The sequence below is a fragment of the Fenollaria massiliensis genome (genome assembly GCF_000312505.2).
Classification (GTDB): domain Bacteria; phylum Bacillota; class Clostridia; order Tissierellales; family Peptoniphilaceae; genus Fenollaria; species Fenollaria massiliensis.
This window is the reverse complement of the sequence record NZ_HG326226.1, coordinates 238,227-295,897: the sequence shown is the minus strand read 5'-3', so window position 1 is coordinate 295,897 and position 57,671 is coordinate 238,227. Positions and strand designations below refer to the sequence as shown.

Here is a 57,671-nt window from a genome sequence, read left to right as displayed (position 1 = left end):
GGTTCTCGGCCATTTATGGGCGAGGTTCTTCATCGCTCTGCGAAAATTTTTTGATTACACCTCATTCGGGCGTTCGCTGTACTTCGCCTTATTCATCGTAGCGTAAAGGTTCTAGTACATTTCAATGTACTAGGTTCTTCTTCTGCTGAAAGAATTTATTTATTTTGATGTGGATCGATTAAATTTTAGCTTTTTTGATTACACTCCGCTTGCTTCAAAGCTCCATTTCGCGCAATCATCTAGATGCGAAGCAGTAAGGTTCTCGTCCATTTATGGACGGGGTTCTTCTTTTCCTAAGAAATTATAATTATTATGGTGCTATCTTTTTAAAATTTTAGTTTTTTTCGCATTTAATTTTTGAAAAATATTTTTGATTAAACTTCACTTGAGCAAAAAAATCAAATACTAACACAAAAAAAGAGAGCATAGTGCCCTCTTTTATTGAGTATAATTGTTTAATTTATTTGCTTTTAGATTTTTTTGTTTACTCACATTTTCTCCAAACAATTTTGTAGGAAAATTTTAATAAACAGTTTTATCGGTCAATTTTGCAGAGCAAACGAGATAATTTTGCAGAGCGATTTGATGAGATTGGCGTTGTACAGAATTTTTTGGAGTGAGGTGTGCTAGAGCACTCCGCAGCGACAAAATAATTCGAAACTAGCCAAGATCGCAAATCGAATGCAAAAGTATTTATAAACCAAGATTTGGATCTACTTCAAATCCCAAATCTCTAAACTCCCCACCATTAACATATTCTAAATACCCTTGCGCAGCTATCATCGCGGCATTATCTGTGGTATAAACTGGCTTTGGGTAATATAATTTAAAGCCATGTGCCTTCTCTTCCTTAGCTAGTGCCTCGCGTAGGGCCTTGTTGTTCGATACGCCGCCTGCTAATACTATCTTGTCATAGCCGAGCTCATCTTTTAAATCGACTGCCTTTTTCGCGAGTACATCGACTGCGGCTTTTTGGAAGGAGGCTGCAACGTCGGCCTTATTCACTTCTTGACCTCTTTGCTCCTCATTGTGCAAATAGTTTAGCACGGCTGTTTTTAGTCCCGAAAAACTAAAATTATAGTCGCCGGACTTCATCATAACTCGTGGAAGCTCGATAGCATCTGAATTTCCTTCCTTTGCCAGTTTTTCTATCTCTGGTCCACCCGGATAAGGTAGTCCCAAGGCTCTGGCAACTTTGTCAAATGATTCGCCTGCTGCGTCATCAAGTGTCCTGCCGACTAAGTCATAATCGTAGTAATCCTTCATATTGACAAGGTAGGTGTGGCCGCCTGAAACGACTAGCGAAACGAATGGTGGCTTTAGGCCCTCTGTCGTTATGTAATTTGCTGCGATGTGTCCCTTCATGTGATTAACTGGAACTATCGGCACGTCCAAGGACATTGCTAAGGCTTTTGCAAATGATACGCCAACAAGCAGGGCTCCGATCAGTCCCGGTCCCCTCGTTACAGAGATAAATTCGATTTCGCTTAAATCCGTTTTTGCCTCGTTAAGTGCCTCTTCCAAAACAGCTGAAATCGCTTCGATGTGCATTCTTGACGCAATTTCAGGCACTACGCCCCCGAATTCTCTGTGCGTTGATATTTGCGTTGCTATGACATTTGACAAAACTTCTAAGTCGTCTAATATGGCGATCGATGTCTCATCGCATGAACTTTCTATCGCTAAATGTTTCACTTTCTCCTCCACATAAGCACTGCATCTTCACCATGATAATAGTTTTTGCGAGTGCCTTCTCTTAAAAAATCATATTTTTCGTATAAATTTATCGCTTTAAAATTGCTTTGACGAACTTCTAAGGCAATGGCTTTGCCTTCGGCTTCTTCAATCGCATGGGCCAATAGTTTTGCGCCTATGCCTTGACCCCTCAACTCTTGCGAAACAGCTATGTGCATCAGGTCTGCCTCGTCATACAAAATCTTGATGTCAACAAAGCCTTGCACCTGTCCCTCTTCGCCTAGGTATACAAAGGCCTTGGAGCTTTCACTTTTTAGCTCGCTTTCCACGACTCCGACTGTCCAAGGGTCATCGGTCTTTGATAAAATCTCATAAATTGCATTTAAGTCGCTAAGCTTGGCCCTTCTAATCACTTTTTATCTTCCTCGGCTTGCGACGACTTCATGTAAATTGGTATCGCGCCATATCTATCTTCGGCTCTCATCTCATCGATGTGGTCTATAACATAGTCAAGTACTTCTTTTGCGATGGGTTCGTTCTCTCTATAAACGCCTGCTACAACATTGTCCCCAAACTTTTCCTTATATTTTCCATAGAAATCGCCCGGCATAATGATAGTGCCACGAAGTCCATTCACAAGGCTAATAAGCTCATCCAAAGTGTATATGCGCTCCTCATTCACTAGCTCAAATTGATTTTCGTAGCTATAAATCGCCGCAAAGGCTCTATCGCGTCTCGCGTCAATCGCTGGGACGATGTATTTAAGACCCTTGTATCGATAGCTCATAGCCTTAAGCGAAGACACAGTATAAATCGGCTTATCGTCCTTAAAGCTAAACGCCTTAATCATGGCGGCGGCTATCCTAAGTCCTGTGAATGAGCCGGGTCCCTTCGAAACGGCAAAGGCATCGATCTCGTCCACTTTTAGACCAAAGATGTCTAAAATCTCCTTTGCCATCAGGGCAAGCTTTTCCGAGGCGCTTCTGTCGTATGAAACGTTGAACTCGCCTCTCACAACGCCGTCAACTGCAAGCGCCGCGCTTATATATCTACTTGAACTGTCTAAACTTAAAATCTTCATATAACCTCTAAAAATCAAAATTTGTTTCTAAAATTCGGCTCTCGCCGTCCTTAATTAGGCTTATCTTTTTTGCGTCTTTGAACTCGCTTTCAATCGCTTCAGGCCACTCAATCAGGCTCACTGCACCAGCATCGTATAGGTAGTCATCAAGTCCTAGCGTATCTAGATCCATGGACTTTGTTAGTCTATATAGATCAAAATGATAAATCGCCATCTCCGGCGCCTTATACACGTTCATTATGGCGAAGGTCGGGCTTGTTACGTAAGCATCTGAACCAAGCGCCTTGACTATGGTCTTGGTGATGGTCGTTTTGCCGGCACCCATTTCCCCTTTTAAAAGAATTATATCGCCAATATTTATTTTCTTAGCTATACGCTCAGCGGCGCACCTTGTATCATCCAGTGTTTTCAGTACTTCTCTCATACTATACATCACTCCTCACGTGGTCAAGGTAAGCGTAGATAAACTTGTCGATATCGCCGTCAATGACTTTTTGCACATCAAAGTTCTCTACATCTGTCCTATGGTCCTTGACAAGCATGTACGGATTGAAGATATAGGAGCGTATCTGCGAGCCCCACGCAATTTGTGAGTAGTCGCCAGTAAGCTCATCTATGGTCTTTTTGCGTTCCTCTTCCTTGAGCTGAACAAGTTTACCATACAAAATACGAAGTGCAACCTCTTTATTTTGCTTTTGGCTCCTTTCGTTTTGGCAAGTTGCGACCACGCCAGTCGGTATATGCGTGATACGAACCGCTGAATCAGTTGTGTTTACGGATTGACCTCCAGCGCCTTGTGAGCGGTAGTAGTCTATCTTTAAATCCTCTTCTTTTATATCTATCACAATATTTTCATCTATGTCAGGAAAGACGTCGACTGAGGCAAAACTTGTGTGCCTCTTCTTTTGCGAGTCAAATGGCGATATCCTAACAAGTCTGTGTACCCCGCGCTCTGCCTTTAAAAAGCCATAGGCGTAGGCACCTAAGACCTTGAAATAAACGCTTCTTATGCCGCCTTCGGTGTCAGCTAGGTAATCGATGACCTCTAGTTTATACTCATGATCGGCTGCCCATCTCGTATACATGCGGTAGAGCATCTCCGCCCAGTCTTGAGCGTCGGTGCCGCCAGTACCAGCGTGTATCGATACGACCGCGCCATTCTTATCATATTCGCCATCAAGTAGCGTCCTGACCTTAAGTTCTTCGAGCGCATTGTCAATGGTTTCAGCCAAATCATGTAGAGCCTTGTAATTATCGGGTCTTTCTTCTTCGTATAGCTCTATATAGACACTCATATCCTCAAGATTCGAGCCTATCTCCTCATAAGTTCCTAGAGGTGTATTAATGTCTTTAAGCTCGTCTATAACTCTATCTGCGGCATCTTTATCGTCCCAAAATTGTGGCTCAGCCATCTTCCTCTCAAGCTTATCCTTAGTCTCTTTTAGACTATGAACGTCAAAGATAGTCTCCTAACTTTATATATCTTTCATTAAAATCCGCGTAATCTTCTTTATACTCTTGTAAAGTCTTCATTACTCGTCCTTTCCGCAGCAGTTCTTGTATTTCTTGCCGCTTCCGCATGGGCAAGGATCGTTCCTGCCTATCTTTTTAGTTTTTCTAACGAATGGCTTCTTCTTTTCGCCAGCATTATCGCCTTCAAAACCTTCCTTTATATTCTTATTTTGTTCTTTTCTCTTAACCTTGCTTGGATCTTCAACGTGGAATAAAATTCTTAAAGTATCTTCCTTGATTGCTTCGTTCATCGCCTCGAACATGTCAAAGCCTTCAATTGCGTAGGCTCTAGCAGGGTCCTCTTGCGCCATAGACCTAAGTCCAATACCTTGTTTCAACTGATCCATCGCATCGATGTGATCCATCCACTTGTCGTCAACAACTTGTAGAAGCACGATTCTTTCTACTTCTCTGAACTTTTCAGGAGTAAATTCCCTTTCCTTCGCCTCATATTTTTTAAGTGCGTGCTCTGTAAGCATGTCTATAAGCTCGTCTTTGTGAACGTCATTTATGTTTAGGCCACTAATATCTTCCATGTCTATATCGAAAATAGCTTTAAGGTGCATAAATAAGCTCTTGAAGTCCCAGTCGCCACAGTCTTCTTTTTCGAAACACATTGTGTTAACAAAACTAGCTATGACATCCTTAATCATGGCAACGATATTGTCCCTAAAATCAGCGCCATCAAGAAGTTTCTTTCTTTCAGTATAGATAACTTCTCTTTGCTTGTTCATTACGTCGTCGTATTTTAGTACGTGCTTTCTGATTCCATAGTTATTTCCTTCGACCTTTCTTTGAGCTGACTCGATTAGCTTTGTCAATAGCGGTGATTTGATCGAATCGCCCTCAGGCATATTCATCATGTCGATGGCGTTTTTAAATCTGTCTCCGCCAAATAGACGCATCAAATCGTCCTCAGCCGATATATAGAATGTCGATGAACCGGGGTCACCTTGTCTACCAGCACGACCACGAAGTTGGTTATCGATACGTCTTGACTCGTGTCTTTCAGTACCGATGATGTGTAAGCCGCCTGCTGCAATAACCTTAGCCTTTTCCTCTTGAAGTTCATCCTTATATTGTTCAACAAATTCTTCGTATTCTTTTCTGTTCTTTAAAACTTCAGTATCTTTTGTATCCTCGTGAGAGTCAACTTGAGCCATCTCTTCTTCAGATAGACCCTTTCTTCTCATCGCTTGCTTCGCCATAAACTCAGGGTTACCACCTAAGATGATGTCGGTACCACGGCCTGCCATGTTAGTTGCGATAGTAACTTGGCCCAAACGGCCAGCTTGAGCAACTATCTCCGCTTCTTTGTCGTGGAACTTCGCGTTTAAGACCTCATGCTTGATGCCAGTCTTTTTTAATAGCTTAGATAATTCTTCAGACTTTTCTATGGATATGGTTCCGACTAGAACTGGTTGTCCAGTAGCGTGTCTAGCCTTGATATCATCAATAACTGCGCCAAATTTTTCGCCCTCAGTCTTATATATCTCGTCAGGATTGTCCACTCTGATAACTGGCTTGTTAGTCGGTATCTCAATAACGTCCATGTGGTAGATGTCTTGAAATTCCTCTTCTTCAGTCTTTGCAGTACCAGTCATACCTGAAAGTTTTTTGTACATTCTAAAATAGTTTTGGAAAGTTATAGTCGCCAAAGTCTTGGACTCACTTCTAACCTCAAGGCCTTCCTTAGCCTCAATAGCTTGATGAAGACCATCTGAGTAGCGTCTACCAAACATTAAACGGCCAGTAAACTCGTCAACGATGATGATCTCGCCATCTTTCACAACGTAGTCCTTGTCCTTCTTCATAAGACTTCTAGCCTTCATCGCCTGATTGATATGATGAATGATCTCCATATTATCAATATCAGAAAGATTTTCCACCTTAAAGAATTCTTCCGCCTTCTTAGTACCAAGCTCTGTTAATAGCACAGTTCTTTCCTTTTCGTTTACAATGTAGTCCTTAGTCTCTTCCTCTTCTTCCTCTTGCTTAACAAATCTATCAAGCGGGTCAATCTTTTCATCAGGGTCTTGCACCCTAACCGATAGCCTCGAGACAAAAGTTTTGGCAAGCTCGTAAAGGTCAGTCGACTTATCGCCTTGACCAGAAATTATAAGTGGTGTTCTCGCCTCATCTATTAAGATGGAGTCAACTTCGTCGACAATCGCGTAATTTAGCTCTCTTTGCACCATATTTTCCTTGTAGATAACCATGTTGTCCTTTAGGTAGTCAAAGCCAAATTCGTTGTTAGTACCATAAGTTATGTCAGATGCGTAAGCCACTTTTCTCTCATCCTTAGGCATATCGTGAATAATGCAGCCAACAGATAGACCAAGGTATTCAAAAACCTTGCCCATCCAGTCCCTGTCACGCTTTGCAAGGTAGTCGTTTACAGTAACTATGTGTACGCCCTTGCCCTCAAGCGCATTAAGGTAGGCCGGCATAGTCTCAACCAAAGTTTTACCTTCACCAGTTTTCATCTCAGCGATGCGGCCTTGATGCAAAATGATGCCGCCTTCGACTTGCACCCTGTATGGCGTCATGCCTAGAACCCTCTTAGAAGCTTCCCTAACAGTTGCAAATGCCTCCGGTAAAATGTCATCAAGCGTTTCGCCGCCCTTAAGTCTTTCCTTTAATTTATTAGTATTGTCCTTTAATTCTTCGTCAGATAGCTTAGAGTAAGAATCCTCCAAAGCCATAACTTCATCAACTTGTGATCTGTTCTTTTTAATAGCCCTATCAGATGTAGAGCCAAATATTTTTGAGAATAATCCCATATTTTCACCCTCTTTAAATTACTTCACCCTTTATTATACTCTATTTTAGAAGAAAATACAAGAAATTTAATAACGATAATGGCTATGGCAATTTTATTTTTTATGTGGACAAGTGATATATAGTTTTTAATACTTCTCTTTCCTTAGATTTAAAATACGTGAGTATTTTTGATCGCAAGAAGACTTTTGTAAAAATGTCTTCTTATTATATATAGGCCTTTGATTTTTGAAAATGGTTTTGATCTTAACATACATCGAAAATTGTTTTCCTTCGCTTGCTACGTCTACGAAAACTGATAATTTCTAAGCTTACTCACCTGTGGTCTCATATTCGTTTCACTAGATGAGCCCACGGGCGGTTCGTTGCGCTAAGAAATTAAGGCAGTTTTCTCCGAAGGCTGCGCTCGTGAAAATCAATTTTCTAATTAAATAGTTGCTGTACTTATTTTTTCTGAGCTGTCTATATAATTTTTATAAGAACTACAAATAATCTTAGCTCTAAATCAGAACGGAAAGTGTTTTGTGAAATGACGCATCTGAATCGTTACTACATAATTTTGCAGAGCGATGAAGAACCTCGCCCATAAATGGCCGAGAACCTTTGCGCTATGCTGAGATTGGCGTTGTACAGAATTTTTTGGAGTGGCCGTAAGTTTAATCAAATCGACGTTCGCTATGCTCCGTCTCTTTGTAAACTCTGGCATAAGGCATGCATAGCCAATCGAACATCGCTAACACTCGTTCTCTTGGTGCATGGACTTAACGTGTGCTAAACGCACTCCGCGCAGGCAAAATAATTCGAAACTAGCCAAGATCGCAAACCGAATGTAAAATTCGCAAAATTTTACATATTTTACACAATCTTTACACTTCATACATACTTCCTTTACATAATAACCCTATAATCAATTTGTAAAAATCATTTAAAGGAGTGTTATTTAAAATGACAAAAAAATTAATTTCATTAATGCTAGTACTTGTATTAGCTCTATCACTAGTAGCTTGCTCTAAGGGCGAGGACAAACCAGAGGAAACAGCTACTGAAACAAAAACAGAAGAAAAGACTGAAGAAAAAACTGAAGAAAAAGCACCTGAAGCTTCAAACGAACCTATCACTGTAATATCAAGAGAAGACGGTTCTGGTACTAGAGGTGCTTTCATTGAAATCACTGGCATAGAAGAAAAAGACGGCGACCAAAAGGTTGACAAAACAACTATTGACGCTGTTGTTCAAAAATCTACTAACGCTGTGCTAATGACTGTTAACGGCGACAAAAATGCCATCGGCTACATCTCTTTAGGCTCTTTAAACGATAGCGTTAAGGCTGTCAAGGTTGAAGGCGTTGAAGCAAGCGCTGAAAACGTTCTAAACGCTTCATACAAGATTGCAAGACCATTCAACATTGTTTATAAAGGAGAGCTAAACGGACTTAAGAAAGACTTCATCGACTTTATGATGTCTAAGGAAGGTCAAGAAATGGTTCTTGAAAACAAATACGTTCAAGTTGACACTGCAGCACCTGAATACAAACAAAACTCTGAGTCTGGTAAGCTTGTTCTTGGCGGCTCAACTTCTGTTACTCCACTTATGGAAAAGTTTGCTGAAAAATACATGGAAATGTATCCAGACGTTAAGATTGAAATACAAGCAACTGGCTCATCTGCTGGTATACAAGCAGCTATACAAGGCGCAGCTGACCTAGGTATGGCTTCAAGAGACCTATCTGACGAGGAAAAAGCAGAATTAACAAATGTAGTTATCGCTAAAGACGGTATCGCTGTTATAGTTCATAATGACAACGCAGTTGAAGACTTGACACTTGATCAAATCAAAGCCATCTTCGTAGGAGATATCAAAACTTGGGGCGACATTAAATAATTAAAATAAATTAGTACTACACGTGGAGGGCCGAATTTGAGCCCTCCATAATTATATAAGGAGTAATTATGAATAAAAACTTTAAAGAGACTTTCATGAAGTATTTCTTCTTTATCATCTCTCTTATCTCAGTCTTTGCTCTTTTTTTGATATGCTACTTCATTTTTTCAAGAGGCATACCTTTTGTAAAAGAGTACGGACTTAAAGCATTTTTATTTGGCAAAACTTGGGCGCCTAGAAATGTTCCTGCCTCTTATGGCATAGTGTCCATGGTCGTGGGATCTGTTTATACAACACTTGGCGCGATAATCATCGGTCTTCCTATAGGCCTATTAACAGCCATATATATGGCATTTTATGCCAATAAAAAAGTTTACAAAATACTTGAACCCGCTGTTCAGCTTATGGCAGGCATCCCTTCAATTGTATATGGTTTCTTTGCTCTAGTAGTTATGGTGCCACTTATAAGAAGCGCATTTGGCGGCGACGGCATGAATATAATAACGGCTTCCCTACTTTTAGGAATAATGATACTTCCAACGATAATATCGATTTGCGATTCATCATTAAGAGCCGTCCCCAAAGCCTTCTATCAAGGTTCGGTAGCATTAGGCGCAAGCAAGGAAATCAGTATATTTAGAGTTGTGGTGCCCGCTGCAAAGAGCGGCATCATCTCATCTTTCATCTTAGGTATAGGTAGAGCCATCGGCGAGACTATGGCAGTTTACTTAGTTGCAGGCAATCAGCCAAGAATACCAACTCAGCTTACACAAGGCGTTAGAACCTTAACAACAAACATCGTTATAGAGATGGCATACGCTACACCAAAGCATTTGCAAGCGCTTATCGCAACAGCCATGGTTCTATTTATATTTATTTTGATAATTAACACTATTTTCTACTTTATAAAAGGAAGTGAGAAGAATTATGAGTAAATTTTTAAAAATTCTGATTAAAACAGCTGCCTACTTTACTTTGGCAACGCTTATCTTCATAATCCTCTACATTTCTATTAATGGCATACCAAACTTAAGGCCATCACTTTTTGCATTTAAGTACACAACAGAAAATGTATCAATGCTGCCAAGCCTCATCACTACGCTAATTGTAGTCATCCTAACTCTTTTAGCAGCCGTGCCCATAGGCGTCGCTAGCGCTATCTACCTAAGTGAATACGCAAATAAAAGCTCTAGAGTCGTTAGACTAATTAGGCTTGGAACAGAGTCACTAGCTGGTATTCCATCTATAATCTACGGTCTATTTGGCCTGATCCTTTTCGTTTATCAAATGCAAATGCAGTACAGTGTGGCTGCTTGCGTTTTAACCGCCATCATTATGGTTTTGCCAATTATAATCAGAACATCTGAAGAGGCACTTCTTAGTGTGCCTGACTCATTTAGAAAGGCATCTTATGGTTTAGGCGCAGGAAAACTTTCTACTATATTTAAAGTAGTTTTGCCTCCAGCCATGAACGGAATTTTGGCTGGGATAATACTTGCTATAGGAAGGATAGTCGGCGAAACAGCCGCATTTATCTACACTCTAGGCAACACTACTGGCCTACCGACTGGCTTAAATCAATCAGGCAGGACACTTGCCTTGCACATGTATTCTTTGAGCGAAGAAGGTTTTCACGTTGAAGAAAGTTTTGCGACTGCCTTTATATTACTGATAGTGGTCGTAATTATCAATATGCTATCAACAAAATTATCAAGAAAGGTTATGAGTAAATAATGAATAAAATTGAAGTTAAAAACGTTGACCTCTTTTATGGTGATTTTCAGGCGCTAAAGAATGTGTCTATGGATATGCCTGAGAACAAAATCACGGCTTTCATTGGCCCATCTGGCTGTGGTAAGTCAACGCTATTAAAGAGCTTAAATAGAATGAATGATCTTGTCGATGGTGTAAAAATCACTGGCGAAATCACTTTGGATGGCGAAGACATCTACGCTCCAAAGGTTGATGTGAACGAGCTTCGCAAGAGGATCGGCATGGTTTTTCAGCAGCCAAACCCTTTCAGCATGTCTATCTATGATAACATTGCTTATGGTCCTCGCGTTCACGGTATAAAAAAGAAAAAAGACCTTGACATCATAGTAGAAAGGTCTTTGAGGGGCGCTGCTCTTTGGGACGAAGTAAAAGATAAATTAAAGAGAAATGCTTTGCAAATATCTGGTGGACAGCAACAAAGGCTATGCATTGCAAGGGCGCTAGCTGTTGAGCCAGAAGTTCTTTTGATGGACGAACCAACATCGGCCCTTGACCCAATATCTACATCTAAGATCGAAGAATTATGCGACTCACTTAAAAAGAGCTACACCATAGTCATAGTGACTCACAATATGCAGCAAGCTGCTCGTATATCGGACTTTTGCTCATTCTTCTTTGAAGGAGAAATAATTGAATCGGATCAAACGAGCACCATTTTCCAAAATCCAAAAAATAAAAAAACTGAAGACTACATTACTGGTCGTTTCGGTTAAAAAAGGGGTATAATTATGGTAAGAACAAGATACATTAACGAGTTAGAAAATTTAAAAAACGAAATCATTTTATATAGTGCTACAGTTGAAAAAATGCTGATGGATATGAAGGTAATTATTGAAGAGGCGCCAGATAGCTCTGATTTAGCGGATAAGCTAAGTGTGCTTGAAGCAAAAGATGAAGAAATATGCGGCTTTAGTAGAAGTATCGAAACGCTTTGCCTTAAGATTATGTCGACACAGCAACCAGTTGCGAAGGATTTGAGATTTGTCTCGTCAACTTTGAATATCATTAGAAATATTGAAAAGATTGGTGGACACGTGATTGAAATTGCTGGCCTTTTGAAATTCACAAATGCACTCGAAAACTTTACTGAAGAGATTTTGGATATGTGCCTATCGACTAAGAAGATGCTAAAGAGCGCGATTGATGCCTTTATCACTGGCGATTTGGAAGAGAGCTACAAAGTCATCGCATCTGACGACAAGATTGACGATTTATTCAGCCATATTATGAATGAAGTCGCCACTAAAATTGGCGAGAAAAAAGAGGACGCTCTAAGGCTCATAGACATAATTCAAATTGCGAAATACTTCGAAAGAATTGGCGACAACGCAGAGGCTATCGCGGACTGGAGCGTATTTTCAATCACAGCAAAGCACTATGAGTAGGAGGAACTATGATTTATATAGTTGAAGACGACAGAAGCATTAGAGAATTAGTTCTATATGCTCTGCACAATGAAAATTACAAGGCTGAAGGCTTCGAAAATGCCGATGAATTTTTCTCTAGAGTAAAAAAAGAGATGCCAACACTAGTTATGCTCGACATCATGCTGCCTGGTATGAGCGGCCTTGAAATACTTGATAGAATGAAAAAAGATGCTGCGCTAAAGAATATACCCGTGATAATGCTAACTGCAAAAACAACTGAGTTTGACAAGATTACTGGGCTTGATAGAGGCGCCGATGACTACATCACAAAGCCATTTAGCGTCTTGGAGCTCTTAGCAAGAGTAAGAGCCCTACTTAGACGTAGCAAAGTGAGTGAAGGCGAGATCCTTGAGTACGCAGGCATAACGCTTGACTACGAAAAAAGAGTCGCAAAAGTCGATGGCCGCGACATTTCTCTAACATATAAAGAATTCGAGCTACTCTACTTTTTATTATCAAACCCAAACATCGTTTTGACTAGAGATAGACTTATAGAAAAGATTTGGGGCTACGATTTTGAAGGAGAAACAAGAACCGTTGACGTTCACATCGCCTCAATCAGATCGAAGATTGAGCCATATCAAGGCATAATCAAGACTATCAGAAGCCTTGGCTACAAAGTTGGTGATGCTAAATGAAGAAAAAATTAAATATCACCTACGCCATCTGCTTTTTTCTAGCGATATTAATAAGCGTTTCGCTCACAGTTTTTTTAATCTACAAAAATACTAGCGCAAACGAGCTAAGAGATTTGCAAGATGAATTGAAATTTGCCTCGAGCATGGATTTGGACGCACTTGAAAATATTGGCACATTTAAAAACAATATCCGTGTGACAGTAGTGGACCCTGATGGAAGTGTCATCTATGACAATTTTACAGATCCTAAAAATATGGAGAACCATGCGAGTAGAAAAGAGATTAAAGAGGCACTAAATGGCAATCTTGGTAAAGATGTTAGACTATCAAATACGCTTGGTAAGGACACTTACTACTACGCACAGCTTATGCAAGATGGAAATGTAGTAAGAATTTCAAAGCAAACAGAGTCAATACTTGGTCAGTTTATGAAGACAGTGCCACTAATACTACTTATGTCAATACTATTGATACTAGTATTATTATTCCTAAATAGAAAACTTGTCGATAAACTCCTAAAACCCATCGATTACGCTTCAGAGCACCTTCATAGAGATGATTTTAGTACCCAAAAGCTCGATGTTTACGACGAACTAAGTCCATTCATAAGGACTATAGAGAGAAAAAATAAAGATATTAAAGAATATATCGAAAGGCTTGAAAATAAGGAAGCAACAGTAAGTGAGATACTTCGTAACATGAATGAAGGATTGGTTTTGATTGATCCAGAGCTAAAAGTTCTTCAGTTAAACGAAGCGGCAAAAAAACTCTTCAAAGCAAGCATGCAAGCCAATTACATGGATATGGACATAGTGAGATTAACAAGAAGCCAAGAAGTTTCGGATAAATTGAAAGAACTAGTCAAAACACATAAAGCCTCGAGCTTCGAGCTTATGGCAGACGAAGACAGCCTAAAAATTTATCTTTCGCCAATTGAGAGCGGCAGCACACTTACAGGCATCATCATGCTTGTCTTGGATGTGAACGACGAGAAAAAGGCCGAAAAGCTTAGACGCGAATTTTCTGCGAACGTTTCGCACGAGCTAAAGAGCCCACTAACATCGATATCTGGCTACGCCGAGCTAATTAAGAATGGCATGGTGAAGGACGAAGACATCAAAAAATTCTCCGGCATCATCTTTGACGAAGCAGGACAAATGCTCAGACTTATTGAAAATATCATATTGATATCAAAGCTTGACGAAAAACCAGAGCTAAAATGTGAAGAAGAAGTCTCAATTAAAGAGACCATAGATGAAATTTTAGAGCTATATAAAGGAAAAATAGATGCGAAAAATTTATCAGTCGAGTGCCATATTGAAGAAGGACTTAAGAAAAACGTGCCACTTGGCATGCTTTCAGAGCTTTACAGGAACTTGATTTCAAACGCAATTAAGTATAATAAAGATGGCGGCAAAATAATTATCACAGTAGAAAAACGCGCTGACAATATTATAAGCAAAATTACAGACACAGGCATAGGCCTTGCGAAAGACGAGATTCCTCGTATATTTGAACGCTTCTACATGGTCGACAAAGGAAGAAATAGAAATACAAACTCAACAGGACTTGGACTAGCCATAGTTAAGCATATAGTTGAGGATATGGGCGGAACGATAGATGTGGAATCTGAGATAAATAAAGGAACAACATTTAAAGTTATCTTTAAATGTTGTTAAAAGGTGTTCGCATTCAAACGAGCCCTTGAGCTTGTTAATTTCATACACCAAGAGAACGAGCGAAGCGAAGTTCGATTGGCTATGTATGATTTATTCCAGAGATCACAAAGGTGTCGAGTGAAACGAAGACAGCTTTGATTGATCTTACGGATCCCTCCTCAGCAATGCTCACGTACTTAGTGTACGCTGCGCTTGCTTCGTCAGTCCACTTCGTCCAATCATCTCAAGTGTCTTGCACCAAGGTTCTCGGGACCCATTCAAAGCGAAGCTTTGTAAATGGGTGAGGTTCTTCTTTGCTCTGCGAAGTCCCATGGTCAAAGATAGTTTCAGAGTATATGGATAAAAATTTAGTGAATAAAAATATTTTTATTAAAATAAGAAATTTTATATTCAAGTGAGCCCAATCATCAAATCGCTCTGCGAAATCCCATGGTCAAAGATAGTTCCAGAGTATATGGATAAAAACTTAGTGAATAAAAATATTTTTATTAAAATAAATATTTCACGTTCTATTTTAAGTAGTTAATAAAAAATATTTTGAGATCAAAGTAAATCTTTGGTCTCTTTTTGTACTTAACAGCATTATTAGTGAGAAAAGCGATTTCCACGAGCGTAGCATTCAGAGAAAACTGTTTTTAGTGAGAAAAGATATGTTCCAAAAGCAGCGCATTTCTTGATCAATATAAATACAAAGCGTTTTAGTGAGAAAATTGATTTTCACGAGCGCAGCCTTCGGAGAAAACTGTTTAAATTTCTTAGCGCAACGAACCGCCCGTGGGCTCATCTAGCTGAGTGAAGCGAACGAATATGAGACCACAGGTGAGTAAGCTTAGAAATTATCAGTTTTCGTAGACGTAGCAAGCGAAGGAAAGCAATTTTCGATGTGCAATTGTCAATTTGCGCCTAAAGCTCGTTTTGGCACCATGCTAGATTTGCGAAGAAAACGAGATGATTGTGCGCAGTGGAGCTTTGAGACAAGCGGAGTGTACACGAAGTACTCGAGCATTGTCGAAAAGCGAACAAGCGCAAGGGCTCGTTTTGGCGCAAATTGAATGCAAAATTAAAGAGAGCCATATAAATTGATATATAGACTCTCTCATTTAATTGCTATTAACTATTAATAAAAACTATAATTAGTTTCTTGGACCCATGTCAAGAAGCATTCTGATTGTATCGATAAGTTCTTGAACTTGTCTTGAAGATGCTCTTCTTTGAAGGATTAGCTTGTTAGCTAAATCGATAGCGTCTCCTAATTCTTTTCTCTTATCTCCGTTTCTTCTTGCGCGTCTAGCTAAGTCTCTGTGTTCTCTTAAATCGCTTCTTTCTGTTGAAGTAATTCTGTGGTCGTTTTGTAATTGAGCTATTGCTTTACCTACTGCTGCATCTAGCATATCTGATGCTTCATAGATTTCTCTAACTAGAGCTTGTGGTCTAAGTCTGATTGAAGTAACTTCTTTTATAACTTTGTTTAAATCATCTAAAACGTATTGAGGAGCTTCTTTAAGGTCTGTTCTGTAAAGTGCTCTTGCTTTTACTAGTTTGTGATCAAGGTCGCTTCTAACATAAAGGTTAGCTGTATCGTTTGGTGTTAAATCTGGGTAACCTATAAGTTTTGCTTTTAGTGCTTCAAATTCAGCCATGTAAGCTTTCATATCGTCAACTGTATGGAATGGGCTTACTGCGATTACTAGACCTTGGAAAACATATTCAGCGATTTCTACGTGTGCTTGGTCAACTTTATATCTTAAAGCTGTTGTTGCAAATCTCATTGCTACACATAGTCTACCAACTAGCATTAATCTTTGAGGGATTGAGGATAGGTCGTAGATTTGTGCAAATCCCATACCAAATCCGCCAACTGCTTCTGGTGCATATGAGTTTTCAATGTTAGCTTCTAATTCGTCAGTTTTTGCGTTGAAGTTTTCAAGCATTTCTCTGTTTGTTTTGTTGTGTGGTGTGATGTCTTTTGCTTCGTCTCTTATAGCTTGAACTTGTCTTTTGTAAACTTCTAGATCGTTTACTTCGATATCAATGTCGTCTTCGCCAATGGCTGCTTCGTCGTCGTTAACTATCTTAGCTGATGCAACTGTAGTTAATACAGTGTTAAACATTAATAATAACGCTAAGAAGATTGTCATAAGTTTTTTCATTTTTTATCTCCTTTCATTTATAGACTATCTGTATGAGAAGTCTAATTCTTTTACTTGGTCTTTAATTGTTACTTTTGCGTGGAAATCTTTTAACCAAACATAAAATTCAAATCCGTTGAATTTTACTCTGCCTTTTCCTTGGCTCATATAAACTTTCTTTGTTAATGTTTTGCTGCCAGAAGTAACCTCTACTGTCATATAACCGTTATATGCTCTGCCGTTATTTAAAGCTTCTACTTCGATAGAGAAGATACCAGCTATTCTTTGAGTGTTTTCTACTCTAACAATTTCGATGTTATCTTCTAATTTTCTTTCTTTTACTTCTACATAAACTGAGCCTCTAACTCCATTTTCAGATGTAGCAAATACCTTTATTAGTCCTGGGTGTAGCGCTCTTACAAGTCCTGTAGTTTTGTCAACGTCTGCTATAGTATCGTTTTCTGAAGTGTATGATAATGATTTATTAACTGCTTCTACTGGATAAACTAGTGCTTGAGCTGATAAATCATAAGTGTCTCCTACTGTCATAGTGATTTTATCTGTAGCAAAATCAACGCTCTTTACTTCTGTCTTGTCATGTTGTATTGGTGGTTGATCGTCATGTCCTGGATTTGGTGTTGGATTTAAATCGTAGCCGTAATTTTGTCCTGTTGCTTGTAGTGGTGGGATTTGATCCATGTAACCGCCTTGTTCAACAACGTATAATGTAAATTTGCCTTGAACGTTGTTATCTTTAGCAGTAACGATGATTTCAGTTGATCCTGTCTTTTGTGGAATGATTTCTCCAGCGCTTACTCTTGCGATATATGGATTAGCTGAGTAAATGATGACGTCTTTATTCTTTACTTCGTTTGGGAATATAACTGGTCTGATTCTTGTCTTTTTATCTATAGTAATATATCCAGCTGGTCCTTCCATAAATTCAATTCTGTCTACTCTAACCTTTGGTCCAGTTATCTTTTCCATTTCAGCATGAACTTTTTCGACTTGTTGATCAAGTTCTCCACAAGTTACATCAATTCTCCACCACATTCTAGAAGCGTTGTCGATGGCTTCTTTAAGTGGTCTTGCTCTAAATTGTTTAGTCACGCTGTTTTGACTGTTATAAACTCTTCTTGCTTCTGATAACTCTCTGCTAAAAGCGGCTTTCTTGTAGATAGTTGCTATGTCTTCAGGTCTAAGATCTGGATATTGAAGTAATTCTTGTTGAAGTGCTTCAAATTTTTCCATGTACTCAACGATTTGTCCTTCGCTTGCAAATGGATTAACTACATATAATATACCTGTTAAGATATATTCTGCAATCTTAGTGTGAGCAGCTACTACTTTGTTTGAAAGTTCAGTAGTTGCAAATCTTATAGCGCGACCGATTCTAATAAGAAGTTGTATTCTTACTGGAATTGTTGTTAGATCATAAACTGATCCGTCTGCGATGCCTTGTACAGCACCTGACACTCTTTCTTCGCTTATTTCAAGCTCTCTGTTGATGTCTTTAGCAGCTTCATGATACTTATCTAGAAGTTCTTTTTCATCAGCATTCTTTGGCTCGATATCTTGAACGCTTTGAACGGCGTTTTTAATATCGACCTTTAAATCTGAAATTTCTAGTAAAACTTGATCCTTTTGGGATTCAGCTTTAACTACGCTGCCTAGAGGGCTAAATACTGTTACTAAGATTGCCAATACCAAGACAAATGATAGTACATTCTTGTAATTTTTCATAGGTAAACCTCCCCTTAATGTATTTATATAATTGGCTAAGCCACTTATATCATATTAATTATATGAATATTTAATGGATGTTTCTTCACCATAAATATTCAGTGTAGAAGTGAATTCTTTTCTCCAGTTAGCAAATTTGCCAGCTGTGTACTCTATTTGAGCTTTACCGTCTGTAAATTTAACAATGTCTGTAAGTTTACGGCCGTTTCCCTCTGTTGTTATAGTAGCGTATCCATCAAAAGGTTTTCCGTCTACCATGGCTTCGGCTGTAAGTGTGAATCTAGCTGATGTTCTTGTAGCTGAATTTCTAAAGTATAGTATCTTCACTACAGGATTAGTTCCATAAGCGGGTTTTGTTAAGTCATAAGAGAAGTGTAGTTCTTTTCTTTCGCTTCCTACTGTAAGTCTTGCTACGAAATCATCATGACCTGATCCAAAGGATCCAGCTGTGAACTCTCTTACAATGTAGCCTTCTTTAGCCCAAAGCTTTGATGTGATTGTCTTGCCATCAAGTGCTTCTACTTCTAATGTTGTATAGCCTGTGTATGGTTTGCCATTGGCTTCTATATAAGCATTTACTCTAAATATGCCTGAGTGGCGCTCTGTATTTTCAAGACTTATGATTCTTATATCTTCTAAATCTTCTGCGAGTATCTCACCATACTTGCCAAATCTTATAGTCTTTTCTTGGTTTCTTATCTTAAGTGTTGCTTCGAATTTACTTCTTGAAAGAGCAAAGTCTCCGCCAAGATACTTAGCTACTACTTTTCCTGCGTTAAAGTAAACTCTTCTTTCATTTACTCTGTCATCGCTTTTAACTATGATTGTAGCGGCTCCATTGTATGGCTTGCCATCAACTGTTGCCTCGCCATATAATCTGAAGATACCAGATCTTCTTTCTGAGTTAGTAAAACTTGTTATTTCAATAACTTGCTTATCATAGTCAGGTATGACTTTTGCTCTAAATGTAGTCTTTAGTCCGTTATCTGTCATAACAGTTATGTTTGAGTAACCAACGCCTCTAGCAACTAGTATACCGTCTGGTCTTGCTTCAACAACATTTGGATGATCCGAGTAATAAATGAAGTTTCTCTTAGCAGTTGCTGGGTAAGTACCAACAAGTGGCTCGATGTTAAATGTTTTTCCTTCTGTTATAACGTCTGATTGTCTATTCATAAATAATGATATAGCAACGTCTGGATCTAGTTCTGGTTTTATTGGGTCAGGCTTTTTGTCGTCAGGAATGCCAGGTTTTTCTGGTTCTGGTTCTGGTTCAGGAACATAATCGTTAACGCCTAAAACTTCAATCTTTTCTCTGCCTGGAATTCTTATGCCTGGATTAACTACTTGTACGTTAAATCTCTTCTCTAAAGTGCCGTCCTTAGTTTTTATAAAGACGTTAGTATTTCCAGGTGCTACTGGATAAAGTATGCCGCCGTCTTTAAATACAGCTACCTTTTTATCCATGCTTCCAAAAACTAGTTCAACATCATCAGCATTAGCTGGCTCTAAAGTGTATCTAAGTATACCTTTTTTATCAATCTCGATAACGCCTTGGCTGCCTTGATTAAAAGATATATCTCTTAATTTTACTTTTCCGTCTATGATTATATCGCTTCCTGAGTCATCAACCTCAGCTAAGTCCTTTTCAGGAACCTCATCACCAGTTGTTGTGATGGCCTTGATACAGAAGTTTGCATTAGCAACAGTTTCTGTTAAGTCCTTCCAACCGCTACCAGTTTTTGAGTAGAATGATTGACCAGGTGCAGCTGCAGCCTTAGATGTGTAACCACTAATTCTTGATTCGATGGCAAGTGGTGTGTTGTTTTTAGCTCTTTGTGAATTCATATAGACAACTACAGCAAATTGTTCGCCTTCATCAAGCTGTTGTGGTGTGATGTCTATATTGTAGTAACCTGGATAAAGTATATTTCCTTCAGCAACTTTTACTCTGTTATCTGATAGCTGAGATGTTTTATCGATGTGTCTTACTACATAAACCTCATAACTAGTTTGATTAGCAACGTTAAATACACCGACTTCGTGAAGAAGTTCTTTGTATTTAGCAGTATAGATGTTTGCCATGTAGCCTTCGCCCTTAAATCCAACAGATCTTGTTGCTCCTAGTGGATCATATTGATGAATGATACCTCTTAAGTCTTTTTTCTTTGGAATAAACACAGTTGGGCTCTTGCCTATAAAGCCATCGTAGTATGAAACATAGTAAAAACCAGCATCCATATACTTATTGCCCCAAGAGTTTTTACAAATCCAAGCGCCATTACCAGGTGCGTTTTGAGTAAATCCTGTTGCAGGGAAATTATCGTCCCAACCAACTATAGTTACAGCGTGGTTAGTAGATCCATGACCTGGGTTATACATAGAGTTTGTATTTTTATTTTCATAGTAAGATGTAGAGTTAACAGTAGTATAAACACCACCGTACTCACTTATCGCCCATTTAATGTTATCGATTTCGTTTATGTTTGTTACGTCTGGAAGATAGATAACTTTGTCGATATCTAAAACTCTTCTTAAGTCCTTTTTTGAAACAGTTATAACTGGATCATAAGGGTCATCTTCTTCAGATATAGGTCCCTTGCCACTTGCTAAGTAAGCAGCTGCCATATCACGGTTACCACCCTTTTCTGCAGACCAGTCAAAATCGTGCATATTTCTTAAGTGTTTTTCACTAAAATCGTATAGGCCCTTCTTTTGTCTTAATAATATAGATTCCATAGATCCATATGTAGCGAATGCCCAGCACGAACCATTTTGTCCTTGATCTTTAACTGGAGATACCATGCCTGTTTGTCTTAAGTCGAATTTAGCGGGATAAAACTTTGCTGCTCTCATAGATCTAGTTCTTAGCTGTGGAACTGTTGCCTTTGTGTCAACCTTTAATGGTGCAACGCTTAAGTCTTCTCCGCCAAAATCTTCATTGATCTCGCTTATTTGCAAAGAAGAATCTTCCGAGCTATCATCAGGCGTTAAAACTGTTTCTTCATAATTGTCATCAAATTCTAAGCCTTCAAAGTCTTGTGCCTTAGATATGTTTGGAAGATTACTAGTCAATATTAAACATAGAACTAAAAGAAAAACTAAGTTTCTAAACTTTTTACTCCCCATTGATATCCTCTCCTCTCTTTATATTTTTACAAGTGATTGTAAACAAATTTTATAGAAATTTTTTCAATTAGCTTAAGCTAATAGTCCAAACTTCCTAACTTATTATAATATATTTTGCATCGTTTTTTAAATAAATTGCAAAATTTTTTTCAATTTTGCCGAAAAATACTACAAAAGTATGAATTTTTAGGTTTTATTATTAAATTTTTCTATATAATACGAGTTTTTTTATAAATATTTTCTATAGATTTAATCATTGAAATCTTCTGTATTTTATGCTATAATCAATTATTATAAGCAGTATAATGTTGACGGTTTATCGCGGTACAATTGTTTTTGGTATACGTCTTAATGATGCAACTTATTTGTTTATTCATGCATTTTTTTCTAAGGGAGGTTTGTAAATGAAAAGAAAATTTCTTAAAGGTATTTTAAGCTTTGTTTTAGCGCTTACAATACTAGTCACACCAGTAACAGCATTTGCTGAGGATTTAGAGATATCTGATCCTTTAGTAGATCAAGTAAATCCAGCAGATCTTGTTAACAAAGATGAAATTACTGATGAGATCGAGGGCTCTTTCTCGCCTATCAATCCCGAGTACAACAAGGTAATGTCAAACAACAAAGACGAAAAGTTTTATGGTTTGCGTGTAAGTCCTGTGCTTTACAATGCAAATTATAATCTTGAAAAGAGCGATGAGTTTGCTCCTTGGAAAGAGCGTCAAGCGGCGCCAAGAAAGTATGACTTAAGAGAACACAATCGTGTTACTCCAGTCAAGAATCAAGGACCTAACGGTTCTTGCTGGTCATTTGCATCATTTGCATCAGCTGAATCAGTTTTGATGCCCGAGTACAATGACTTTAGTGAAAAGAACATGAGAAACACTCACGGCTTTGACTGGGGTCCAGACCAAGGCGGTACTTGGCAAGTAGCAAGTGCCTACTTAACTCGTGGTTCTGGTCCTATCGCAGAAAGAGACGAACCATACTCACCTTATGATTTTTACTCTCCTAGAGGATTAAGAAGAGTTAAAGATGTTGATATGATCATGAATATACCAGATGTTAGAGGCGGCTGGGATACTGATATATTAAAACAAGCTATCATGGACTACGGCGCTGCTTACACAACTGTCAACGGTAACGAAGCGTACTTAAATACAAGAACTATGGGTTCATACAACCCAGGCTACAATGGATACGCTAACCACGCTGTTGCCATAGTTGGCTGGGACGATAATTTCTCTCGTTATAACTTTGGTATCACTCCTCCAGGAGATGGCGCTTGGTTAATCAAGAACTCTTGGGGACAAAACTGGAAATACATGGGCGGTTATTATTGGGTTTCTTATTATGACGGTTTTGCAGGCAGAAGCAATGCAATTTTTAAATTAAAGGACATGACTCCTAACGAAGAGATTTGGTACTATGACGACTTAGGTATGACAAGCACCTATGGCAATGGTCAAAGCGCTTATTTCTCAAATGTTTTCGGTCCAGTTAATGCTAATAAAGATGTTTATCAAGTTGGTTTCTTCGTTCCATCAAACGGAGCAAGATATGAAATATACATGACTAAAGGCAGAGGACAAGTTTCTTTCAATAACAGAGTAAAAGTTGCTGAAGGAACTGTGACTTATGCTGGCTATGTTAATGTCCCTATAAGAAAGTTTAATGTTTCAAACGGTGAATACTTTGCCCCAATAGTTAAACTAACTACTCCTGGATATAACTATCCAATCCCTGTTGAAAACTACATCAGTGGCTACTCATCAAGAGCAAGAGCAAATAGAGGCGAGTCCTACATCTCCTATGACGGATCTAGATGGACTGATATGACTCAAGTTAGATACAATGCTAACGTCGCTTTAAAGGCTATGACTGTTCCAGCAGGTTCTTCCCCATCTTATGATAAGAAAGTTTCTTCAATTGAATTTAATGAAGATCCACTAAATATTAAAGTCGGAGAAACTTATGAAATAAATCCAACTGTTTTGCCACAGGACGCTGCAAATAAAAATCTAAACTACTCTGTTAATCCAAGCGGAATTGTTAGTGTTAATAACGGCGTTTTAAGAGCTTTAAGAAAAGGAACAGCAACAGTAACTGCTACAGCGACTGACGGCTCTTACAAGAGAAATTCATTCACTGTAAATGTTTTGGATGACGTTCAAAATGTAGAAGTAAAAAATATTATCTTAGATAAGGAAAATATTAAATTAAAAGTTAATGAAACAAGTACTATAAAAGCAAGCGTTGAGCCAAGTAATGCTACAAACAGAGCTATATACTGGACAAGCACTAACACAAGAGTTGCCACAGTTCAAGGCGGCTACGTAAAAGCCATAGCTAAGGGCGAGTGCGACATCATCGCTAAAACTGCTAACGGTGTTTATAAAAAAGCTCACGTAATTGTTTATGATGAAAATAACGATAATGATGATAATGACAAAAACATTATCAAAGTATCATCATCTGTATACTCTAAGACTATAAAGCAAGGCTATAGCCAAAGTATAACAGTTAATTCAAAGGACTACCTAAACAGAAATCTTCGCTATGTAACGACTGAGATCGAACTTATCGCTCCAGATGGAAAAAGCATAAATAAATCAGCTTACTCTGACTACTATGGCAACGCAACATTTACTTTTAGCGCCAATGAAATTTATGCTACAGGCGAATACACTGTCAATATCAAGGTTAGTGGCGGAACTTACAAAGCAAATACTGATAAATTAACATTTACAGTTGAAGATTCTCGTCCAAGTTTTGATGTAGAGGTAAAACCTATGTCAAAAGAAATCATGAACAACCAAAAAATTCAACTAGCAATCAAAACTACTGCTAACGGCAGAAACTTAAGAAATGTAGACCTAGATATCGAGATAGTAACTGCAAGTGGCGCTGTTCATAAAAACACAGGCAGAACTAACTACTACGGCAGAGCAAACTATTTCTACAGTCCAGACGGAGGAGCTGAAGGCACTTATACTGTTAAAGTTACAGCTAAGAGCGCTCAATACAAAGACGCCGTTGGAACAGCAAGCTTTGAAGTTAAAAAATACAAAAACCCTTATCACCTAGATATGTCTTTCGAAAAAGATAGTGAAAGCTACAAATTAGGCGATAGAGCTGAGATAAACATTAAAGTTCTTGACCAAAGAAAATATGGTGTAAGATATTTACCTGTTAAGATTGAAGTAAGTGGTCCAAATAACTTTAAGTACAATTTAACAAAATACACTAATAATTATGGTATAGCCACAGTTTACATCACTCCAACTAAGGAAATGGGCGAAGGCGAATACACTATCAAGGCAAGCGCAAGCAAATACGGCTACGAGGGCGCCTTAGTTGAATACAAAATTATTTTCGGCGACAAAAAGCCTATCGATCCAGTAGACCCAGTTATACCTGAAGAAACTATCTACAAGATGATAGAGACTGATGAGGCTCAAAAACTTATCGAAGAAAATAAAGGCAATGAAAACTTCGTTATATTTGACGCAAGAACAAAGGCTGAATACAACGAATCTCACATCGATGGCTGCATACACCACGATTATTACCAAAAAGATCATGAAGATTTTATAAAAACACTAGATAAGAACAAAACTTACCTATTATACTGCAGGACACAAGTTCGTTCAGGCGCTACTGCTGAGATTATGAAAAAGCTTGGCTTTACTAAGATTTATTGGATGAACGGCGGTATGACTAAGTGGCTTAGAGAAAATCGTCCATCAGTCTTCCCTGAATACGATAAAGCGCTTGATTTAAACATTGGCGCAGAAAAATCAGCATACACTCCTGGCGAAAATGTTGTTTTAAACGCAAAAGTTACTGACCTTGATGCTAACGGCGTAAGAAAAGCAAATATCGATTTAGTCTTACTTGATGACAATGGCAAATCTATCGATAGAAAAACTGTTCAATCAGGCAATACTGGTGAGTTCACAGTTAATTTCACAGCTCCAGCAAAGCTTGGCAAATACACAGTAGAAGCAAAGGCTAGCTACAACGACTTCAAAAATGCAAATGGTCTTGCCATCTTTAGTGTAGATGCAAATGCAAAAGAATTCACATCTTATGAAGAAAGAAAAGCATCTGGCCAATACAAGCACTTAAAAACAAGTGATTTTGAATACGAAGCACTACAAAAACATTATGGCAAGAACATACTTCAATATTATGTAAAAGATGAAAACTTAAAAGATCACAGAATTTCAGACCTTATAGACCCTAATAAGAAAACAGTTTTAGTCTTTGGTTACCCAGGATGCGGAGCCTGTGTAGAAATGTGGAAGGCTATGGCACCACTTGCACACGAAAAATATAATTTCATTGAGATAGTTACTTCAGTTGAAGAAGATGTTAAGTCAACAGTTAATTTTGCCAATAACGTTTTGAAAGAATTAAATATCGAACACTTTAAAAACCATATATTCTACGATGCAGACGAAAAGATCTGGGCATCACGCCTTGGTTTCTTAACAACACCAAATACAGTTATACTAGATGAAAACGGAAGATTAGTAAATATAGCTGGCGCACTTGATAAAGACGGTTTATATGATTTACTATACAAAACATTAGGCTTAAATGTCGATGGAAGTGACGAGCCAGAAGAAGAGTACAACGCTAAACTTAGCCTAAACTTTGATAAAGAAGAGATAAGAAGTGGTGAAACAGTTAAGATCACAGCTAAACTACAAGATTTAGCAGGTAAAAACATCAACCAAGATACAATCAGATACACAATCAAGTACCCAAACGGCGCTTACAAAGACGGCGTATACGATAGAAAAACACTTTATACAGGCGAAACAAACCTTTACTTCACAAGCGATGAATCAAGCGTAGAAGGCGAACATGAAGTTACTATCGAACTTATCTCAAATAATTACAAAGCAAAAAAAGTCACAAAATCATTTAGAATAGTGAAAGAAGAGAAAAAAGCTGATTATAACTTAAACATCTCCTTTGGTAAAGATAATTTCAAAAAAGGCGACGTTATCAGAATGGTTCTAGAAGTGAAAGACCAAAATGGAAACGCAGTTAAAAATGAAAGAGTTAAATTCATATTCGAATATCCTGATGGAAAATCATATAACTATGATAGACAAACAGACTACTACGGACAAGCAATGCTAACATTTACAACAAACTCCTACGTTCCAGAAGGAAAATTCACATTAAAAGCATCATTGACAGATAGACCAGAGTATACAGCCGAAAAGTCATTCACAATTGGAAGCCAAGATCCAGATAAGCCTATAAACAAAGACTCACTAAGCTATCAAGACAGATATAACAATGGTGAGTTTAATCACTTAGAGTCAGGCGACCTACTTGGCAAATTAAGAAACGCATACGGCAAAAACGTTTCTAATTACACACTTATAAATATGCAAGGACAAACAGTTACTATCGCTTCACTAATGGATGGACGCCGCCCAACAGTCATTGCCATGGGTTATCCAACATGTGGAGGCTGTCAAGCAAGCTGGAGAAGCCTTGTAAACATCAATAAATCAAGCTTCAACATGGTAGAAGCGATGACAAACGGCGACAGCCAAAGCATCACATCCATACTAAACAGACTTGGCTTAAGCCAAATGCTACCATATTTCCACTACAACGCAAGAAGCTTATTTAACCTAATCAGCTCAAACTACGTTCCTTGCCTAATGTATCTTGATAAAGATGGCAATATAACAAACTTAAGCTACTTTAACTCAAACGAAGAAGTACTAAGCATAGTTAGGACAATAGCTGGAACAACTTCGAAATAGTTAAACACACACTATATTATACAGCTTAATAATTAGTTTACACCGTAGGTGCCACCTAAAAAAGATGGCACCTATTTTCTTGTGAATATATTTTGCTAATTACAAGATAAATAATTTAATAATTTTGCATATAGAAAAGCTTCACACACTTGTAAATAATTATCTAGTTTGAAGCACCAAAAAGACGCATATCTTAATGATATACGTCTTTTATTTGACTTAATACTTTATTGAGTTAATTTCGCTATATCAATTTCTTAGATAAAATATGAGACTCTCGCGAAATGGCACTTCGAGGCAAGCTTGGATGTAAGTTTCATCAAAGATATGTACACTTCGTTACGTCTCTTTGTAAATCATACATTGCCAATCGAATGCGAAAGGCAAAAGAAGAGTGCATATCATCCGATATGCACTCTTCTATAAATATAGTTTATTCTATTGTTTAAGCTTATCTTTCAGTAAAGAATTGGAATTTCTTTTGATATATTAACAAGTCATCCGTAATAATGTTAAATGTTAGAGCGTCCATATCTATAGCATTTGCCTTATAGTATCTGCCATCTGTCAATAATGTGTTACTTGCACATAAGATGTCTTCATATAGAGGCATGCTTGGATTGATGTCTTTGTAATGTATCATATTATTAACATTTCTCTTTAGATAAGCCTTGTCAAGAACTCTGTCGAAAGCCTTGTTAGATACAGCCGCTACTTCTTGTCTAGTGATAGGAGCGTTCGCATCGAAGTATGCTATGCCTGATGTGTATACATCTAGCCAGCCAGCTTGATATGCTGCTTCTATCTCTTCAGTAGCCCAGTGGCCCATGCTTAAGCCCATGTCGTTGCCACTAACCTTCTTTAAGTCTTGGAACCTTCTAAGCGTTGCCACCCATTCCGCTCTAGTGATCTTACCTTCTGGTTTGAAAGTACCATCGCTATATCCTTGGAAAACACCCGCTTGAGAAACTATTCTAACAGCTTCAGTGTACCAAGTGTCACCAATGTCTGTGTAGCTTATAGGGTAGAATGGATCGTAAGCGTAGCCGTCAGCCTTAAGAGCGTTCGCTAAGATTTGAGCAGCTTCAGACCTTCTTAGACCGTCATATGGTCTAAACTTGCCGTTAAAGCCTTGCATGTATCTTAGTTCCTTAAGTCTTTCGTTGTCTTTGATCTTAACAATCTTTTCGACTATCTTTTCTTTTTCAACGATTCTGTCTCTGTAAATGATTTGTGGTTCACTTGGACGTGGATCTGGCTCATGCCTTGGTAGAACCCTAACAGGAACCGCAATCTTGCCCCTTTCTCCGTTACTGTATAGAACTTCTAAGAATGCCACAGTATCTCCAGCTCTGCTTGTATCTGGTTCAGTAATAACTCTTAAAAATTCTACACTTATTCCTTTTGGTAAACCTTTGATATGGTCAATATATGTGTTCGCATCTACATAGTCGCCTTGATTTACAGTTATTAACTCAACTTCAGGTGTTGGAGGAGCCGCTTTATCGTATTGGGCGGTAATTCTTGTATCTTCTTCAAATCTACGAGTTTCTCCATAATAAGACGCATTAGGGTCTTCGTCTATAATCCAGTTTACGAATTTTGCATCGTTTATTGGACGAATTATTGGAAGTGGTATAACTACGTCTACGTAAGGATTTACATAGTAGATTTGAATTTGTGGTTCTTCGTTTAATAAGGTTGGATCAACTGTAACTTTTACGTAATCATTAGATATTTCAGCTGTCTTTTTGCCGTTCGTATCTGCTGGATAAAGAAGTTCGTGTACTTTTACTGGTACCGTAATTTCTTTAGATTTTCCATTGTTAAAGTTTATCTTAATTCTTGCTTGGCTCATACCAGCTTCACTAACCTCGGGTTGTTTAGTGATTTCAATCTTTTCAACATTTTTATCAAATGAAAGTTCAGTCATATTAAGCATCATTTTGATTGCATCTTTATAATCATATTCATTAGGTTCTTTTCCTACATAAGTTTCTACTAATTTAGCTTCTACTGATGGTTCAGGAATTATGCTTTCGTATTGTGCTGTGATTGTAGTTTCGTATGTGAATCTTGCTTTTATTTCTCCGTCCCAAGTTCTTGATGATTGTTCACTTGACTTCCAGCCTTTGAACTTCCAATTAACATCTTTTCCTGAAGCGTCTTTTATGATATTGCCGTTTGAATCTTTTGCGACTACTCCAATTGGCTCGTCAACTGGTATAGTAACTACTTTTGAAGGATCAACCCAGAATGTTCTTATAAATCTAGTATCTTCTGTGGCTTTATTCGTAGTATCAACTGTAACTTTCACAAAGCCCTTAGGAACAACTGGTGTTATAGTTGGGTCAGTTTGTTCAATAACGTCTTTACTTACATCGTAACTTACATCAATAGTTTTTGTTTCATTATTTGGATAAGTTACTTTAATTTTTACAGTCTTGCCTTTCCCAGCTGTACTTGTATCAGGTTCATTTCCTGAAACAAATTCAAATTGTGTTCCATTTGGTAAATTGTCTTTATTATTAGGGTCTTTGTAGTCGTAAAGGTTATCAATGAAGTCTTCTGGACTTGGCTTTGAGCCCATTGCTAAAACTTGATCGCCTTTGGCTTGTGGCTTAACATTTTCTATAACTTCGTAAATTGCAGTTATTATTGTTTCGTCTTTAGTGAATGTGTCAGTTATTTCTGTTTTTTCAGTATAATCTTTTACTGAAGTGCCATCTTTCAATTGCCACTTAAGAAAAGCGTTTGGCTTAATAACTCCCTTAATATTTTTGTTTTTACCTACTGGCTCTTTTATGCCAGTTATTTTTACTTCCTTATCCTTTTTAACCCAGAACACTTGTTCATCTTTAGTTTGATCTGTTGCCTCTTTTGTTGGGTCAAATACTACTTTTACATAATCTTTTGGTACAAGTGGTGGTTTTTTTGGATCTATTTGTTCCTCTACATCGCCAACTACTTTTACTCCCACACTTACTACTTCAGTCTTGCCACTTGGGTAAGTAACTTTAACTTTAGCAATAGTAGCGCCAGCCTCATCTACATTAGGTTTTTCTTCGTATGAGAAACTTACATCATTAGGTAACTTAATGCCATCAACAACATCGTCAGTATATTTGTTTGCAATTAAATCTTCTGGCTTTGGCATTACGCCTATAGTTGTTACGACGCCTTTCTTAGCTCTTGGCAAGTTACTTGGTTCTACATATTTTGTATAAGTTGCAGTGATATCAGTATCTTGCGTAAACTTATAATTGATTTCAGAAACTTTTTTCCAAGTAGCTACAACGCCTTTTGTTACAGTCCACTTATCGAAAGTATAAGTTGTTTTGTTTTTATCGCTGTCTATAATTTCTCTTCCTTCTGGGTCTTTAAAGCCTGTAAATGTAGCATCGTAGTTTGGATTAACATAGAAGGCTGTATTTTTGCTATCTGCCTTGTCTGTTGGGATAAATGTAACTTTTACATAGCCCTTAGGTCTTTTAACGCCATCAGCTACTGGAATTACTTTTTCTTCTTTATTAAATGTAAATGTGAAAGTTTTTTCACCGCTGAATTTACCTTCTAGTGATTCGCCCCAAGTTCCTTCTGCCTTATAGCCAACGTTAGGCTCTTTAGCAAGACCATTAGCTGCGCTAGTTAAATCTACTATTTCGTTAGGATTTACATAGTAAGTTTTTGTTCCTGATAATGTTCCATGATCAGCTACAAAATTAACTTCAACATATCCATCTGGTTTTTCTTGGTCTTCTGGAATTATATTCTCAAGCTTATCATATAGCGCTGTAATTGTTGTGTTTTTAGTAAACTTTTGAGTTAAAGCACTGTCCCAAGCGTCTCTACCAGTTTTTTGTTTGTAGCCAGTATTTGCTTTAACAGTAGGCGCAGGTATTGTTACTTCTTTATTAGGATTTACATAATAAGTTTTTTCTTCACTTAATTTGCCATGGTCTCCCTTAGCAAATGTAACTTTTACATAGCCCTTTATTGGAATAGGACTAATATCTTTTGTCTCATTAAATAAAGCCTTAATTACGTCTCCAGCTTTGTATTGTATATTCTTAGTAATTTGTGTGTCCCAGCCAGCAAAATCATATCCTGTGTTAGGACTTACTTCTGGTGCTTGGCCAGCTAAGACCACTGCTTTATTTGGATTTACATAAACAATTTTTTCTGTTTTGTCTTTATCCTTTATCTTGCCATTTGTTTCTGTAGAGAAGCTAACTGTGATGTAGCCATTTGGTACCTTGCCTCCAGGTAATTTGCTTTGGTCCATTACATCGTCTAATTTTTTATACTTAGCTTTTAGTGTTAAATTTTTATTAATTTTTTCATCTTTATAGTTACCAGTAGGTTCTGGCGCTCCTAGTATTTCCCAATCTATATCAGCAATATCAAAACCAATATCTGGGTCAATTGTCGGTGCTGTTAAATCTCCTACCTTTTGATTAGCATTTGGATTTACATAGTAAACTTTTTGTCCTTTTAGCTTACCATTATCACCTTTTAAGAACTCAAGTTCTACATAGCCTTCTGGTTTTGCGTTTGCATTGCCACTTGCATCAGTTGAAGGAATTATCGCCTTTATTGGCTCGAAACTACCTTTAACTGTAGTATTAACTTTATACTTTTTCTTAGCTGTAGTATCTTGGTCCCAAGTAGCAAACTTGTAACCAGTTTCTGCACTTGTTTTTGGTGGGTTAATAAATACTGAGTTACCAGGGTTTACAAAGTAAGTGATAGTTTCGCCGTCTGATATTTTTCCTCCGACTCCATTTATTTCAAAAGTAACACTTACGTAGTCCTTAGGTTTTTCGGACTCGTCTTTCTTTGTCTTTGGAATTACTATGTTTAATTTATTAAACTTTGCTGTAATTGTTGTGTCTGTTTTATAAACTGTAGGCACTGTAGCGTCTTGAGACCAAGCGCCAAACTCGTATCCTCTGCTAGCCACAGTTGTAGGAGGAGTTATAGTTACATATTTACTAGGGTTAACGTAGTAAGTTTTGTTGCCATTAAAAATTCTGCCGTTACTTTCATGCTCAAACTTAACTTCTACATAGCCTTCTGGCTTGCTTCTTTCGTCACTGTCGATTACATCGTCTAATTTTTTAGACTTCGCAGTAACGACCATGTCCGAATTAATTACTGTAGTGTCAGGCTTATCCCAGCCGTCAAGTTCATAACCAAGAGCTGCCTCTCTAGTTGGCCTAGCTATACTATCGTTGTCAAGCCTTACTCCTATGCCTTTTCTTACATAGTAATATTTTACGCCGCTTAGAGATAAACCTTCATCTGCCACGAAAGTAACTCTTGCAAAACCGTCTGGTCTAGTTATAGGGTTTTCTGGATCATAAGGGATAATGTTTGCATCTTCTTGCCAATTAGCATAAGCTGTAACATCGCCTGTTAATGTGTATTCTTCTCCCGGTCTATAAATTTTATCGCCTATCTTCCAGCCTGTAAATGTATGATAATCTTTTGTGATACCTTCATTTGAGGCCATATTAATAACTGTTCCGTAAGGCATTACGACGTCGCTTGGTGTTTTGCCGCTTGTCGCTCCATTTAGATTATAAGTTAGAGTTACTAATGACGCTTTGAATTGTGCGACATATTTTCTATCGCTATTTATTACATCGCCTTCTTCAAAACTAGGCACCCACTTATCAAATTTAAAGTTGTCATTTTCTCCAGTTTCAGGTATAGGTATTTCTTTAGAACCGATTTGGACATTCTTATTTGGATTTACATAATAAGTTTTGTTTCCACCTTTAATAAATCCGTTGTCTCCAGCTACAAACTCTACCTTTACATAACCTGGATGATATTCTTTTTCGACATCCTTTAATTCTGTAAATTTAAATGTATAAGTTGTCTTTTCGTCTGTGTATTTTTTATTAGCTTCTATAGTAGGTTCCCAATTTGCTCCATCGTTTGTGTAGCCTACTTTAGGAAGTTTAATCAAAGCATTAGCTTTTGCGTTTAAATCAAGTTCTTTTTCTGGATTAACGTAGAAAATTCTTGTTCCACTTAATCTACCAGTGCCATCAGTTGTGAATATAACTTTATTGTAGCCAGCTGGCTGGTCTTGGTCGCCTGCAACTATATCGTCTATAGTCTCGTATTTAGCAGTGATTGTGTATGTCTTCGCACCAGCCTCTAGATGAACGCATCTGTTTTTGTCCCATTCGTCAAATTTATATCCAGTATTTGGCTTAACTTTTGGCGCTGGAACTGTGACAGTAACGCCTGGTTTTACCCAGTATTCTGTAGTTCCTTTTAATTCGCCACTTTCTCCCTCGTTAAAGACAACTTTTACATAACCTGGCTTTTCATTAATTGAGATGTTCGCTTCTTTGTTGTATATAGCTTCAATCTCGTCATTATCTTTGTACTGAATTGCCTTGTGTATAGATGTGTCCCATCCAGCGAATGCAAATCCTGTATTAGGACTTACTTCTGGTGCTTGGTTTTCTAAAACTACCGCCTTATTTGGATTTACATAAACAATTTTTTCTGTTTTTTGTGTGCCAATTATCTTGCCACTGCCAGTTGTTAAGAATTTAACACTTATATAGCCTTCTGGTTTTTCTGTTTCGTCTTCTCTTGTCTTTGGTATAACGTCGTCAAGTTTAGTGTAATCTGCGATAACAAATAAATTATCATTTATTGGAGTATCGTCAGCAGTGTCCCAATTATTAAATTTATATCCAACATGTGCCTTAATTGTAGGTTTTGTAATATTGGCTAATGTTTTGCCTGCATTTGGATTGACATAGTAAAGTTTTTGTCCTGTCATAGAGCCGTGTTCGCCCTTGTCAAAAGTAACTGTTACGTAGCCTTCTGGTTTTGCGTTTGGCTTGCCATTTGCATCAGTTGAAGGAATTACCGCCTCTATTGGCTTGAAACTACCTTTAACTGTAGTATTAACTGTATACTTTTTCTTAGCTGTAGTATCTGGATTCCATTTATCAAATTCGTATCCTAGCTCTGCCTTTGTTTGCGGCGGATCGATACTTACTTCACGGCTTGGGTCTACGTAGTATTCAGTAGTTTCGCCACTAGCAATTTTGCCTCCTTCGCCACTTATTTCAAAAGTAACTTTTACATAGCCAGGCTTTTCTTCTTTTAATACTGCACCCATTTCGTTGAAAGATGCTGTGATAGTTGTTAATTCGTCTACGTAAACTCTTGGTATAGTAGCGTCTTTGTCCCAAGAAGCAAAAGTATAACCAAGTTCTCCTCTTGTATTTGGAGGTGTAAGTCTTATATTAGTATTTGGATTGACATAGTAAGTCTTTTCTTCAATCTTTTTATTATTTTCTAATAACTCACCTTTTACTCCTGCCACAAACTTAACTGTCTTGTAGCCTTCTGGCTTAGTAAGAGTATTACCGCTGCCATCTGTCGCTGGGATGACTGACTCTAGTGGTTTTGAGCTTGCTTTGATAACTATATCATCACCTTTTATCTCTTCTCTTAGAGTATGATCCCAACCAAGTGATTTGTATCCAATTTTGGCTTTTATCTCTGGCGCTCTTATAGCTTCGTTGCTTAAATATAAACCAGAATTTTTCTTTACATAGTAAGAGTTAAGTTTTTCAAGGAATAAACCGTCGTCCGATACAAAGCTTACCTTTACATAGCTGTTATTTGGTCTAGCTTTTGGGTCCTCAGAGTTAAACTTAATAACTTCTGGATCTTTAACCCATTTAGCGACTGCCTCTGTATTTTTTATTAGAGTAAATTCTTGACCAGCTTTATATTTTTTGCCATCTACTAACCATCCATCGAATGTGTAGTCTGTTCTACTCAAGCCTTGTGATGTTGCAAAGCGTATGCTAGTGTTGTAAGGCACTTTAACTGGCTCTGGTACACTTCCTTCGCCTATACCTTTATTGTAAGTTAAAGTAACTTTGCTAGTTGTGAATGTCGCAGTATAGTTTAAATCACCACTTATAAAGTTATCATAGTCGATACTTGGAATCCAAACTCCAAAATCATAGTTGGCACTAGCTATAGTTTTAGGTACAGCAATTTGTTTAGCTCCTGTAACACTATCTACTATCTTAACATTCGCCTTAGGGTTTACATAGTATTTTATTTCGTCTACGTTACCCTCAAGCTTGCCATTGGCATCTGCTTTGAATGTAAGTGTAGCGTAGCCTTCTGGTTTTACAGTGCCCGTATCTACTTTTATGATGTCTCCTATCTTATTAAAAGTATATGTGAAGATAGTGTCATTATTGAAAGTATCTTTTAATTTTTCACCATTATCGCTGGTCCATGTGCCACCATCAGCTGTATAACCAGTGTTTGCCGTCTTTGTTATTGATTGACCAACTATACTTGTAAAGTCGACTTCTTCTTCAGGGTTTACATAGTACACCAATGTGCCTGATAAACTACCATTTGCATCAGATACGAAAGTAACTGTCTTGTAACCCTCTGGCTTAGCTTGATCACCAGTATATAGGTCTTTCAGCTTAGTGTATTTAGCATTTATTACATAAGTTTGCGAGTTAACTGGCAATTTAACTTTTAAGTCTTTGTCCCACTTTTCAAACTCGTATCCGACCTTAGGTTTAACAGTAGGTGCTGGAATTGTAAGATCTACTCCTGGGTTTACCCAAAGTTTAGTGTCGCCACTTAACTCTCCATTAGCATCTGTCTTGAATTCAACTTTTATATATCCTGGTTTTGTAGTTTTTGATATAGCGTCCTTATCATTGTACTGTGCTGTAATCTTATCTCCATTTTTATAAACTGTTTGCTTTGTTAAATCTGTATCCCAAGATGAAAATTCATATTGAGCATTAGCTTTTATTTTAGGTGCATATGCAGCAAGTGCTACTGCTTTATTTGGATTTACATAAACTGTCTTTTCAGTTTCAGTGCTGCCTTCAATCGTTCCTTTTTCTGTTGTAACAAATTTAACTTCGATGTAGCCTTCATATTTTGTACTTTCATCAACATCAGGAAGTGCATCGTAGTTTGCAGTAACAGTTATATTATCTTTTATTTCTTTTGTGTCAGGCACGCTCCATGCATCCGTATTAGCTTTTTGCTTCCAGCCAGTCTCTGCTGTAATTGTAGGTTTTTTAATATCAGCTAATGTTTTATTTGCATTTGGATTGACATAGTAAATAGTCTTACCACTTATTTCCTTTGCGTGTTCTCCTTGGTCAAAAGTAACTGTTACATAGCCTGCTGGTTTAGAGTTTTCTCCACTAGCACCTTCTTTAGCTATGATATCAGCAAGTTTTGTAAATGTACCCTTAATTTCTGTTTTAGCTTGTGTGTAATTTTTTTCTACAACAGGATCAGGTGCCCAAGTACCAAAAACATATCCAATATCTGCCACTGTCTTTGGCGGATTAAGTTTTACCTTTACATTAGGGTTAACATAATAAGTAATAGTTTCTCCGTCAGGGATTTTGCCACCAGCGCTACTTATTACAAAAGTAACCTCATTATAACCATCCTTTTTAACTGTAGATACTGCATCTATTGGGTTAAAGTGTGCTAGTATCACAGTTTCTTCCTTTTTATACTGTGTTGGTATTGTTGCATCTTTGCTCCATGATGCAAACTCATAACCTATATTACCCTTTGCATCAGTCGGTGCCTTTAGCGTGATATACTTATTAGGGTTAACAAAATATGTTTTTTCACTTACAGTTCCGTTATCTCCAGCCTTGAATATAACTGTTTTATATCCAGTCGGTGCTATATCACTTGTATTAATTTTTTCAATTACATCTTCTATAGCTGTAGATTTTGCTGTTACTACTATGTCGTTTTCGCCTATCAATGTATTGTCATCTGGATTCCATCCGATAAACTTATATCCAAGATCCACTTTATAGTTTGGCTTAAGTAGTTCAGTGTTCGCAAGTTTTATAGAGTTTCCTTGCTCGTCTTTTGCATTTTTCTTCACATAATATGCCTTTGACTCAGTAAGCGTAATTCCATTGTCAGCTTCAAAACTAATTCTTATATATCCTTCTGGTCTTGTTATTGGTTCCTTTGGATTATAACTTACTATATTTTGAGCTTCATCATAAGTCGCTGTTATAGTTGTATCCGCAGTGAACTTTCTCGCTTCATTTGGCTTATATACATCTCCCTCGGCATTTGCGCCTATCTTCCACTCTTTGAATGTAAAGTAGCCTATACCAATAGGATCAGTAACCGGTATAGTAAGATCAAAATCTTTTTTAACCCAGAATATTTTAGTTCCGCTCATAGTACCATTTTTTGTAGTTACAAATTCTACTCTTACGAAGTCTTTCGGTACGTTAGTTGGTTTTTCTGTACCTGTTTGTGGTATTACGTTTTCTGTGAATTCCGGTTTAATTATTGTATCTTCTGTAAACTTGTGACGTTTATCAAAATCAAATACGCCTTTTTCGTTTTGAGCATCCTTATCTGCTTTCCAGTTAGTAAATTTAACATTATCGCTGGTATCAACTTTTGGTATTTCTACCCAAGCTTTTGGATTGACATAGTAAACCTTATTATCCTTTGATTTCAAATCACCAGTAGGTGCAACAGTAACTTTTACATAAGCTTTAGAAACAGTATCTTTAAGAATTTCTTTTAAGCCGCCATCTTCGGCAGTTTTTTCCTCCGCTTCTCTTAAGAATAATGGTTTTTCTCCTGTAGTTAAAGCTTCGTAGCGGTTTTTGTAAACTTTTACTGGTATAATAAGCTCTTGTGTACTCAATGAAGACTTATACTTTTCAATTGCTGAATCCTTATCAGTTTTATTTGTTTCAAGCTTTGCTAATTCAGCTTCTTTCTTTGAAATCTCTTCTTGATTTGGTGCTGCTGCCTCATTAAGCGTTTTTATCTCTTCTTTAACTTTTTTAATATTTTCTTCAATATCTTTAAGTTCTTTTTCTATATTATTTAATTTTTTATCTTTAAACTTAACAAGTGCTTTAATATTTGTATTGCGAACTAGCTCGTCTTTGTCTTCTTTACGTTTTTCGTTTAGTAATTTTAAAACTTCCTCGTCAGTTTCTAATTTTTCTCCATTTTCATCTTTAAATTCTATAATGACATATTTATCATAATCATCAATTTTTTCTATCTTTTTATCATCTTTCGTTAAAATAAGCTTTTTCTTTAATTCTTTGATACTTGGTGCAAATATATTGGACCAATCTTTTGAGCTTGTAGCTTTTTCATCATCGAAAGACTCTGTACATACTAAACCACTTGCGTCCGCATCTAATTCTGACCAATCAAAATAAGCTGTGAAAGTATAATTTTGTTCGATGACTGTATCTTTATTTAGTAATTGAGACTTATCCCACTTAATAAAGTTCTTTCCAGTTTCTGGTGTGATATAGAATTTGCCTTCTTCTTTTTTGTCATCTTCAACAAAATCTCTTGGAACTGGAAGTAAGTCTGATCTTAAGCCTTTGATTACATCGTAGTAAAGCTCTTTAACCTCTTTTCCGTCTTTATTCTTAAATACGCCGCCCCTGTCTGCTTTGAAGGTTACTCTTACGTAGCCATCTGGTACTGGAGCGTCCTCTGTAGTTTCAATAACTCTTACGTCCTTATATATAAAGGTAATATATTTCTTTCTAGTGCCATTGATGCCTAAAAATTCATTTGTAGCTTCATCTACATCGAAGAATAGTTGTTGTTGCGGTGCGCTTACAAGCTTCCAGCCTGGTATTGGTCTATAGTTTCTTGCGTCAGTGTAGCGATTACCATTGACAACTTTTTCATCAGTAATTATGGCATATTTATTAATTATGTCATCCTTTTGTTCATTTTTAGCTGTTTTAAGCTTTTCAATTGCTCTTTCGTCAATATACTTAACAGTGTACTCTCTTTGTCTAAATGGTCTATAGTAGAAATGAAAATTGTTATTAGGGTTTAAAATTTCTTCGTTTGGATCTTTTGGGTCTTTAACTTTTTCTGGCCCTACCTTAATATATTGATTGTATGTGTTCTTTCTAAAGTTTCCATTATTATCTTTTAGCTTTGTATATTCTATATAGTCCGATACATTATGTTCTCTTAATTCTTCATCTGGAGCAAGATACCACTTCTTGCTTTGACGGCTAGCCACTGCTGTAACGTCTGAGCCAGTCCTTTTATTTGCATCAGTTTGTTTTTCTAATTTCTCTTTATCTTCTATATAATTTTTATCTAAGAAGTGGTGGAATATATTAACATCGACAAATTCGTTTTTAACCCAAATTGCTTTTAAATATATGTCCGATACAACGTCGTTGCCAAAAGTGTATAGCTCTGGAACTTTATAAGTTTTGCGGTAATAGTCGTCAACATCATTTGTGTACTCGCCCTTTGAGTTCTTTTTGAAACGAACTATCTCCCAACCCATAAAGTCGTAGCCTTTTCTTTCTGGCTTTGGTAATTCATTAAGCTTTTGTTTGTGAATTACTGTAAAGACTTGCTTCTTGCCTTCGTTAGCTTCTTTTTTAGGGAAAGATATTTTTTCTTCTTGTCCAATGTCTCCAACTTGTATGATTCTCTTTTCAGTAGTAAGACTATCTGCACTAATATTTGCAAGACTTCCCTTATCTCTTTCTAAGTTTGGATCTATAGTTACCCTCCATTGATAGTCTGGGTCGCCCCACTTAGCATAAAGATTTACCGCATGAGAAGGCATCCTTTCCGTATCGTTCTCCCAGATAAGCTTTGTTCCGGCAGGGTCAAGCGCCCAGCCCTTAAATACCATCTGCTCTGAGATATTGTCTGGTCTTTTGACTTTTAACTTGCCATCTTTAGGATCTGTTTGAATAAGCTCTGTAAGGCCTAATGTTTGTAAATTAATTGGATTATCTATTAAGTTTTTTAGGCCTTCTTCAGTACCTGCTTTTTTGTACTCATTTTTTGTATCTACATCTGGGCTTAGTGCCTTTAGAGGAAATTCGTAGAAAGTCATTAATTGATTTGTATCGTTAAACTCACTGTCATCCTTTGTTATTGTTGGGTCGTAGTTAAATCTTAGCGGGTACTTGTTACGCTTGTAGAAGAAGCGTAAGTAGCCGTTTTGTTCAAATTCTTGACCACCTTCCTTTACGTCGCCAAATTCATCGGAATCGCTAAAAAAGTGTGCTATAAAGTCTAGCTGGCCTATAGGAAGTTTAACACCTTGGTTGTTATAGTATGTCCCACTATTGTTAGGGGTGATATCATCACGCTCGTCGTTTAGGTCACCAATTTCATCTTCGTTCACACGGCCATGTTCCTCGCTTCCCTCTCTGATAACTGGCCATGCGCTTTGAGGGTTTTTCGGATCATAGTCACGAGGTGTAAAGCCTGTAACTATCGGGTATTTGTGGCCATAGTCCAGACCGGCGGTGTCCGCCTTGGTTCTTACAAGGTCGTAGCGGATGATGGTTTCTCCTGACTTAAAGCCGTCCATCCAAAAGTCCATGTGGTGAGGGATAGATGGCTCGTCTTGTTTTATACCAAAGGAAAGGGTTGTAAAGTCTTTGGCCTTTATTATTCTACCTTTGCCAGCATCTATCTTATTAACATAGCCGCCCCAGTTAGTATAGTTTGCCATGTCAAGGAACTCATCTGCGTTCAATCGATAAGGAGGTGTGTCCAAGTGAACTGGCCAGTTTGCCTGAGTATAGTTTGGTCCCCAGCCAAAAGATTGATAGCCCGGCGTAAAGCCCTTGGTTTGCTTAGCATCGTTAGGCCACTTATACATCATCTCATTAAATCTAGCCTTGTAGTGGTATGGATTGCCAGGACCGCCTAGCATAACTGCCTCTTCCTTTACAGGGTCATAGCCCCATATTTCTGGGTAGATAGTATTTTTATCAGGTTGTGCATTAGACTTCGTAAAGTATAGGTCGTAGACTTGCCTGTCGTAGTAGATATTGTATACCGTTTGACCTGTCGAAGATATAGACTTTGTAATACTTGTATCTTCAGGGTCTGCATTTTCTTTATGAGTTAGTGTTTTATTGTATACATAGAATTTGTTTAGGTAAAGATTTTTGCCACGATTAAATTTAGCGCCATTCCATATCTTTTCTAGACGAGCTTTATCAAGGTCAGGAAAAACAATGTCCTTAACAGGCTCTTCATCTAAGTTTGGGCTAAATCCTACCCATTTGCCTTCTTTAAGCACTTTAACAGGATGGTCTTTATATACACGAGTTCCCATGTATTCGTATTTTTCTAAAAGAGAAGCACCGTCTGCGTGGTCTGCCTTTTCTGCCCAGAATTGTACCGCGTAGTTTGCTTTTTCTTTGTCCTTCCACTCTGCTGTGAAAGTAACGTCTTCGGCAGGCATAAATAGCTTTATAATATCTGAACTTATTTTTTCTACGTTCTTGCCATCTTTTCTTTTAAATTCACCTAAATTATCTGTTTCATAATATATATTGCTAAAATCGACTATAGGATTGTTATCTGAGTCTCTTATTATTTCGTTGGCCTTAAAAACTGTTTTTGTGTTACCAATACGTCCAATTAGGTCGCAAGATGGTTTCCATCCTATAAGGTCTGATCCGATTTTACGAGGTACTTCTTTAGAATCTATCTTAGGGATTTCTTGTTCATAATAAAGAGTACGAACTGGAATTTCAGTACCGCCTTTTGTATTGTAGTTAATGTTGTAGTGCTTACGATTGTAGCGCAATTTTATTACAAAGTTTTCAGTACTTTCTGGTATTTGAACTCTAAACTCATTAACTTCTGGCTCATAACCCTTCATAAGTTTTTCTTCTACAGGGTTTATCGATATTGTCTCACCTGTATAGCCATATTGCTTTCTATAAATATCGTCCTTAATACCTAGTTCTTCTTTCTGCTCTTTATTAAGACCCTCTTCTTCTTCGCCTATGCCGTATTTTTGGTTATCATAAAGGTGTTGAAAAACATGTATTACTTGTATTTCATTTTTCTTTGGTTCGTAATTGAAAGGCCAAACAAGCTCATGTTTAATGCCATAGTTAGGAATTTCAGTAGTTGTGCTTTTCTTTTTATATTTACTATCTTCTGAATTTCCTGACTGGCTTCCATTTAAAACTTCTTTCTTAATAAAGCCATATTCTACGTTGAATCTTGGTGTAGGTTTAGTGTAACCATCTAGCTCTGGCAACTCAGTCCAGCCTATTTTTGATACTTTATCTTTATCTGGATCAGGTATATCTTCTCCAACACTCACAATATATGGTTGATAGTTGATAACATAGTCGTTACCACGCTTAACCTTATAATCAGCACGCATAGTATAAATATCAGGCTGAGCTGGATTTTTAATTAGCTCAGCAGCTGTTTGTCCCTCTTTAAGCTTTGCTGGATTTATTGCTAAGCCATCTTTATCGCTCTTATTGAGATAATCCTCCATACGCACAACGGATTTGTCGTCGAAGACAATCTCATAAGGTTTTTTAGAGCCACTTGCACCTCCAGGCTCTGCCAGTAAATTCACAGGCGCAGCCGTCACTAGCATCATCACCGCTAGTACTAATGTTAATACTCTTTTAAAAATAAAATTCTTCTTCATGCTTTCTCCCCCTATATTTAAAGTCTATGTTTAATGTCTATATATAAATTATTTATTTATAAACGTTCATAATTATTATACCACATAATTATGCGTTTTTTGCATTTTAATTGAATTAAGTGAATTAAATTGCGAAAATTTAACACAATCTTAACATAAACTTTACAAAAATGCATTTTTTCATAATTATACTTCTCTTCTTATTATATATGTATTAAAAATATAGTTTTAATTAAAATATATTTAGTGAAATATTTTTAATAAATGTTTTGAGAATAGTTTTGAAAATATTTGAGAATAGTTTTGAAAATATTTGAGAATAGTTTTGATATTGTTTTTAATAATATTCTTGATAATATTTTTGCTTAAAATTATTTATATACAAAAAAAGATAAGGCCTAGTGACCTTATAAATTTTATATATATAGTTTGTCTTAAAATGTAAAATATTGATTTTGTAATTTTGTACGAAGAGTAAATTTTGTAGCCTACTACGAAGAGTAAATTGAAGAACCCCGTCCATAAATGGGCGTGAACCTTTACGCCATGCAGAGCGATTTGATGAGCAAAATGAATAAACATCGCACACAGATTTTGCGAAGAGAATTGATGGATAAGGCGAAGTGCAGTTTTTTGACAAGCGGAGTGTACAAATAGTACTCGAGCATTGTCAACAAAACGAACGAGCCTTAGGCGCAATTCTAACGCAAAATCCTAATTTTTGACCAAACCATAGGTTTGGTTTACATTCGTCACGAAAATTATCCCCTTCCCCTGTTCTTCAATCCCAGTTTCTTTCCTTATCGAATCAACTATATCCTTAGTCATTTTTTCTTCTGAGATAATCAAAACTATTTCTTTTTCGGGCTCGATGAACATGTTAAAGACTTTTCGCGCCTCTTCACTGCCTGAACCTCTTGCGTTTACTATGGTTCCGCCTCTTGAGCCTGCCTTTTGAGCAGCCTCGATAACGTCCTCTGCGCTTCCTTTTTCAACTATTGTATAGATGGCGTTGTACATTGTTTCACCTCTTTTAATATTTTCACTTCCATTACCATTGTCATTATCTTCTGTGCCAAAGACGTTGAATGCGCTCTCGATGTAGGCGATTCCGTGGTTTGGCTTATTTAATTCCAATTTTTCTACTAAATAATCAGCTAGATCCTCGATTTCCTCAGTTTTTCCGAAGAGCAAGAGAACTGCTTTTTTCTTATCATTTAGACCTAGGTAGTCGAATAATGTCCTAGATGCAGTGCCTATGCCTAGCATGGCAACTGAGGCTGTAACGCCTTTCTCATCCGCTAAATGCAAGACTTTGCTCGCTTTATTCTGCTCAACTATTACGACTAGCATCTCTAAGTGACGAGACTTTAAATTACGCATTCTTCACTCCCCCCTTATTTTTTACATAGAATAGACCAAGTATTTGCAAGGCTATAAGCGGTGTCATCGCTACCATGGCGATGGTACCGAAACCGTCTATAAGCAAATCTGCTGTTGGTGTTGATGCCGCAACGCCTTGTGCGTAGGCAAGTATAAATGTTGCTGTCATTGGTCCTGAGGCAACTCCGCCTGAGTCAAAGGCGATGCCGACGAATAGATTTGGCACTTTTTTCATTATAATAAATGAGATGATGTATCCCGGTAGCAAAACGTGCCAAAGCTGCATTCCTGGTACTAATATCTTAAGAATTGACAAGGCAACTGCGATGCCGACACCTATTGACAAGGTCATAAGTACGACTGATTTTTTGATTGAGCCTGCCGTAACGGCTTCGATCTGATTTGTAAGTACGTGAACTGCCGGCTCGGCAAGTATAGTTAGTACGCCCATCAGAAAGGCGATTGCGACTATGAATGTCTTGCTGTGCTCTGTTGCCAGAACGTGACCGATGTAGCGGCCGACGTCCATAAAGCCGCTGTTTACACCAACTAGGAAGATTACAAGTCCTACGAAGGTTAAAATGCAGCCGGTTGCGACTCTTGCGTTTGCTCTTTTTGAATTATGAAAGAAGAGTATATTGCAGATCACATATATCAATATTATTGGTAATAGTGCGATGATTATCTCTTTTGCGACTATCGGCACCTCATGGATGAATCGTGATAAAATGCCAGCTTCGGCTGCCCCGGCTATGTCTGGCGCGTCACCGAATTTTGGATTTGATATCATGCCTAAGATAAGTGCACCGATGATGGCGCCTGCGGATGCGATGCCAACTAGACCAAAGGAGTCTTCTTCTGATTTTTGGCTGTCTTTGTTAATGGCGGAGGCACCTGCGGATAAAGCTAGTAAGAATGGTACAGTCAGTGCCCCAGTTGTTGCTCCCGATGCATCGAAGGATACTGCTAGGAAGAACTGGTCTGCAAGTATTGCAAGTGCTAGTATTGCGCCGTATGTTATTAATAAAAATGTCTTTAGTGAAAATACTTTTACTATACGTATCATGCCAAGCGATATAAGTACTGAGACACCCATTGACACAAGTATTACTAGGCTTGATTTGGATACAACGCCTAGAGTCACGTCTCCTACTTGATCTGCCAAGATGTGTAAGTCCGGCTCAGCTATGGAAATGACAAAGCCAAGTACAAGTCCCATGACGGCTATGACCCAAAGTTTACCGCTTCTAACGGCTGCGTGACCGAAACTGTCGCCCATAGGCGTGATTCCTAGGTCAACGCCGATTAAAAATATCGTTAGGCCTAAAAGTATGAAAAGTGCTCCGAGTAAAAAGCGTGCGAAGACGTCTGTTTCAAGCGGAACTACTGTAAAATTCAGTATCACAACGAGTAGCGAGATCGGCAAAACGGTCGCTAGCACTTCTTTAAATTTCTCTTTAATCAAAATCTCACTCCTTTTTACTCAAATTTGTTTATTTCTTTAGATAGATAAAATCATTAATTATATTATAATTGAAAAAACTCCAAATTACAAGCTATTTTTCAACTAAGTAGCGCCAGTAACGCTTTGGCATGTTTGAAATCATCAGCTTCTCGTTACGTCTCTCGTTTATGGCAATGGCCTTGTAAAAATCCTTCCAAGCCTCTTCGAAGAATTGTTCCCGCTCGCTAATTGTGTAGTCAAGCTCCTTTAGCTCTAAAAATTCTACTTTTCCGTCCATGTGCATGGCTGCCGTTCCTCGCTTCACATCAGCGATTACGAAGTTTATGATAGGAAATCTTTTCACAAAATGTGGCACAATTAGTGTCAATATATCATTTTTCGGTGCAAACTCAGCGAGCATCACGCCTCCATCTACTTCTTTGAAACGCAAAAGGCCTTTATATGAATGATTTTCTGATAAAACATTTCTACGAATGCGGCGAAATTCGCTCGCAGCCTTATCTGAGGAGAAGATGTAGCCGTAGCCACGCTCAAAAACGCCTTTTATGGCTCTGATTAAAATATCTTCCTTATTAGTGTCACAGGATAAAAAAACTGCGATTAGCTCTCTCATGAAGCGCTTCGGAAATTTGTCTTCGAGTGATTTAATTACGCGAGTGGCCTTCACCATATCCGTGGCGATAAATATTTTAGTATCAAATAAATTGCTTTGCGCCTCTGGCATAAATTTGGCGCGTTCTATGTCCTCATATAAATCAAAGATGACCGTCATGAGTCCGTCGAAGGACCTATCATAATCAAAATAACGATAGCTGTTCATTTAGATTCACCTTATCCATAAGTTTTATGCGAAGATTGTCACGTGTATCAATTTTGCCGCCCCTATATACCCCGCCTACTGTGATGAAGTATTTGGCACGCTTTAAGGAGATGTGCATGTTCTCTAGGGCGTCATACGATAGCTTTGCAAAGCGCCTTGCGTTGATAATCCTTCGGCAAGTCGTCGGCCCAAAGCCGGGCACGCGAAGAAGCTCTTCGTAGCTTGCCTTGTTGACCTCGATCGGGAAGAGCTCAATGTGATTTATCGCCCAAAACGCCTTTGGATCAAGGTCTAGGTCGAGCATGGGACTTGTGCGCGAAACGATTTCGTTAGGCTTAAATTTGTAGAAGCGCATCAGCCAGTCTGCTTGGTAGATGCGGTGCTCCCTAAGTAATGGTGCGGCTTTGATGCCCGTCGTGTACTTCGATTTAACGACTGGAACGAAGGCCGAATAATACACGCGCTTCATGTTGAAACCCTTGTAAAGCAGCGATGCCTTCGTGATTATGGTCTCGTCGCTTTCATTCGCAGCGCCTATAATCATCTGCGTGGTTTGACCAGCCGGGGCAATGAGTGGCGCACTCTTGTACTTGCGCCTGTCCTCTTTGTTCTCGGCTATTGCCATCTTTATATTGTTCATGGGCTTCATGATGCCCTCAGTAGTTTTTTGCGGAGCGAGCAATTTCAAGGACTTTTCAGTCGGCAGCTCTATATTGACAGATACCCTATCGATCAGGGACGATAGTTTTGTGACTAGCTCTTTTGACGCGCCCGGTATGACTTTCATATGTATATAACCATTGAAATGGTAGGTGTTACGAAGAAGTTCAGCCGTTCTAATAAGCTGCTCCATAGTGTAGTCGGGGCTCTTGATGACTGCACTTGAGAGGAATAGGCCCTCGATGTAGTTACGGATGTAAAAGTTCATAGTGAGCTCGGCGACCTCTTCGGGCGTGAACGAAGCGCGCGGCACGTCGTTCGAAGCGCGGTTAATGCAGTACTCGCAGTCATAGATACAAACGTTGGTGAAGAGAATTTTAAGAAGCGATATGCAGCGGCCGTCCTCAGACCAGCTGTGACAGATGCCAGATGATGCAGCATTACCAATGCCTCCAGAGTTTTTGCGCGAAGAATTAGACGAAGAGCATGATGCATCGTACTTCGCCGAGTCAGATAAAATTTTGAGTTTCGCCTTTAAATCCATAAAATCACCTAAGATAATTGTATCACTAAATGGCGATTTTGGCAAGATATGGGCAGGAATAGGGGAAGAAAAAGAGCTTATCCAGTACAGATAAGCTAATTTCATTTCAAATAAATCTTGTATTTCACCCCAATGTGCCTTTATATATTAGCCTTAGCTTTTGACTTATTAGCTATCTTAACTAATGAAAGCATGACAGGAACTTCGGTAAGCACTCCTACAGTCGTAGCTAGCGCAGCTCCACTTTTTGTTCCAAACAAAGCTATCGAAACTGCTAGGGCAAGTTCAAAAAAGTTTGATGCACCTATCATTCCAGCAGGGCAGGCAATATCAAAAGGTAGTTTTAGTATTTTACTTGCTCCAAATGCAAGGAAAAATATTAAATAAGTTTGTATTATAAGTGGCACTGCTATCAATATGATGTGAAGTGGATTGTTGATGATAACTTCTGCCTGAGAGCTAAATATTAGTACAAGAGTTAAAAGTAGGCCGATGCTTGTTGCATTGTCAAATTTGTGAAGAAAATTATTTTCTAAATACTCTTTTCCTTTCTTTTTAGTAACTACTACTCTAGTAAGTACACCTGCAACTAGTGGCACTACTACAAATAGAAAGATACTTATAAACAATGTGCTGTATGGAACAACTACATTTGAAACGCCAAGTAAAAACTTTACTATCGGCACAAAAGCTAACAAGATAATAAGGTCGTTTGTCGCTACTTGTACAACAGTATATGCTGGGTTACCGTCAGTTAGAGTGCTCCAAACAAAAACCATGGCAGTACAAGGTGCTGCTCCAAGAAGCACCATACCAGCCAAATACTCTGTTGCTAGCTGCGGAGTAATAAATGATTTAAATATTACAAACATAAATACGTAAGCCAAGGCAAACATTGTAAATGGCTTGATTAGCCAATTTGTTATCCATGTTATAAATAGTCCCTTAGGATTTTTGCCTACTTCTTTTATACTTTGAAAGTCTACTTTTATCATCATTGGATATATCATAACCCAAATCAAAATAGCTATCGGAACAGAAATACCTGCGATAGATAGTTTATTCAGTAGCTGTGGAATTGCAGGGATGAATTTGCCAAGCAAAGTTCCAAAAACCATGCATAGCAATACCCATAGCGATAAATTCTTTTGAAATGATCCTATTGCTTTATTATTTGCTTTTTTCATATTGTCTCCCTTAGATTTAATTACTTAAAAATTATTTTAGTGCATTTCGCCATATCAGATGTGTTCAGTGCCGTTAGAAGCACTTATTGGCTCAATATGCTCAAAACTTATATAAATATCTTAGTAATCAAGCTTCTCCTCGCTGTGGCAGATGCAATCAGGCTTGTCGCCAAAAATGTACTCAAGCTGCTCAAGGAAGTGCTCAAGCGCCTTTTTGTTTAGCGTGTAATAAGTGTTCTTGCCCTCGCGGCGGCTCTTTACAAGCTTTGCCTCCTCAAGCTTTTTCATGTCACTAGACAGAGTCGGCTGAGTGATGTCAAACTTTTCAAGAATCTCACAGGCACAAAGCTCACCGCAAGATAGCATGTCAACAATCTTTAGCCTCTTTTGATCCGATATCGCCTTAAGCTTTTTAGAAACAGCTTCATAAATATTTTCACCCATATCCTTCACTCCTTTCTTGTCTCTAAAACAATACTAACATACATATAGAAAAAAGTCAATCTGTTTTGACTATATATTTTCTCTTAAATAGGATAGTTTACAGATGCATTAAATTTCTTTATAATGGCTGGGTTTATTATAGATATTATTTTAGCTTTGCCAATAGAAAAAGCGTGGGTAGTGATGATATGCCCACGCTTTCTTTATTTAAACTTATATTTCTTGAAACTTTTTTCTTAAAACATCCAAAATAATTATAGACTAAAGTAAATTCAATCTCTTCACTGCCACTGTCGTAAACATTTACAAGGTATGAAGAATTTACTAAATCATAGACCATTTCAATGCTCTTGGCTTCATAATCACTGCAATTCTCTTTTAAATAATTATATGCTTTAACTTTCACCACACCTTTAGAGATTGGATTGCCAAAGAACGAAAGAATTATGAGTATGGCGAAAAATATTACTAAAATTGATATAAATAGTGATAAATTTTTTAATCCTTTCATAAGTCCTCCTTTTAAACTTAAACTTGATTTGAGTCAATAAAATGACTTGAACAGTTACTCTGTGATATATTAGATTTATACATAATTTTTGAACTGCCCTAAGTTTAATCAAATCGACGTTCACTTCGCTACGTACCTTTGTAAACTCTGGAATAAGGCATGCATAGCCAATCGAACTTAGTTTCACTTGTTCTCTTGGTGCATGGACTTAACAACCTTTGCACTATAAGAAGCACTTGGATAAAAATGGCTTTAGTAAGCAAATTGAAGAAAGTGAAAAATCCTAAGCAAAATCAATGTCTGTAGCATCTGATTGTGATAGAAGTCTAGAGGCTTGCTGGTCCATAAGCTTTAATTATTATCTCTGTGTTTCAAAAGTCTCTCGTACTCTGCTTCTAATTCTTCTCTTTCTTCTTTTGGAATCTCACTTGCCAAACGATTATTAATGGCAGTTAATCTAAATTCTATAAGAAAATCGTTAGAATTTTTATTTTCTTTCAACTTTTCTCTACGATTTTGATACTGAGCTAGATTGCCCGAAAAACTCTCCAACTTTTTGTTCTTAATGATAATAAGTCCATCCGCTATGTTGTTTATAAACGAGACATCGTGGGTCACAAACAGTAGCGGTCTATCATATCCTATCAACAATTCTTCTAAGGCTTCAATTGCTCTAATATCTAGGAAGTTCGTTGGTTCATCCATAATTAAAAAATTAAAATCAGATGTGACAAGCTTTGCTAGCTTTACCTTTGCTCTTTCCCCATCGCTTAGAACGTCTACCATCTTAAAGACTTCGTCTTCTTTGAATCCTAACCTAGCCAAAATAATTCTAGTCATCGTTTGATCATAGATTGAGCTTTCAAAAACATTTTCTAATACTGTTTTCTTTTCATCAATAATTTCACCCAACTGACTATAATAGCCAATTTTAAGATTAGGATGACACCATACTTCTTTGTCTACAATCATATTTAAAATAGTTGTTTTTCCTGAACCGTTATCTCCTAATAAAGCTATCTTTTTCTTATTTGGGATTTCAAGATTAGCATTATCGAAAAGAACTTTATCATCAAAGCTTTTGCTTAATTTTTCAGCTCTTACTAGTACTTTGGAAAATATTTTATCCTTTTCATCAATAGTTAATTTAATTTCGGCTTCTTCTTTTGGCTTTTCTTTAACTTCAAGCTGATCTATTCTTGATTTAATGGATTTAACTTGCTTATCTAGTTTTTTCTTATTGCCTTGTCCACCCATTTTATGGAGTCTAGCTTCTGAATTGCCCATTCTTTTGGGAGTTGTTCTCACTTTTAACGTTTGAGCTTTTATGTCATTTACTATGCCTGTCAATCTTTTCTTTTCATTAACATAGCCTTCGTATTCTTTCTGAGCGAATTTCTTCCTCTTAACTCTTTCATCCAGGTAGAAAGTATAGTCACCATTAAATACTTCTAGTTCTCCATGTGATAATTCAAAAATCTTATCACATGTTTGGTTTATAAAATCACGGTCGTGGGAAATAAGAATATAACCTTTATCTCTATTTCTTAGACTTTCTGCTAAGTTTTTCTTCTGTTTTATATCCAAATGAGATGTTGGTTCATCAATCAATAAAAAACTTTGTTCATTCGATAAGAGTTTCGCTAGCTTCAGTCTTTGGTATTCACCAGGACTAAATTTTTCCTCTTTATTAAGTTTAGCTTTAACATAGTTATCATGTGAAAATTTTTCTTCTTCATCGTCATTTAAAAGATGGGCTATTTTAATTTGTACATCAATTTTCCCACTGTAGTCTGTATCTTTGCCTATTAGAATTTTAAAGAAACTTGTTTTACCAGCTCCATTATCACCGATTAAAGCAATTTTATTGTCTTCTCCAATGGTCAAATTTTTTATTTCAAATAACGTTCTTGTGTTAATTTCTTTTTTTAGATTATCTATATATATCATAAATCCTCCTTATTTTTTGAGAGGACTTAACCTCTCGTATTATTTAAAAGAAAATTTATTAATTGTCATCTGTCTATACCTCCAAATTCTTTGAAATTTATATTTTTATTTTATCAAATACTTTCATAATTTTAAAATATTATTCATAATTTAGGGAATAAAATCATTCGTATTATTTGTGCAAAATTTTATTGCCCTCGTCGAAAAGTCTTTTTAACTCCTCCATATCCCCATCCACAATCACTCTTTCTGGCACGTCACCCGCGCTGATAGCGTTCGCCCAAGATTCTGCCCTGCCCTCTTCAGCCTTATCAGCGTTAGGAACTACAAGGCCTGAATAAGTGGACACGGCTATATTTCTTTCCTTAAGAGCCTCGTAGACTTTTTTAAGTCCATTCATTAAATCATCTAAACTTGGTTTTTCCGCATAAGCCTTAAAACCTGCTGTAATCTTGCTTGGCAAATTATCCTTATCGAAGTCTTGATCAAGTGTTAGATGCGCTCTATAATCAAAGTTATCGTCAGGTCTTAGCCAAATTACAAAATCAAGTCCGCTGTCTTTAGCTATCTCATCTCCCAAATCGTCTAAAAAGCCCATGTATCTGCGGAAAGTGTTGAAAAGCCTATCATCAAAAGTGTCGCGCTTCATCTTGCCAAAGCTATCGAAGTCAAGTGTAAACTTTGTATCAATGCTATTCTTGTCCCAGAGCTCTACGACGTAGGTCCCGTCCTTAAAATTGTAGTAGGCGCGTTCACGCACAAGGTCAAGGTCTCTGTGATGTGTTTCTAAATATTGATCCGCTGCCTTGTCCGCCATAATTTTGCTAATGGGATTGCCATAGAATGAGAGCACAATGAATAAAACAATAGCTAAAAGTATTGCAAGAGCTGTGTATAATATTATTTTCATAGTTTTACTCACTTAGATCAGCCTCCTTTAGTAAATTATACCACAAAATGGCTTTTTGAGCAAAAAAGCCGCATACAAAAATATTCGGCTATGATTATATTTATGATTATATTTATTATTTTACAAATACATCAGCAAAACCAGTGTATGTTGTGCTGTATAGACCGTCTGTCCATTCAAACTTAATTTCAAGAAGTCTAACGCCTGTAACATTTAAGTTAACGTTAACTGGTAATTGTCCACCAACTACATCAAATGATTGAATAAGCTTGCCATCACCAACAAAGTCAACCTTTACTGTAAGTCCTTCTTGATCAGCTCCTAGTAGACCTGTTAGATTAGTGTACTTGCCTTCTAGGTTAAAATTAGCATGTCCCTTTTTATAAGTGTAAGAGTTAAAAAGAATACCGTTATTATATTCTTTTCCACCTAAAGAGAACTTTGTCTTATATTCATCTTTAGCTATAACTTCAGCCTTTTCTGTGCTAAATGGTTTCATAATCTCAGTTAATGGCTTATTTACTTCACCCATGTCAACTGTGCCATCGCCTAAGAAAGCTGTCTTAGTGTTTTGATCCCACTTAACTTCTTTGCCAACTGCTTCGGCAACTGCACGTAGAGGTAGATATGTTGTGCCATTGTAGATGAATGGCTCGATTTGATTACCCTTTGTGTCTTTGCCAAATTGAACTTCTTTTCCATCAACAACTACTTTGATATTGTCATAAGTAACTGTGATGTTAACCTTTCTTGCTGCAAATACTACTGTTGAGAACACTAGCATTAAAACAAGAGCTAAAATAAATTTGCTTTTTCTTTTCATAAATTTTCCTCCGTAAATAGATTAAGAATTTATCTCAGTACAATTATAGCATTTATTTGGGATTATGGCAATAGTTTTGCATAAGTAAGTGCACTTTTACTTTTTACCTTTAAATTTTAAATATTCTTCGTTCGCCTTTAATAGTTTTTCGTAGTAAGCGTTGTAGCTTTTGCTAAATTTTCTAATTAGTGGAATTGCTTTTTCATAATAATTATTTTCTTGCATAAACATTTTTAGCTTATCTTGAATAAGCTTTATCAAGCTGTTTTTATACTCATCAGTATTTTTATACTCTTTATAGACTTCAATATAGTACTTATTATCTTCAAGCCAAGTCTCTGCATTTTCAACAGCTAGGAGTTTTCCTTTGTTTACATCGTCCAAAGTCTTCATATCAAAGCTAGAGCTTATCGTTTCTATATAATCTTTCTCCTCCTTACTTAATTCAAAATTTGGAAGACTATCTAGAAACTTAATGTATTCATTAAAGGCTGCTTCTTCGTCTTTGTCCAAGCTTTCATTTAAAAATATTTTATAAGATGAAAAAATAAGCTGTCCAAAATATCCTGGGAAAATTCTGATAAGCTTATCATATATAGTCTCCTGCGCATCAATAACGGCAAGCTCTTCATTAATAAGGTCCATGCTCTCACCTTTTACAATAAGATTGAGAACATTTTTCCTCTTTTCACAAATATCGAGCTCGTGCTCTTTTCTTCTTAATATAGATGCCAAAACCTCTTCTTTTGAATCAAGATAAAGAGCAATCTCTGATATGCTTAGCCCTAAATTTCTTAAAAGTGATATCTTTTTTAAAACTTCGACATCTCCGTCGCTATAATCCCTATAGCCATTTTCAAGCTTTTTTGGATGAACTAACCCCTTTTCTTCATAGTATTCAATTGCTTTTCTGCTTAAATTAGTTTTTTCTTGAACTTCATTTCTTAACATAGTATCAACCTCCTTAAGTAAAATATATCACTGTCCCCAAGGTTCATGTCAAGCACTTTTTAATAGAGTTTTGATAATTTATAAAAAAAACAGCTCATATAAATATGAACTGTTTAAATCAAGTGGCGGCTACCTATTATCCCAGGTCGTCTCCAACCAAGTACCTTCAGCGTTAAGAGCCTTAACTTCCGTGTTCGGTATGGTTACGGGTGTTTCCCTCTTGCTATTGCTGCCACATTTCTTAATAACCATAATTCTTTAAATAAGCGTCTTTTGATCAAGTTTTCGACATATTAGTACAGTTAGGCTCAAAGTATTACTACTCTTACACTTACTGCCTATCTACCTTGTGGTCTTCAAGGTGTCTTACTTAAAGGAAATCTTATCTTAAGGGGGGCTTCGTGCTTAGATGCTTTCAGCTCTTATCCTTTCCAAACGTAGCTACTGAGCTATGCAACTGGCGTTACAACTCATAAACCATTGGTTTGTCCATCCCGGTCCTCTCGTACTAAGGACAGCTCCTTTCAAATTTCCTACGCCCACGACGGATAGGGACCGAACTGTCTCGCGACGTTCTGAACCCAGCTCGCGTGCCTCTTTAATGGGCGAACAGCCCAACCCTTGGGACCTACTTCAGCCCCAGGATGAGACGAGCCGACATCGAGGTGCCAAACCTCCCCGTCGATATGAACTCTTGGGGGAGATAAGCCTGTTATCCCCAGGGTAGCTTTTATCCGTTGAGCGATGGCCCTTCCACGTGGTACCACCGGATCACTAAGTCCTGATTTCTCATCTGCTCGATCTGTTTATCTCGCAGTTAAGCTCCCTTCTGCCTTTGTACTCTTTGCACGATTTCCGTCCGTGCTGAGGGAACCTTTGAACGCCTCCGTTACTGTTTGGGAGGCGACCGCCCCAGTCAAACTGCCCAACTGACAGTGTCCCTAAACCGGATTACGGCTCAAGGTTAGAATTCCAGCACTACAGGAGTGGTATCCCACTTTTCGGCTCCTCTGATACTGGCGTACCAGGATCTTTGCCTCCCACCTATTCTGTACATGTACTACCGAAATCCAATGTCAGCCTACAGTAAAGCTCCATGGGGTCTTTCCGTCCTGTCGCGGGTAAATGGCATCTTTACCATTACTTCAATTTCACCGGATCCTTTGTTGAGACAGTGCCCAAATCGTTACACCTTTCGTGCGGGTCGGAACTTACCCGACAAGGAATTTCGCTACCTTAGGACCGTTATAGTTACGGCCGCCGTTTACTGGGGCTTAAGTTCTATGCTTCGCTATTGCTAACATTTCCCCTTAACCTTCCAGCACCGGGCAGGTGTCAGCTCCTATACGTCGTCTTTCGACTTAGCAGAAACTTGTGTTTTTGGTAAACAGTCGCTTGGGCCTATTCACTGCGGCCAGATCGCTCTGGCTCCCCTTCTCGCTAACTTACGGGGTCATTTTGCCGAGTTCCTTAACAAAGGTTCTTCCGCGCGTCTTAGGATTCTCTCCTTTCCTACCTGTGTCGGTTTACGGTACGGGTATCATTTATCTATTTAGCGGCTTTTCTTGACAGTGTGAAATCGGCTACTTCTCTACTTGTTTTCGATCCTCATCATAAATTGGCTTAGCCTGGTTATTAGTCCTGGCATGCCTTTTTATTTGAGCGTACTCGTCCATCTGGTACGCTTAGCTTATCCTTCTGTGTCCCCGCTTCATTTATACGATATTTGATAGTACTAGAATTTTTACTAGTTGTCCATCGGCTACGCCTTTCGGCCTCGCCTTAGGTCCCGACTTACCCTGAGGGGACGAGCCTTGCTCAGGAACCCTTAGGTTTTCGACGGGAGTGATTCTCACACTCCTTCTCGCTACTTATGCCAGCATTCTCTCTTGTGTTTCGTCCACAGCGCCTTTCGATACTGCTTCTATCTATTACACAATGCTCCTCTACCACTCTTTCGAGTCCACAGCTTCGGTATCCGATTTAGCCCCGGAAATCTTCGGCGCAAGGTCACTCGACTAGTGAGCTATTACGCACTCTTTAAATGTATGGCTGCTTCTAAGCCAACATCCTAGTTGTTTGGGTAACTTCACATCCTTTACCACTTAATCGGTATTTGGGGACCTTAGCTGATGGTCTGGGCTCTTTCCCTTTTGACATAGAAGCTTATCCCACTATGTCTGACTCCTTAGGTTTGTTTTCTTGGCATTCGGAGTTTGATAGGTTTTGGTAATGTATAAACACCCCGCAACCAGTCAGTAGCTCTACCTCCATTAAACATCCTAAAGGCTAGCCCTAAAGCTATTTCGAGGAGAACCAGCTATCTCCAGGTTCGATTGGCTTTTCACCCCTATCCACAAGTCATCCGATGTGTTTTAAACCACACCCGGTTCGAGCCTCCATTAAATTTTACTTTAACTTCACTCTGCTCATGGATAGGTCACCTGGTTTCGGGTCTACTCCTGTAAACTAAACCGCCCTATTAAGACTTGATTTCTCTTCGGCTTCGAAGCTTAACTTCTTAACCTTGCTTACAAAAGTAACTCGCTGGCCCGTTCTACAAAAAGTACAAGATTGCACTTTTCACGTGCTTTCTTTGCTTGTAAACGCAGGGTTTCAGGTTCTATTTCACTCCCCTTTCGGGGTTCTTTTTACCTTTCCCTCACGGTACTGTTCTCTATCGGTCACCAAGTAGTATTTAGCCTTGGGAGGTGGTCCTCCCGTGTTCCCACCAGGTTTCTCGTGCCTTGTGGTACTCGTTAAGCTTATTGAAATTCTAATATCTTTTCCTACAAGTCTTTCACTTTCTTTGGATGATTTTTCCAAGATCATTCGGATATTGTTTTAGTTTTTCTTTAAGCGGGCTCTTTCCATTTCGCTCGCCGCTACTTTGAAAATCGATGTTTCTTTCTTTTCCTCGGGGTACTTAGATGTTTCAGTTCTCCCGGTATTGCTCTATATACTATTTTATTCATATATAGATACTTAAGGTTTGCTTAAGTGGGTTGCCCCATTCGGATATCTCCCTTTCGTTTCTTGTTTGCAGATCTAGGGAGCTTTTCGCAGCTTTCTACGTCCTTCTTCGCCTCTTGGTGCCAAGGCATCCGCCCTGCGCTCTTAGTAACTTGACCTATTTTTTATAAAATCCTTTAACGCTTATTGTTAAAATTTACTGTATTTATTTTCTTTATAAATGTCGTTTCGTTTTCATTTGATTATGGTTAT

At 37.8% G+C, this 57,671-nt stretch carries 30 protein-coding genes and 2 rRNA genes; 9 read left to right on the top strand and 23 right to left on the bottom strand.

Annotated features, from left to right (window positions below; translation table 11 throughout):
* Window positions 1–693: 693 nt before the first annotated feature.
* From tsaD to secA, 6 genes are all read right to left on the bottom strand, one after another.
* Entirely contained in the window at window positions 694–1,707 is a 1,014-nt protein-coding gene (gene tsaD / locus BN30_RS05035; protein ID WP_207636143.1) for a tRNA (adenosine(37)-N6)-threonylcarbamoyltransferase complex transferase subunit TsaD, read from the bottom strand.
* Window positions 1,692–2,108 (bottom strand): ribosomal protein S18-alanine N-acetyltransferase, encoded by a 417-nt coding sequence (gene rimI, locus BN30_RS05030; protein WP_019214422.1) that lies wholly within the window; start codon window positions 2,106–2,108, stop codon window positions 1,692–1,694. Before rimI ends, tsaD begins: the two co-directional genes overlap by 16 nt.
* Complete coding sequence (gene tsaB / locus BN30_RS05025; protein ID WP_019214421.1) at window positions 2,105–2,776, bottom strand: tRNA (adenosine(37)-N6)-threonylcarbamoyltransferase complex dimerization subunit type 1 TsaB; 672 nt, start codon at window positions 2,774–2,776, stop codon at window positions 2,105–2,107. The genes rimI and tsaB overlap by 4 nt, the downstream gene beginning before the upstream one ends.
* 7 nt (window positions 2,777–2,783) lie before the next feature.
* The gene (tsaE, locus tag BN30_RS09105; RefSeq protein WP_019214420.1) at window positions 2,784–3,200 is read right to left on the bottom strand and encodes a tRNA (adenosine(37)-N6)-threonylcarbamoyltransferase complex ATPase subunit type 1 TsaE; all 417 of its coding nucleotides are present in this window, start codon (window positions 3,198–3,200) and stop codon (window positions 2,784–2,786) included.
* A 1-nt stretch (window position 3,201) separates the two neighbouring features.
* A protein-coding gene (gene prfB / locus BN30_RS05015; protein ID WP_207636142.1) for a peptide chain release factor 2 occupies window positions 3,202–4,309 on the bottom strand; the annotation gives its coding sequence in 2 pieces (ribosomal slippage) (window positions 3,202–4,233 and window positions 4,235–4,309; 1,107 coding nt in all).
* Window positions 4,309–7,071 (bottom strand): preprotein translocase subunit SecA, encoded by a 2,763-nt coding sequence (gene secA / locus BN30_RS05010; protein ID WP_019214418.1) that lies wholly within the window; start codon window positions 7,069–7,071, stop codon window positions 4,309–4,311. The genes prfB and secA overlap by 1 nt, the downstream gene beginning before the upstream one ends.
* 943 nt (window positions 7,072–8,014) lie before the next feature.
* On the opposite strand from secA, the gene BN30_RS05005 reads away from it, so the two are divergent.
* The 7 genes from BN30_RS05005 (at window position 8,015) to BN30_RS04975 (ending at window position 14,467) form a co-directional block, all read left to right on the top strand.
* On the top strand, window positions 8,015–8,950 hold the full coding sequence (locus tag BN30_RS05005) for a substrate-binding domain-containing protein (RefSeq protein WP_019214417.1): 936 nt from the start codon (window positions 8,015–8,017) through the stop codon (window positions 8,948–8,950).
* A 68-nt stretch (window positions 8,951–9,018) separates the two neighbouring features.
* Window positions 9,019–9,885, top strand: a complete 867-nt coding sequence (gene pstC, locus BN30_RS05000; RefSeq protein ID WP_019214416.1) for a phosphate ABC transporter permease subunit PstC — start codon at window positions 9,019–9,021, stop codon at window positions 9,883–9,885.
* Complete coding sequence (gene pstA / locus BN30_RS04995) at window positions 9,878–10,684, top strand: phosphate ABC transporter permease PstA (RefSeq protein ID WP_019214415.1); 807 nt, start codon at window positions 9,878–9,880, stop codon at window positions 10,682–10,684. Before pstC ends, pstA begins: the two co-directional genes overlap by 8 nt.
* On the top strand, window positions 10,684–11,436 hold the full coding sequence (gene pstB, locus BN30_RS04990; RefSeq protein ID WP_019214414.1) for a phosphate ABC transporter ATP-binding protein PstB: 753 nt from the start codon (window positions 10,684–10,686) through the stop codon (window positions 11,434–11,436). The genes pstA and pstB overlap by 1 nt, the downstream gene beginning before the upstream one ends.
* Before the next feature lie 15 nt (window positions 11,437–11,451).
* Complete coding sequence (gene phoU, locus BN30_RS04985) at window positions 11,452–12,108, top strand: phosphate signaling complex protein PhoU (protein WP_019214413.1); 657 nt, start codon at window positions 11,452–11,454, stop codon at window positions 12,106–12,108.
* A gap of 8 nt (window positions 12,109–12,116) precedes the next feature.
* On the top strand, window positions 12,117–12,788 hold the full coding sequence (locus BN30_RS04980) for a response regulator transcription factor (RefSeq protein ID WP_019214412.1): 672 nt from the start codon (window positions 12,117–12,119) through the stop codon (window positions 12,786–12,788).
* Window positions 12,785–14,467, top strand: a complete 1,683-nt coding sequence (locus BN30_RS04975) for a sensor histidine kinase (protein WP_019214411.1) — start codon at window positions 12,785–12,787, stop codon at window positions 14,465–14,467. The genes BN30_RS04980 and BN30_RS04975 overlap by 4 nt, the downstream gene beginning before the upstream one ends.
* 1,133 nt (window positions 14,468–15,600) lie before the next feature.
* Here BN30_RS04975 and BN30_RS04970 read toward each other — a convergent pair.
* Genes BN30_RS04970 through BN30_RS09100 form a run of 3 tightly spaced genes read right to left on the bottom strand, consistent with a single transcriptional unit; the run spans window position 15,601 to window position 21,468 of the window.
* A complete protein-coding gene (locus BN30_RS04970) occupies window positions 15,601–16,617 on the bottom strand; it encodes a CAMP factor family pore-forming toxin (RefSeq protein WP_019214410.1) in 1,017 nt (338 codons plus the stop codon).
* A gap of 24 nt (window positions 16,618–16,641) precedes the next feature.
* A complete protein-coding gene (locus BN30_RS04965) occupies window positions 16,642–18,339 on the bottom strand; it encodes a CAMP factor family pore-forming toxin (protein WP_019214409.1) in 1,698 nt (565 codons plus the stop codon).
* A 54-nt stretch (window positions 18,340–18,393) separates the two neighbouring features.
* Window positions 18,394–21,468: a C1 family peptidase gene (locus tag BN30_RS09100; protein WP_019214408.1), complete on the bottom strand. Its 3,075-nt coding sequence runs from the start codon at window positions 21,466–21,468 to the stop codon at window positions 18,394–18,396.
* 404 nt (window positions 21,469–21,872) lie between these two features.
* On the opposite strand from BN30_RS09100, the gene BN30_RS09625 reads away from it, so the two are divergent.
* On the top strand, window positions 21,873–27,266 hold the full coding sequence (locus BN30_RS09625; RefSeq protein ID WP_019214407.1) for a lectin like domain-containing protein: 5,394 nt from the start codon (window positions 21,873–21,875) through the stop codon (window positions 27,264–27,266).
* 451 nt (window positions 27,267–27,717) lie between these two features.
* On the opposite strand, the gene BN30_RS10160 is transcribed toward BN30_RS09625, so the two are convergent.
* The 5 genes from BN30_RS10160 to BN30_RS04930 form a co-directional block, all read right to left on the bottom strand.
* A complete protein-coding gene (locus BN30_RS10160) occupies window positions 27,718–42,798 on the bottom strand; it encodes an InlB B-repeat-containing protein (protein WP_019214406.1) in 15,081 nt (5,026 codons plus the stop codon).
* A 714-nt stretch (window positions 42,799–43,512) separates the two neighbouring features.
* Window positions 43,513–44,181 (bottom strand): P-II family nitrogen regulator, encoded by a 669-nt coding sequence (locus BN30_RS04945; RefSeq protein ID WP_019214405.1) that lies wholly within the window; start codon window positions 44,179–44,181, stop codon window positions 43,513–43,515.
* Complete coding sequence (locus BN30_RS04940; RefSeq protein WP_019214404.1) at window positions 44,174–45,646, bottom strand: DUF1538 domain-containing protein; 1,473 nt, start codon at window positions 45,644–45,646, stop codon at window positions 44,174–44,176. Before BN30_RS04940 ends, BN30_RS04945 begins: the two co-directional genes overlap by 8 nt.
* 91 nt (window positions 45,647–45,737) lie before the next feature.
* The gene (locus BN30_RS04935) at window positions 45,738–46,466 is read right to left on the bottom strand and encodes a TIGR03915 family putative DNA repair protein (protein WP_019214403.1); all 729 of its coding nucleotides are present in this window, start codon (window positions 46,464–46,466) and stop codon (window positions 45,738–45,740) included.
* Window positions 46,444–47,646: a putative DNA modification/repair radical SAM protein gene (locus BN30_RS04930; protein WP_242824752.1), complete on the bottom strand. Its 1,203-nt coding sequence runs from the start codon at window positions 47,644–47,646 to the stop codon at window positions 46,444–46,446. The genes BN30_RS04935 and BN30_RS04930 overlap by 23 nt, the downstream gene beginning before the upstream one ends.
* Here BN30_RS04930 and BN30_RS10315 point away from each other — a divergent pair.
* The gene (locus BN30_RS10315; RefSeq protein WP_019214401.1) at window positions 47,549–47,764 is read left to right on the top strand and encodes a hypothetical protein; all 216 of its coding nucleotides are present in this window, start codon (window positions 47,549–47,551) and stop codon (window positions 47,762–47,764) included. The genes BN30_RS04930 and BN30_RS10315 overlap by 98 nt on opposite strands.
* Window positions 47,765–47,810: 46 nt before the next feature.
* Here BN30_RS10315 and arsB read toward each other — a convergent pair whose 3' ends face one another.
* From arsB to BN30_RS04885, 9 genes are all read right to left on the bottom strand, one after another.
* On the bottom strand, window positions 47,811–48,857 hold the full coding sequence (arsB, locus tag BN30_RS04925; RefSeq protein WP_019214400.1) for an ACR3 family arsenite efflux transporter: 1,047 nt from the start codon (window positions 48,855–48,857) through the stop codon (window positions 47,811–47,813).
* 120 nt (window positions 48,858–48,977) lie between these two features.
* Complete coding sequence (locus BN30_RS04920) at window positions 48,978–49,301, bottom strand: ArsR/SmtB family transcription factor (RefSeq protein ID WP_019214399.1); 324 nt, start codon at window positions 49,299–49,301, stop codon at window positions 48,978–48,980.
* Window positions 49,302–49,446: 145 nt separating this feature from the next.
* Window positions 49,447–49,812, bottom strand: coding sequence for a YfjL-like protein (locus BN30_RS04915; protein WP_019214398.1), 366 nt, complete (start codon window positions 49,810–49,812; stop codon window positions 49,447–49,449).
* Window positions 49,813–50,163: 351 nt separating this feature from the next.
* A complete protein-coding gene (gene abc-f / locus BN30_RS04910; RefSeq protein WP_019214397.1) occupies window positions 50,164–51,762 on the bottom strand; it encodes a ribosomal protection-like ABC-F family protein in 1,599 nt (532 codons plus the stop codon).
* A 172-nt stretch (window positions 51,763–51,934) separates the two neighbouring features.
* A complete protein-coding gene (locus tag BN30_RS04905) occupies window positions 51,935–52,672 on the bottom strand; it encodes a YfjL-like protein (protein WP_019214396.1) in 738 nt (245 codons plus the stop codon).
* A 115-nt stretch (window positions 52,673–52,787) separates the two neighbouring features.
* Window positions 52,788–53,495: a stalk domain-containing protein gene (locus tag BN30_RS09620; RefSeq protein ID WP_019214395.1), complete on the bottom strand. Its 708-nt coding sequence runs from the start codon at window positions 53,493–53,495 to the stop codon at window positions 52,788–52,790.
* 96 nt (window positions 53,496–53,591) lie between these two features.
* Window positions 53,592–54,446, bottom strand: a complete 855-nt coding sequence (locus BN30_RS04895) for a MerR family transcriptional regulator (protein ID WP_019214394.1) — start codon at window positions 54,444–54,446, stop codon at window positions 53,592–53,594.
* 120 nt (window positions 54,447–54,566) lie between these two features.
* Window positions 54,567–54,683, bottom strand: a 5S ribosomal RNA gene (gene rrf / locus BN30_RS04890).
* Window positions 54,684–54,719: 36 nt separating this feature from the next.
* Window positions 54,720–57,577: ribosomal RNA gene (locus BN30_RS04885) — 23S ribosomal RNA — on the bottom strand.
* Window positions 57,578–57,671 lie beyond the last annotated feature (94 nt).

Excerpts from the sequence above, each read along its gene's own strand:
- tsaB (WP_019214421.1), bottom strand. The coding sequence starts at position 2,776 with ATGAAGATTTTAAGTTTAGACAGTTCAAGTAGATATATAAGCGCGGCG.
- tsaE (WP_019214420.1), bottom strand. The coding sequence starts at position 3,200 with ATGAGAGAAGTACTGAAAACACTGGATGATACAAGGTGCGCCGCTGAG.
- secA (WP_019214418.1), bottom strand. The coding sequence starts at position 7,071 with ATGGGATTATTCTCAAAAATATTTGGCTCTACATCTGATAGGGCTATT.
- BN30_RS05005 (WP_019214417.1), top strand. The coding sequence starts at position 8,015 with ATGACAAAAAAATTAATTTCATTAATGCTAGTACTTGTATTAGCTCTA.
- pstC (WP_019214416.1), top strand. The coding sequence starts at position 9,019 with ATGAATAAAAACTTTAAAGAGACTTTCATGAAGTATTTCTTCTTTATC.
- pstA (WP_019214415.1), top strand. The coding sequence starts at position 9,878 with ATGAGTAAATTTTTAAAAATTCTGATTAAAACAGCTGCCTACTTTACT.
- pstB (WP_019214414.1), top strand. The coding sequence starts at position 10,684 with ATGAATAAAATTGAAGTTAAAAACGTTGACCTCTTTTATGGTGATTTT.
- phoU (WP_019214413.1), top strand. The coding sequence starts at position 11,452 with ATGGTAAGAACAAGATACATTAACGAGTTAGAAAATTTAAAAAACGAA.
- BN30_RS04980 (WP_019214412.1), top strand. The coding sequence starts at position 12,117 with ATGATTTATATAGTTGAAGACGACAGAAGCATTAGAGAATTAGTTCTA.
- BN30_RS04975 (WP_019214411.1), top strand. The coding sequence starts at position 12,785 with ATGAAGAAAAAATTAAATATCACCTACGCCATCTGCTTTTTTCTAGCG.
- BN30_RS04970 (WP_019214410.1), bottom strand. The coding sequence starts at position 16,617 with ATGAAAAAACTTATGACAATCTTCTTAGCGTTATTATTAATGTTTAAC.
- BN30_RS04965 (WP_019214409.1), bottom strand. The coding sequence starts at position 18,339 with ATGAAAAATTACAAGAATGTACTATCATTTGTCTTGGTATTGGCAATC.
- BN30_RS09100 (WP_019214408.1), bottom strand. The coding sequence starts at position 21,468 with ATGGGGAGTAAAAAGTTTAGAAACTTAGTTTTTCTTTTAGTTCTATGT.
- BN30_RS09625 (WP_019214407.1), top strand. The coding sequence starts at position 21,873 with ATGAAAAGAAAATTTCTTAAAGGTATTTTAAGCTTTGTTTTAGCGCTT.
- BN30_RS10160 (WP_019214406.1), bottom strand. The coding sequence starts at position 42,798 with ATGAAGAAGAATTTTATTTTTAAAAGAGTATTAACATTAGTACTAGCG.
- BN30_RS04945 (WP_019214405.1), bottom strand. The coding sequence starts at position 44,181 with ATGCGTAATTTAAAGTCTCGTCACTTAGAGATGCTAGTCGTAATAGTT.
- BN30_RS04935 (WP_019214403.1), bottom strand. The coding sequence starts at position 46,466 with ATGAACAGCTATCGTTATTTTGATTATGATAGGTCCTTCGACGGACTC.
- BN30_RS10315 (WP_019214401.1), top strand. The coding sequence starts at position 47,549 with ATGCCAGATGATGCAGCATTACCAATGCCTCCAGAGTTTTTGCGCGAA.
- arsB (WP_019214400.1), bottom strand. The coding sequence starts at position 48,857 with ATGAAAAAAGCAAATAATAAAGCAATAGGATCATTTCAAAAGAATTTA.
- BN30_RS04920 (WP_019214399.1), bottom strand. The coding sequence starts at position 49,301 with ATGGGTGAAAATATTTATGAAGCTGTTTCTAAAAAGCTTAAGGCGATA.
- BN30_RS04915 (WP_019214398.1), bottom strand. The coding sequence starts at position 49,812 with ATGAAAGGATTAAAAAATTTATCACTATTTATATCAATTTTAGTAATA.
- abc-f (WP_019214397.1), bottom strand. The coding sequence starts at position 51,762 with ATGATATATATAGATAATCTAAAAAAAGAAATTAACACAAGAACGTTA.
- BN30_RS04905 (WP_019214396.1), bottom strand. The coding sequence starts at position 52,672 with ATGAAAATAATATTATACACAGCTCTTGCAATACTTTTAGCTATTGTT.
- BN30_RS09620 (WP_019214395.1), bottom strand. The coding sequence starts at position 53,495 with ATGAAAAGAAAAAGCAAATTTATTTTAGCTCTTGTTTTAATGCTAGTG.
- BN30_RS04895 (WP_019214394.1), bottom strand. The coding sequence starts at position 54,446 with ATGTTAAGAAATGAAGTTCAAGAAAAAACTAATTTAAGCAGAAAAGCA.